General features: G+C 38.6%; 51 protein-coding genes and 2 pseudogenes (2 of these 53 only partly in view). 36 read left to right on the plus strand and 17 right to left on the minus strand.

Going from position 1 to position 57,671, the window contains the following annotated elements:
- The 5 genes in view from thiL to tsaD are tightly spaced (each overlapping or abutting the next) and all read left to right on the plus strand, a layout consistent with a single transcriptional unit that may run on beyond the window.
- Positions 1 to 980, plus strand: the 3' portion of a protein-coding gene (thiL, locus tag NSQ84_RS02020; RefSeq protein ID WP_063388678.1) for a thiamine-phosphate kinase. The gene continues 28 nt to the left of window position 1, outside the view; 980 of the gene's 1,008 nt are visible here — the last part of the coding sequence; its start codon lies beyond the left edge, outside the window; it ends in the stop codon at positions 978 to 980.
- Positions 967 to 1,443, plus strand: coding sequence for a tRNA (adenosine(37)-N6)-threonylcarbamoyltransferase complex ATPase subunit type 1 TsaE (gene tsaE, locus NSQ84_RS02025; protein WP_311066801.1), 477 nt, complete (start codon positions 967 to 969; stop codon positions 1,441 to 1,443). Before thiL ends, tsaE begins: the two co-directional genes overlap by 14 nt.
- Positions 1,424 to 2,119, plus strand: a complete 696-nt coding sequence (gene tsaB / locus NSQ84_RS02030) for a tRNA (adenosine(37)-N6)-threonylcarbamoyltransferase complex dimerization subunit type 1 TsaB (protein ID WP_117017331.1) — start codon at positions 1,424 to 1,426, stop codon at positions 2,117 to 2,119. Before tsaE ends, tsaB begins: the two co-directional genes overlap by 20 nt.
- Positions 2,089 to 2,568, plus strand: a complete 480-nt coding sequence (gene rimI, locus NSQ84_RS02035) for a ribosomal protein S18-alanine N-acetyltransferase (RefSeq protein ID WP_063388681.1) — start codon at positions 2,089 to 2,091, stop codon at positions 2,566 to 2,568. The genes tsaB and rimI overlap by 31 nt, the downstream gene beginning before the upstream one ends.
- Entirely contained in the window at positions 2,568 to 3,587 is a 1,020-nt protein-coding gene (gene tsaD / locus NSQ84_RS02040; protein WP_117017330.1) for a tRNA (adenosine(37)-N6)-threonylcarbamoyltransferase complex transferase subunit TsaD, read from the plus strand. The genes rimI and tsaD overlap by 1 nt, the downstream gene beginning before the upstream one ends.
- Positions 3,588 to 3,861: 274 nt before the next feature.
- On the opposite strand, the gene NSQ84_RS02045 is transcribed toward tsaD, so the two are convergent.
- Positions 3,862 to 5,784, minus strand: coding sequence for an ABC-F family ATP-binding cassette domain-containing protein (locus NSQ84_RS02045; RefSeq protein ID WP_066248100.1), 1,923 nt, complete (start codon positions 5,782 to 5,784; stop codon positions 3,862 to 3,864).
- A 311-nt stretch (positions 5,785 to 6,095) separates the two neighbouring features.
- On the opposite strand from NSQ84_RS02045, the gene NSQ84_RS02050 reads away from it, so the two are divergent.
- Genes NSQ84_RS02050 through tatC form a run of 3 tightly spaced genes read left to right on the plus strand, consistent with a single transcriptional unit; the run spans position 6,096 to position 7,694 of the window.
- Positions 6,096 to 6,737, plus strand: a complete 642-nt coding sequence (locus tag NSQ84_RS02050; protein WP_063388684.1) for a redox-sensing transcriptional repressor Rex — start codon at positions 6,096 to 6,098, stop codon at positions 6,735 to 6,737.
- 14 nt (positions 6,738 to 6,751) lie between these two features.
- Positions 6,752 to 6,925 carry a twin-arginine translocase TatA/TatE family subunit gene (locus NSQ84_RS02055; protein ID WP_063388685.1) on the plus strand — a complete coding sequence of 58 codons (174 nt, stop codon included), beginning with the start codon at positions 6,752 to 6,754 and terminating at the stop codon, positions 6,923 to 6,925.
- 22 nt (positions 6,926 to 6,947) lie between these two features.
- On the plus strand, positions 6,948 to 7,694 hold the full coding sequence (tatC, locus tag NSQ84_RS02060; RefSeq protein ID WP_066248101.1) for a twin-arginine translocase subunit TatC: 747 nt from the start codon (positions 6,948 to 6,950) through the stop codon (positions 7,692 to 7,694).
- Between the two features lie 92 nt (positions 7,695 to 7,786).
- On the opposite strand, the gene NSQ84_RS02065 is transcribed toward tatC, so the two are convergent.
- Both NSQ84_RS02065 and NSQ84_RS02070 read right to left on the minus strand, forming a co-directional pair.
- Positions 7,787 to 7,990 carry a YdiK family protein gene (locus NSQ84_RS02065; RefSeq protein ID WP_063388687.1) on the minus strand — a complete coding sequence of 68 codons (204 nt, stop codon included), beginning with the start codon at positions 7,988 to 7,990 and terminating at the stop codon, positions 7,787 to 7,789.
- A gap of 4 nt (positions 7,991 to 7,994) precedes the next feature.
- Entirely contained in the window at positions 7,995 to 8,726 is a 732-nt protein-coding gene (locus tag NSQ84_RS02070) for a type II CAAX endopeptidase family protein (protein WP_066248103.1), read from the minus strand.
- Between the two features lie 248 nt (positions 8,727 to 8,974).
- Here NSQ84_RS02070 and groES point away from each other — a divergent pair, with 248 nt between their 5' ends.
- Both groES and groL read left to right on the plus strand, forming a co-directional pair.
- The gene (groES, locus tag NSQ84_RS02075) at positions 8,975 to 9,259 is read left to right on the plus strand and encodes a co-chaperone GroES (RefSeq protein WP_063388689.1); all 285 of its coding nucleotides are present in this window, start codon (positions 8,975 to 8,977) and stop codon (positions 9,257 to 9,259) included.
- A 53-nt stretch (positions 9,260 to 9,312) separates the two neighbouring features.
- Positions 9,313 to 10,935, plus strand: coding sequence for a chaperonin GroEL (gene groL, locus NSQ84_RS02080; protein WP_063388690.1), 1,623 nt, complete (start codon positions 9,313 to 9,315; stop codon positions 10,933 to 10,935).
- A 468-nt stretch (positions 10,936 to 11,403) separates the two neighbouring features.
- Here groL and NSQ84_RS02085 read toward each other — a convergent pair whose 3' ends face one another.
- The 3 genes from NSQ84_RS02085 to NSQ84_RS02095 form a co-directional block, all read right to left on the minus strand.
- Positions 11,404 to 12,189, minus strand: a complete 786-nt coding sequence (locus NSQ84_RS02085; protein WP_339212189.1) for a DUF817 domain-containing protein — start codon at positions 12,187 to 12,189, stop codon at positions 11,404 to 11,406.
- Positions 12,190 to 12,576: 387 nt separating this feature from the next.
- Entirely contained in the window at positions 12,577 to 12,798 is a 222-nt protein-coding gene (locus tag NSQ84_RS02090) for a helix-turn-helix transcriptional regulator (RefSeq protein WP_063388940.1), read from the minus strand.
- Positions 12,799 to 12,808: 10 nt separating this feature from the next.
- Positions 12,809 to 13,291 (minus strand): DUF2975 domain-containing protein, encoded by a 483-nt coding sequence (locus NSQ84_RS02095; RefSeq protein WP_063388939.1) that lies wholly within the window; start codon positions 13,289 to 13,291, stop codon positions 12,809 to 12,811.
- 699 nt (positions 13,292 to 13,990) lie between these two features.
- Here NSQ84_RS02095 and NSQ84_RS02100 point away from each other — a divergent pair.
- Positions 13,991 to 14,519 (plus strand): annotated as a pseudogene (locus NSQ84_RS02100) (DDE-type integrase/transposase/recombinase); the annotation flags it as partial.
- A gap of 52 nt (positions 14,520 to 14,571) precedes the next feature.
- Here NSQ84_RS02100 and NSQ84_RS02105 read toward each other — a convergent pair.
- Positions 14,572 to 15,006, minus strand: coding sequence for a VOC family protein (locus NSQ84_RS02105; RefSeq protein ID WP_066248109.1), 435 nt, complete (start codon positions 15,004 to 15,006; stop codon positions 14,572 to 14,574).
- Positions 15,007 to 15,387: 381 nt separating this feature from the next.
- Here NSQ84_RS02105 and NSQ84_RS02110 point away from each other — a divergent pair.
- Positions 15,388 to 15,483: pseudogene (locus tag NSQ84_RS02110) on the plus strand (ABC transporter permease); the annotation flags it as partial.
- Positions 15,484 to 15,953: 470 nt separating this feature from the next.
- On the opposite strand, the gene NSQ84_RS02115 reads toward NSQ84_RS02110, so the two are convergent.
- Complete coding sequence (locus NSQ84_RS02115; RefSeq protein ID WP_130158259.1) at positions 15,954 to 16,781, minus strand: sugar phosphate isomerase/epimerase family protein; 828 nt, start codon at positions 16,779 to 16,781, stop codon at positions 15,954 to 15,956.
- A 791-nt stretch (positions 16,782 to 17,572) separates the two neighbouring features.
- Between NSQ84_RS02115 and NSQ84_RS02120 the strand changes: the two genes are divergently transcribed.
- The 7 genes from NSQ84_RS02120 to NSQ84_RS02150 all read left to right on the plus strand — a co-directional run bounded on the left by NSQ84_RS02120 (position 17,573) and on the right by NSQ84_RS02150 (position 24,979).
- The gene (locus tag NSQ84_RS02120) at positions 17,573 to 19,171 is read left to right on the plus strand and encodes a M48 family metallopeptidase (RefSeq protein WP_339212190.1); all 1,599 of its coding nucleotides are present in this window, start codon (positions 17,573 to 17,575) and stop codon (positions 19,169 to 19,171) included.
- A 2-nt stretch (positions 19,172 to 19,173) separates the two neighbouring features.
- A complete protein-coding gene (locus NSQ84_RS02125; protein ID WP_339212191.1) occupies positions 19,174 to 19,497 on the plus strand; it encodes a hypothetical protein in 324 nt (107 codons plus the stop codon).
- Between the two features lie 751 nt (positions 19,498 to 20,248).
- The gene (locus NSQ84_RS02130; RefSeq protein WP_232515647.1) at positions 20,249 to 20,380 is read left to right on the plus strand and encodes a hypothetical protein; all 132 of its coding nucleotides are present in this window, start codon (positions 20,249 to 20,251) and stop codon (positions 20,378 to 20,380) included.
- Between the two features lie 125 nt (positions 20,381 to 20,505).
- Entirely contained in the window at positions 20,506 to 22,182 is a 1,677-nt protein-coding gene (locus tag NSQ84_RS02135; RefSeq protein WP_130158053.1) for a hypothetical protein, read from the plus strand.
- Positions 22,175 to 22,900 (plus strand): ABC transporter ATP-binding protein, encoded by a 726-nt coding sequence (locus NSQ84_RS02140; RefSeq protein ID WP_117017319.1) that lies wholly within the window; start codon positions 22,175 to 22,177, stop codon positions 22,898 to 22,900. Before NSQ84_RS02135 ends, NSQ84_RS02140 begins: the two co-directional genes overlap by 8 nt.
- The gene (locus tag NSQ84_RS02145; protein WP_130158051.1) at positions 22,897 to 23,451 is read left to right on the plus strand and encodes a stage II sporulation protein M; all 555 of its coding nucleotides are present in this window, start codon (positions 22,897 to 22,899) and stop codon (positions 23,449 to 23,451) included. The genes NSQ84_RS02140 and NSQ84_RS02145 overlap by 4 nt, the downstream gene beginning before the upstream one ends.
- A gap of 877 nt (positions 23,452 to 24,328) precedes the next feature.
- On the plus strand, positions 24,329 to 24,979 hold the full coding sequence (locus NSQ84_RS02150; RefSeq protein ID WP_327863434.1) for a cupin domain-containing protein: 651 nt from the start codon (positions 24,329 to 24,331) through the stop codon (positions 24,977 to 24,979).
- 439 nt (positions 24,980 to 25,418) lie between these two features.
- On the opposite strand, the gene NSQ84_RS02155 is transcribed toward NSQ84_RS02150, so the two are convergent.
- Both NSQ84_RS02155 and NSQ84_RS02160 read right to left on the minus strand, forming a co-directional pair.
- On the minus strand, positions 25,419 to 25,559 hold the full coding sequence (locus NSQ84_RS02155; protein WP_327863433.1) for a hypothetical protein: 141 nt from the start codon (positions 25,557 to 25,559) through the stop codon (positions 25,419 to 25,421).
- 229 nt (positions 25,560 to 25,788) lie between these two features.
- On the minus strand, positions 25,789 to 26,553 hold the full coding sequence (locus NSQ84_RS02160; protein WP_063387636.1) for a DeoR/GlpR family DNA-binding transcription regulator: 765 nt from the start codon (positions 26,551 to 26,553) through the stop codon (positions 25,789 to 25,791).
- 311 nt (positions 26,554 to 26,864) lie between these two features.
- On the opposite strand from NSQ84_RS02160, the gene iolA reads away from it, so the two are divergent.
- The 14 genes from iolA (at position 26,865) to NSQ84_RS02230 (ending at position 43,051) form a co-directional block, all read left to right on the plus strand.
- On the plus strand, positions 26,865 to 28,328 hold the full coding sequence (gene iolA, locus NSQ84_RS02165; RefSeq protein WP_130158049.1) for a methylmalonate-semialdehyde dehydrogenase: 1,464 nt from the start codon (positions 26,865 to 26,867) through the stop codon (positions 28,326 to 28,328).
- 179 nt (positions 28,329 to 28,507) lie between these two features.
- Positions 28,508 to 29,323 (plus strand): 5-deoxy-glucuronate isomerase, encoded by an 816-nt coding sequence (gene iolB / locus NSQ84_RS02170; protein WP_130158047.1) that lies wholly within the window; start codon positions 28,508 to 28,510, stop codon positions 29,321 to 29,323.
- A gap of 26 nt (positions 29,324 to 29,349) precedes the next feature.
- Positions 29,350 to 30,327, plus strand: a complete 978-nt coding sequence (iolC, locus tag NSQ84_RS02175; protein ID WP_130158045.1) for a 5-dehydro-2-deoxygluconokinase — start codon at positions 29,350 to 29,352, stop codon at positions 30,325 to 30,327.
- Between the two features lie 25 nt (positions 30,328 to 30,352).
- The gene (gene iolD / locus NSQ84_RS02180) at positions 30,353 to 32,263 is read left to right on the plus strand and encodes a 3D-(3,5/4)-trihydroxycyclohexane-1,2-dione acylhydrolase (decyclizing) (RefSeq protein WP_130158043.1); all 1,911 of its coding nucleotides are present in this window, start codon (positions 30,353 to 30,355) and stop codon (positions 32,261 to 32,263) included.
- Between the two features lie 15 nt (positions 32,264 to 32,278).
- Complete coding sequence (gene iolE, locus NSQ84_RS02185) at positions 32,279 to 33,172, plus strand: myo-inosose-2 dehydratase (RefSeq protein WP_063387631.1); 894 nt, start codon at positions 32,279 to 32,281, stop codon at positions 33,170 to 33,172.
- Between the two features lie 157 nt (positions 33,173 to 33,329).
- Positions 33,330 to 34,328: a Gfo/Idh/MocA family oxidoreductase gene (locus NSQ84_RS02190; protein WP_066248129.1), complete on the plus strand. Its 999-nt coding sequence runs from the start codon at positions 33,330 to 33,332 to the stop codon at positions 34,326 to 34,328.
- Between the two features lie 13 nt (positions 34,329 to 34,341).
- A complete protein-coding gene (iolG, locus tag NSQ84_RS02195; RefSeq protein WP_066248131.1) occupies positions 34,342 to 35,361 on the plus strand; it encodes an inositol 2-dehydrogenase in 1,020 nt (339 codons plus the stop codon).
- A gap of 102 nt (positions 35,362 to 35,463) precedes the next feature.
- Complete coding sequence (locus NSQ84_RS02200) at positions 35,464 to 36,948, plus strand: sugar ABC transporter ATP-binding protein (protein WP_327873450.1); 1,485 nt, start codon at positions 35,464 to 35,466, stop codon at positions 36,946 to 36,948.
- Positions 36,948 to 37,940, plus strand: a complete 993-nt coding sequence (locus NSQ84_RS02205) for an ABC transporter permease (protein ID WP_063387628.1) — start codon at positions 36,948 to 36,950, stop codon at positions 37,938 to 37,940. Before NSQ84_RS02200 ends, NSQ84_RS02205 begins: the two co-directional genes overlap by 1 nt.
- 60 nt (positions 37,941 to 38,000) lie before the next feature.
- Positions 38,001 to 38,987, plus strand: coding sequence for a sugar ABC transporter substrate-binding protein (locus NSQ84_RS02210; protein ID WP_327873446.1), 987 nt, complete (start codon positions 38,001 to 38,003; stop codon positions 38,985 to 38,987).
- A 210-nt stretch (positions 38,988 to 39,197) separates the two neighbouring features.
- Complete coding sequence (gene iolG, locus NSQ84_RS02215; RefSeq protein ID WP_242009336.1) at positions 39,198 to 40,196, plus strand: inositol 2-dehydrogenase; 999 nt, start codon at positions 39,198 to 39,200, stop codon at positions 40,194 to 40,196.
- 117 nt (positions 40,197 to 40,313) lie between these two features.
- Positions 40,314 to 41,180 carry a class II fructose-bisphosphate aldolase gene (locus NSQ84_RS02220; RefSeq protein WP_063387626.1) on the plus strand — a complete coding sequence of 289 codons (867 nt, stop codon included), beginning with the start codon at positions 40,314 to 40,316 and terminating at the stop codon, positions 41,178 to 41,180.
- A gap of 786 nt (positions 41,181 to 41,966) precedes the next feature.
- Positions 41,967 to 42,479, plus strand: a complete 513-nt coding sequence (locus NSQ84_RS02225) for a DUF3231 family protein (protein WP_066248132.1) — start codon at positions 41,967 to 41,969, stop codon at positions 42,477 to 42,479.
- A 329-nt stretch (positions 42,480 to 42,808) separates the two neighbouring features.
- Entirely contained in the window at positions 42,809 to 43,051 is a 243-nt protein-coding gene (locus tag NSQ84_RS02230) for a WGxxGxxG family protein (RefSeq protein WP_130158037.1), read from the plus strand.
- Positions 43,052 to 43,739: 688 nt separating this feature from the next.
- Here the strand turns inward: NSQ84_RS02230 and NSQ84_RS02235 are convergent.
- The 3 genes from NSQ84_RS02235 to NSQ84_RS02245 are packed head-to-tail and all read right to left on the minus strand — an operon-like array spanning position 43,740 to position 47,187.
- Positions 43,740 to 45,044: a (Fe-S)-binding protein gene (locus tag NSQ84_RS02235; protein WP_327873445.1), complete on the minus strand. Its 1,305-nt coding sequence runs from the start codon at positions 45,042 to 45,044 to the stop codon at positions 43,740 to 43,742.
- A 1-nt stretch (position 45,045) separates the two neighbouring features.
- Positions 45,046 to 46,455, minus strand: coding sequence for an FAD-linked oxidase C-terminal domain-containing protein (locus NSQ84_RS02240; RefSeq protein ID WP_130156506.1), 1,410 nt, complete (start codon positions 46,453 to 46,455; stop codon positions 45,046 to 45,048).
- Between the two features lie 24 nt (positions 46,456 to 46,479).
- On the minus strand, positions 46,480 to 47,187 hold the full coding sequence (locus NSQ84_RS02245; RefSeq protein WP_063387623.1) for a FadR/GntR family transcriptional regulator: 708 nt from the start codon (positions 47,185 to 47,187) through the stop codon (positions 46,480 to 46,482).
- 459 nt (positions 47,188 to 47,646) lie between these two features.
- On the opposite strand from NSQ84_RS02245, the gene NSQ84_RS02250 reads away from it, so the two are divergent.
- The 3 genes from NSQ84_RS02250 to NSQ84_RS02260 all read left to right on the plus strand — a co-directional run bounded on the left by NSQ84_RS02250 (position 47,647) and on the right by NSQ84_RS02260 (position 52,538).
- Positions 47,647 to 48,972 carry an MFS transporter gene (locus tag NSQ84_RS02250; protein WP_063387622.1) on the plus strand — a complete coding sequence of 442 codons (1,326 nt, stop codon included), beginning with the start codon at positions 47,647 to 47,649 and terminating at the stop codon, positions 48,970 to 48,972.
- Between the two features lie 199 nt (positions 48,973 to 49,171).
- Positions 49,172 to 50,350, plus strand: coding sequence for an iron-containing alcohol dehydrogenase (locus tag NSQ84_RS02255; protein ID WP_130156508.1), 1,179 nt, complete (start codon positions 49,172 to 49,174; stop codon positions 50,348 to 50,350).
- A gap of 724 nt (positions 50,351 to 51,074) precedes the next feature.
- Positions 51,075 to 52,538, plus strand: a complete 1,464-nt coding sequence (locus tag NSQ84_RS02260; protein WP_327873443.1) for an NAD-dependent succinate-semialdehyde dehydrogenase — start codon at positions 51,075 to 51,077, stop codon at positions 52,536 to 52,538.
- A gap of 371 nt (positions 52,539 to 52,909) precedes the next feature.
- Here NSQ84_RS02260 and hypF read toward each other — a convergent pair whose 3' ends face one another.
- The 4 genes from hypF to hypD form a co-directional block, all read right to left on the minus strand.
- Positions 52,910 to 55,171 (minus strand): carbamoyltransferase HypF, encoded by a 2,262-nt coding sequence (gene hypF / locus NSQ84_RS02265; RefSeq protein WP_327873442.1) that lies wholly within the window; start codon positions 55,169 to 55,171, stop codon positions 52,910 to 52,912.
- Positions 55,172 to 55,433: 262 nt separating this feature from the next.
- Positions 55,434 to 55,688 (minus strand): Uxx-star family glutaredoxin-like (seleno)protein, encoded by a 255-nt coding sequence (locus tag NSQ84_RS02270; protein ID WP_117017262.1) that lies wholly within the window; start codon positions 55,686 to 55,688, stop codon positions 55,434 to 55,436.
- Positions 55,689 to 55,740: 52 nt separating this feature from the next.
- On the minus strand, positions 55,741 to 56,775 hold the full coding sequence (hypE, locus tag NSQ84_RS02275; protein ID WP_327873441.1) for a hydrogenase expression/formation protein HypE: 1,035 nt from the start codon (positions 56,773 to 56,775) through the stop codon (positions 55,741 to 55,743).
- A 170-nt stretch (positions 56,776 to 56,945) separates the two neighbouring features.
- Positions 56,946 to 57,671, minus strand: partial view of a hydrogenase formation protein HypD gene (gene hypD / locus NSQ84_RS02280; RefSeq protein ID WP_327873440.1) — the 3' portion only. 396 nt of this gene lie beyond the right edge of the window; 726 of the gene's 1,122 nt are visible here — the last part of the coding sequence; its start codon lies beyond the right edge, outside the window; the stop codon is at positions 56,946 to 56,948.

The raw sequence follows: 57,671 nt of genomic DNA on the forward strand, positions 1-57,671 counted from the left end.
TCCGAAGTATTCGGCCAGCACATTATTTTCATGAAGGCCTTGTTGTCGGAATAGGTGACGATGCCGCAGTTTACACACCGAATAAAGGTTTTCAGCAAATAGTCTGCACAGACACAATGGTCGAAGGGGTTCATTTTTTACGTAAAACAATGGAGCCTTTTGATATCGGCTTTAAATGTTTGGCAGTGAACATTAGTGATATTGCCGCAATGGGCGGGATTCCAAAGTATTTTTTAGTTTCCATTGCGATTCCCTCTCGATGGCACGAGAAAGACTTACAATCTATATACAAAGGAATGGCAGATGCCGCAGAAAAATATAAAGTGGATTTAATCGGTGGAGATACTGTTTCTATTGCTGATCACCTCGTCATCACCGTCACCTTGATTGGAGAAGTTGAACGCGGGAAAGCCCAATTGAGAAGCTCAGCAAGACCGGGGGATGTGGTTTTTGTTACGGGTACTCTGGGGGATTCAGCTGCTGGATTGCACCTTCTATTAAACGATGAGTTCAATTTGCCGGAGGACGATTATCAATATTTAGTATCTCGCCATAGACGTCCGAAGCCGCAAGTAAAAGCGGGCAGGATTATTTCTGAAGTGGATCGGGCGAGCCTTAATGATATTAGTGACGGTATTGCAAGCGAATTGAATGAGATAGCTGACATGAGCAACGTACAAATCGTCGTACATAAAGATCTTCTTCCATTAAGTGATTCAATACAATTATTGCCGTTAGAAAAGCAATTTGAGTGGGCTATCACTGGAGGAGAAGATTTTGAACTGGTAGGGACGACTTCTAAACATTCCTTTGAAGTGTTGAAAAAAAAATGCGAGCAAGAAGGAATACGCATAACGAAGATCGGAGAAGTATTTGAAGGCAGCCCATCGGTTTATTTGCAAGAAAAAAATATTCGCAAACGGCTACTAAGCAAAGGCTACAATCATTTTAAAAAAGGTGATTCATTTGGATCAATTTGAAATAAAAACGACAAATCCTGAAGAGACAGGGAATATGGCGATGAAGCTGGCTCAGCACTTACAAGCGGGCGATGTGATTACGCTTGAAGGAGATCTTGGAGCAGGCAAAACTACATTTGTGAAAGGACTGGCAAAAGGTTTGGGCATTGGCAGAACAGTGAACAGTCCTACTTTTACAATCATGAAGGAGTATACAGACGGCAGACTGCCGCTTTATCATATGGACGTTTATCGGATTGAAAATAGCGATGAGGATTTAGGGTTTGATGAGTTTTTTGATGGAGACGGTGTAACAGTTGTAGAGTGGGCGCAATATATAGAAGATCAACTGCCGGAGGAAAGACTGGATATATTCATCCGTTACATTCAGGACAATGCAAGATCTCTAATTTTTAGGCCGAAGGGAAAAAGATATATTAAGCTGTGTAAGGAGTTTTTCACTGATGACGGTATTAGCGATTGATACATCAAACGACTGTTTAGGCATTGCGTTAGTAGACGAAACTAAAATTATTGGCGAATATATGACGAACTTGAAAAAAAACCATTCTGTTCGTGCAATGCCGGCAGTTGATTATCTTTTGAAAGAGTGCCACGTTCAGCCCAGCGACTTAACAAAGATTGTGGTTGCCCAAGGTCCTGGCTCTTATACTGGTGTGCGAATCGGTGTAACAATTGCTAAGACGCTTGCATGGGCTAGAAACATTCCTTTAACGGGCGTTTCCAGTCTTGAAGTGCTTGCGCTGAACGGGCGTTTTTTTGACGGATTGATTTGCCCTTTATTTGATGCAAGAAGAGGACGAGTTTATACCGGGCTGTATGAATTTAAAGAAAACATACTTTGTGTGAAAGAAGACAGAAATATTCTGCTAGAAGATTGGTTGAATGAAATAAAACAGCTCAAAAAGCGGGTGCTCTTTTTAGGGAATGATGTTTCTCTTCATTTAGATCTGATCAAAGAAATAATGGGTGAGTTGGCAGTCATCGGGGATCCGTCATTGCACCAGCCGCGTCCGGGATTGCTAGGTTTGATGGGAATGACTAGAGAAGCAGTCAATGTTCATCAGTTTGTGCCAAATTATTTAAGGTTAGCAGAGGCGGAAGCGAAATGGATCGAGCAGCAAAAAACGTCAACATGATTAATAATCAAGTAAATGTTCGAAAAATGACAGTTGAAGATATACATCGTGTTTATGAAATCGAACAGCTGTCATTTTCGGTTCCTTGGACAAAGGAATCATTTTATCGGGAATTGGTCCATAATCATTTTGCTACTTATTTAGTAATAGAATATGAAGGAAAAGTTGTAGGGTATTGCGGTTTATGGGTGATTGTTGATGATGGGCAGATTACCAATATTGCTATTTCTCCAGCGTATCGGGGAAAAAAGCTGGGAGAGACCCTGCTTAGAAGCGTTTTAAACGTAGCAAAAGAAAAAGGAGCCAAAACCGTTACATTAGAAGTCCGAGTTTCGAATACGGTTGCGCAATCATTATATAAGAAATTGAATTTTGAACCAATCGGAATCCGGGAAAACTATTATACGGATAACCAAGAAGATGCGATATTAATGCAGGTGAATTTATAATGAAAGATCGATTAATTTTAGGAATTGAAACAAGCTGTGATGAAACAGCAGCTGCCATTGTGAAAAACGGAAAAGAAATTGTTGCACAAGTCGTTGCTTCCCAAATTGAAAGCCATAAACGTTTTGGCGGAGTCGTTCCAGAAATCGCTTCACGCCATCATGTCGAGCAAATTACTCTCGTATTAGAAGAAACGTTAAAACAGGCGAATCTTTCGTATCACGATTTGAACGCCATAGCCGTGACAGAAGGACCGGGGCTGGTTGGTGCATTATTGATTGGAGTCAATGCCGCAAAGGCTTTAGCTTTTGCGTATGATCTTCCACTAATCGGAGTACATCATATTGCAGGACACATTTATGCAAACCGTCTTGTGAAAGAATTTTCTTTCCCGCTGATTGCATTAGTTGTTTCCGGCGGCCATACAGAGCTTGTCTATATGAAGGAGCACGGTTGTTTTGAGGTGATTGGGGAAACACTTGATGATGCAGCAGGAGAGGCTTATGATAAAGTAGCGCGAACATTAAACCTGCCTTATCCGGGCGGGCCTCATATCGACAGGCTAGCACATGAAGGAACTGCTTCCATTGATTTGCCGCGAGCATGGCTTGAAGAAGGCTCGTTTCATTTTAGTTTCAGCGGGCTGAAGTCAGCGGTGATTAACACTCTTCATAACGCGGCGCAAAGAGGGATCACGATAGATCCGAAAGATATGGCTGCAAGTTTTCAGCAAAGTGTTGTAGAAGTTTTAGTGGAAAAAACTGTTCGTGCCAGTGAGAAGTATCAAGCTAAGCAAGTTCTTTTATCAGGCGGAGTAGCGGCGAATAAAGGATTAAGAACTGCTATGGAGGTAGCATTCAAAAAGAAAAAAGGGATCGACCTTGTCATTCCACCATTGTCCTTATGCACAGATAATGCGGCCATGATTGCAGCTTTCGCTGATGTACTTTATGAAAAAGGAATTTTCGGTGATTATCGTATGAATGCTCATCCTGGATTGGAATTAACGTCATATATATAAAGGCAAAATAGGGTCGAATGAACAGCGGCCCTATTTTTTTATTTTAACCACAGGTTATCCACAAAGAAAATCTTCATTTTGGATAAATAAGACGAAACGTTGAAATAGAAGAAGAAAAAATAAGGTGAAACATGTGGATAACTAAAGGGGTTTGTTGTGGATAATGTGAACAAATAAGAAAAATATTATAAGGTAAGGAACTAATGATGTGGATAACTGTTTGAGAGAAACATGCTGAAGGAAACAAAATAAATAAAAAACCGGCATGAGCCGGTTATTCAGAAAGAAGTGATTCCCATTCCTCTATCAGCTGATCTAGTTGTTCCGTTAACATGACATTTTGATCATGAAGTTTTTGAGCTTTTTCATGATCTTGGTATATATTTGGATCGCAAAGCATTTCATTGTTTTCAGCGATCGCTTCTTCAATTTCTGCTATTTTGTTTTCAAGTTCTTCAATGCGGCGCTGTCTTTGCCGTTCCTTTTTTTTCAATATTTTTTCTTGTTCATAAGATAATTTTCCTTGTTTTTGCTCTTTGGTTTCGATAGTTGGTTCTTTCAACTGTTCAAGCTCGATCATCTCCGCTTTTTTTGCAATGTAATAATCATAGTCCCCGATATATTCGGCAATGCCTTCTGTGGATAATTCAAAAATTTTGGTCGCGATTTTGTTGATAAAATAACGATCGTGCGAAACAAACAAGATTGTTCCAGGAAAATTTATCAGAGCGTTTTCCAATACTTCTTTGCTGTCGAGATCCAGATGATTCGTAGGTTCATCCATGATGAGAAAGTTAGCTTTTTTTAGCATTAATTTCGCTAAAGCGAGCCGAGCTTTTTCTCCTCCGCTTAAAGACGAGACGGTTTTCAGCACTTCATCTCCTGAAAAAAGGAAATTCCCTAAAACCGTTCGGATTTCTTTTTCTGTTTTTTCGGGATAGTCATCCCACAATTCATCTAAAACCCGTTTAGATGAAGACAAATCCGCTTGTTCCTGGTCATAATATCCGATTTGGACATTAGATCCAAACTGAATTTTTCCGCTCAGCGGCTTTAAGCGGTTGATGATCGTTTTTAATAAGGTAGATTTTCCAACTCCGTTTGGCCCTATTAAGGCAATTGAGTCCTTCCTGTTGATCGAAAAGTTAATATTTTTCACGATCGGAGTTTTTTGATCGTAGGAAAGGGACAAATCAATGGCTTTTAACACGTCATTGCCGCTTTGCTTTTCGATTTCGAAGGAAAAGCTGGCTGACTTCTCGTCCCCAGCGGGCCTGTCCAGTATTTCCATTTTCTCAAGCATTTTCCTTCTGCTTTGCGCACGTTTCGTTGTCGATGCTCTTGCTAAGTTTCGTTGAATAAAATCTTTCATCCGCGCGATTTCTTCTTGCTGTTTTTCAAATTGTTTTAATTCCCTTTCGTACGCTTCCGCTTTTTGTTTTAAATAAGCGCTGTAATTCCCAACATACTTCGTACAAACTGTTCGTGATATTTCATAAACAGTGTTGACAACGCGATCTAAAAAGTACCGGTCATGGGAAACAATTAGAACCGCTCCATTATAATGCTGTAAATATTGTTCGAGCCAGTTTAATGTTTCCATGTCGAGATGGTTTGTCGGCTCGTCGAGTATGAGCAGATCCGGTTTTTTCAACAGGAGCTTTCCGAGTGCTAACCGGGTTTTTTGTCCTCCGCTCAAAACCGAAATTTTAGTTGAATAGTCGTAATCAGCAAACCCTAATCCATGCAGCACAGAACGGATATCCGCCTCATATTGATATCCGCCATTTTCTTTATATAAATGTTGGAGTGAATCATATTCCTTCATTAAGCTTTGCAAAGCATGAGAATCTCCAGCTGAGGAGATAGCTGCCATTTTTTGTTCAATATTTCGCAGCTCAGCTTCGATGTTCCGCAGCTCTTCAAAAACGGTTAGCATTTCATCCCATATCGACTTAGTTGATTCTAATCCTGTGTTTTGTGCCAGATAGCCGATTGTTAAATCTTTTGGCTTCACAATTTCACCAGAATCAAAGGGCATTTCACCGGCAATGATTTTCAATAATGTTGATTTTCCGGCTCCATTGCGGCCTACAACGGCGATTTTATCTCCTGTTTGGATTTCCAGCTTAATATTCGATAAAATAAGGTCAGCACCATAATATTTTGTGATTTTGTTTAACTGCAATAAAATCATCCATAGTTCACCTCAATCTTTGCTAGAATAAGTGTAGCCTATATATTTGACTGCAGGCAACTGACCTGATGAACAAAAGGACAAGAAATTGTAACAATCGTTCAAAAGACACGAATAAAAAAATAGTGTATAGTTTTTATATAAGGAGAGTTTGGAGAAAAAACAAATAAAAAGAAATGTAGACGGAGAAGAAGATCAGGATGGAAGCGTTATCAGTCTGATATTGTTTCATACAGGCGAGCAGCCGCTTGCTAGAAAACATAGTTAAAAACAAAATTAGTCAGGTTGTTTTGGATTGCGAGGGATGAGCATTGAATCAAGATCAATCTAAGATACCGCAAGCAACTGCAAAAAGATTACCTCTATATTATCGGTTTTTGCAAAATTTACATGCCTCGGGAAAACAACGTGTTTCCTCTCAAGAACTGAGTGAAGCAGTAAAAGTAGATTCTGCGACAATTAGAAGGGACTTTTCATATTTCGGAGCGCTGGGCAAAAAAGGTTATGGATATAATGTCAATTATTTGTTATCATTTTTTAGAAAGACGCTTGACCAAGATGAGTTGACCAAAGTTGCCCTCATTGGAGTCGGAAATTTGGGAACAGCTTTTTTAAATTACAATTTTACAAAAAATAACAACACACAAATTGTTATTGCATTTGACATTAATAAACGAAAAGTAGGAATGAAAATTGGTGGAGTTCCAATTTATCATTTGGATCAGCTAGAAAGTGAATTGCCTGATGATGTGCCTGTTGCGATATTAACGGTCCCGGCAACTGCCGCTCAAGGAATAACGGATCGGTTAGTGGAAAAAGGCATAAAAGGCATTTTAAATTTTACGCCGGCTCGCTTAAATGTTCCGGATAAAATTCGGATTCATCATATCGATCTATCTGTTGAACTTCAGGCTCTTGCATATTTTTTAAAACATTATTCGAATGAAGATTGAAGGAGCGATATTAAATGCCAACAATTGGAATTGGAAGCTTGCTGTTGATTGTATTTGCAGCTCTGCTTGTTTTCGGGCCGAAAAAACTTCCTGAGCTTGGAAAAGCTATAGGAGAATCATTAAAGGAGTTTAAAAGTGCCACGAAGGGCTTAGCAGACGATGATGAAGAAAACAAGAAAAATGAATAGCAAGAAGAATGGATGAATAATGATGAGCGAAAAAAAAATGTCCGTGTTGGAGCATATAGCGGAGCTTAGAAAACGGCTGATTATTGTAGTCGTTTTCTTTTTCGTTGCTATGATTACTGGCTTTTTCATAGCGAAGCCAATTATTGTTTTTTTACAGCAAACTGATGAAGCAAAGCAATTCGCCTTAAATGCTTTTCGTCCTGCAGATCCATTGATCGTTTATATGCAGATTACATTTATTATTGCTTTAATTCTAACTTTCCCTGTTTTATTGTACCAGCTTTGGGCGTTTATCAGCCCAGGACTGTATGAAAAAGAAAGGCGGGTCACATTAAGCTATATACCGTTGTCGGTTGCTTTATTTCTTTTAGGAATAAGCTTCTCTTATTTTATTTTGTTTCCTTTTGTCATCGATTTTATGGGGCGGCTTTCCAATGATTTAAACATTCAACAAATGATAGGAATAAATGAATACTTTCGTTTCCTGCTGCAGTTAACATTGCCTTTCGGACTGTTGTTTCAGCTTCCCGTTGTCATTATGTTTTTAACAAGACTCGGGATCATCAATCCGGCGTTTTTGGCAAAGGTTAGAAAATATGCGTATTTTGTATTGCTTGTTATCGCAGCGATTATTACGCCGCCTGAAATTGTGTCGCATTTAATGGTCACGATTCCGCTATTCATTTTGTATGAAATAAGTATCATTGTTTCAAGATTTGCTTACAAAAAAGCACAGTCTTCTCAAATAAAAGAATCAGATCAAAAGTAAAACCGATGGGCTGTTATAAACATATCCCTCTTGTGAAGACAGTATAGGCTTTTTTCCTACTGTCTACACAAGAGGGATAATATCATTACACCTCATCGGTTGTTTTTTGCTTTCCGAATTTTATATGAGAAAGTGAACATGCGGATGGAAACAGCAAAATCAAACGTGGCTAAAATCATTAAAATCATATTTGTAGCTGTCCACATACCATTTTCAGCATGATGAATTGCTAAATATGTAAATAGAACTCCCATGATAAAATAGAAGAGTCCCATGGAAACGGGATGAAAATTCATAATCTTAGCTGCCTCCAATAATGATTTGTATTTGTTCCATTTGCTTCATCATGTTTTCAATCTCATCATGATAAATTGTTTGAATGATGACTACGATTGTATTCATCATTGTATGGGCAAAAATAGGGACTAATATGCGTTTTGTTTTATAATATAAAAAAGCGAACGTAAACCCCATTGCTGTATAACGCAATAAAAGTTCAGGTTCCCCATGCACGATGCCGAACAATAGCGAGCTGACAAGCGCGCCGATCCAAAAATTCGTTTTTTGATAAATCACCCCGAAAATAATTTTTCGGAAGATAATTTCTTCAATAATCGGTCCTATTATTGATGTGACAATAATCAAATAAGGCGTTGCTTCAATTAAATCCATAATAACTTGAGTATTTTCCGACATCGGATTAACTTTAAGTACATATATTTCAATATTGCCAACGATTGTTTGAATGAAAAAAGCTAAAAAAACTCCGAAAACAGCCCATATGGCAGATTCGCCGAAAGAAGCTTTTTCAATCCGGACATTATTTTTCCGTTCATGACGAAGGAGAAATAAAATAATGACGAACGCAGCAGTAAAACTTGTAATCGACCAATATGCTTGCGCTTGAAAAAGTCCTGCATTGAGATTTTCATCGTCGCCAACACCCAGTTCATAAAAAAGGGGAACTCCAATATAGGATGAGAGCTGCATAATGATGTACGTAATGATGATCCACCAATATTGCTTTTTCACGAATAGTTCTCCTTTATAAAAGATTCATATGACTATTTTAACACACAATGGTTTTAAGAAAGAAAAACAATTTTGACAAGGTAAGCACTTAATGGAGGATGTTAAAATTTTTTTAAAAGAGACTTGAAAAATAGAGGAGGTTTCTTTAATATAATAATTGGTGTTAGCACTCGATAGCAATGAGTGCTAATAATGAATAAGGAATAAATTTTGAAAATCTCAAAAGATATTTGAGGAGGTTGTTTCCCTTGTTAAAGCCATTAGGTGATCGCGTTGTAATTGAACTTGTTGAAACAGAAGAAAAAACAGCAAGCGGCATCGTATTGCCTGACACAGCTAAAGAAAAACCTCAAGAAGGTAAAGTAGTAGCAGTTGGTACTGGTCGTGTATTAGACAGCGGTGAACGTGTTGCAGTTGAAGTTGCTGTTGGCGATCGCATTATCTTCTCAAAATACGCCGGCACAGAAGTAAAATATGACGGCAAAGAATACTTAATTTTGCGTGAAAGCGACATTTTGGCTGTGATCGGCTAATAGAGACAGCCCAATATCATAGACAATTTAAATTTTGAGGAGGTTTTCGCAACATGGCAAAAGAAATTAAATTCAGTGAAGAAGCACGTCGTGCAATGCTGCGTGGTGTGGATAAATTAGCAGATGCGGTTAAAGTTACTTTAGGACCAAAAGGCCGTAACGTTGTTCTTGAGAAAAAATTCGGTTCTCCGTTAATTACAAACGATGGCGTTACGATTGCAAAAGAAATTGAATTAGAAGATCCATTTGAAAACATGGGTGCAAAATTAGTTGCAGAAGTTGCTAGCAAAACAAACGATGTTGCTGGGGACGGTACAACTACTGCAACAGTTTTAGCTCAAGCAATGATCCGCGAAGGACTTAAAAACGTAACAGCTGGCGCAAACCCAATGGGTGTACGTAAAGGTATTGAAAAAGCAGTTGCTACAGCTGTTGAAGAATTAAAAGCAATTTCTAAACCAATTGAAGGAAAAGAATCAATTGCTCAAGTTGCTGCTATTTCTGCTGCGGATGATGAAGTAGGTAAATTAATTGCTGAAGCAATGGAACGTGTTGGTAACGATGGCGTTATCACTATTGAAGAATCTAAAGGTTTCACTACTGAGCTTGACGTTGTAGAAGGAATGCAGTTTGACCGCGGATATGCTTCTCCATACATGGTAACAGATTCTGATAAAATGGAAGCTGTTCTTGAAAATCCATACATTTTAATTACTGACAAGAAAATCTCTAACATCCAAGAAATCTTGCCAGTTCTTGAGCAAGTTGTACAACAAGGCAAACCTTTATTAATCATTGCTGAAGATGTTGAAGGCGAAGCTTTAGCAACATTAGTTGTGAACAAACTTCGCGGTACATTTAATGCTGTAGCTGTAAAAGCTCCTGGATTCGGTGACCGCCGCAAAGCAATGTTAGAAGATATCGCCATTTTAACAGATGGTGAAGTTATTACAGAAGATTTAGGTTTAGATCTTAAGAGCGCTACTATTTCTCAATTAGGCCGCGCTGCAAAAGTTGTTGTAACGAAAGAAACAACTACAATTGTTGAAGGCGCAGGCGCAAGCGACAAAATTGCAGCTCGCGTAAATCAAATTAAAGCTCAATTGGAAGAAACAACTTCTGAATTTGATAAAGAAAAACTTCAAGAGCGCTTAGCAAAATTAGCTGGCGGCGTAGCAGTTATCAAAGTTGGTGCCGCTACTGAAACAGAATTGAAAGAACGTAAACTTCGCATCGAAGACGCTCTTAACTCCACGCGTGCAGCAGTGGAAGAAGGAATTGTCTCCGGTGGTGGTACAGCTCTAGTTAACGTTTACAAAAAAGTTGCTGAAATTGAAGCAGAAGGCGACGTGCAAACTGGTGTAAACATCGTTCTTCGCGCTTTAGAAGAGCCAGTTCGCCAAATCGCTCACAACGCTGGTTTAGAAGGCTCTGTTATCGTTGAACGCTTGAAAAAAGAAGAAGTTGGAATCGGCTTTAACGCTGCTACAGGCGAATGGGTGAACATGATCGAAGCTGGTATCGTTGACCCAACAAAAGTAACTCGTTCTGCTCTTCAAAACGCAGCATCCGTTGCCGCTATGTTCTTAACAACTGAAGCAGTTGTTGCTGACAAACCAGAAGAAAACAAAGGCAACGGCAACCCAGGCATGCCTGACATGGGCGGAATGATGTAATAATTGCTCAAAAATCTTGGAACACCAGGGTTTCCTGGTGTTCCTTATTTTTTTGACCACATTTTGACCACGAAAAAATCACAAATTTTTATAAAGCTTCTCATAAGTTTCACTGGGCTTTTGGGGAGCTTCTTTATTATTAATGGCGCAACATTATTTTCTTTTTAATAGAATAACGATGTAGAGAAATGATAATTAATAGGGACAATATTTACTGACTAGGTACCGTCAACAATTTTGTGTAATGTAAGATAGATAGGGGATCGCTGAAATGGATTTGGAATAGAGAGGGACTGTTTCCTCCACGGGGTTGTCCAAAAAATCAGTTACCCTGACTTTTTGGACAGCCTCTTTTATCGTGACTCCAAAAAGGCGCCCGATAACTGAATAACACGTGAGCTTTCATTAGTGGGTATAGCCTAAAAAGAACCTCTATCTCGTTCCTTTAAATGATTATCAAACGCCTCTTTAAACCTTATCCTTCTTGGGTGAAACAATTTTTCCCTTAACCTGCTTTAACGTCGCTACTATAAGAAAGCTAACAATCACTAATAAGAACCACGAACTTACCTTTCCTAGATGAACGAGGCTCCATGCATCGGTTTGGTTTGGATATTCCCAAGCTCCAAAGAACGTTGCGATATTTTCGGCTATCCATATAAAAAATCCGATGAGAACAAAAGAAAGTACGAGTGGCATACGGTAACGAGTTCCATCAACCTCGAATGCGACCCATGATTGCCAAAAAACGATCATTACAATTCCAGTTAACCACCAACGAACGTCAATCCAATAATGGTGGGTGAAAAAATTTAAATAAATCGAAGCTGCAAGAGGTACAACTACCAAAAATGGTGTCCAATTAACCAGTTCAACCTTAAGCCTCCTCCACGCCTGGCAAAGATAACTCGCTACACTTGCGTACATGAATCCACTATACAAAGGCACTCCAAAAATTTTGAAATATCCTTCCTCTGGATAAGACCAGGAGCCCATATGTACCTTGAAAAGTTCAAGAGCAAGTCCAATAAGATGGAACAATGTGATAACCTTTAGTTCATCCCGTGTTTCAAGCCCAGAACGCACCATCCACCACTGCATCAGAAGGCAGATGATGAGCAGCCAGTCATACCGTGGCAGGAAGGGAAGTGGCATGATTTTTGTGAAAGCCAAAGAGGCAAAAATAACGACAGGAAACAAACATGATAGAGCCTGCTCCCAACCAAAACGAACGAGTTGTTTTAGGGCTCTCATGATCTGTGCCTCCAAAGGTTTTTTCTGAATATATGTAAGCCCTGCTTAGTATAGTAGCTATATAGATTTAGGGTTATGTACATAGGTTCACCACCGAATAATTTCTTTTATTTTAAAAGGCTGTTTAAAGAAGATTTATATCATCTAATTCCTTTTTATTCCAAAACATTATGAATGGTTAAACTCATGAGTAACTCCCCTTATAAATTTGATTCATTTGATACTGGATATTATTACAGCAATGATAGAAACTCAGAATATCATGGTGGAATAGGAGATTGCCAACGAAAAAATGAAATGTTAACCCTCCTACTGCCACCATTTTTGAAAGAATTAGTACTTATAAAAAATGTCAACAATAACATCCTGTAAAATATCACCGCTTTATTATCCTTGGGTGTCTTCGTCACTTCTGTATTCTAAAATATCTCCAGGCTGACATTCTAAAGCCTTACAAATCGCATCTAAAGTTGATAATCGAATCGCTTTTGCCTTTCCATTTTTCAATATAGAAAGGTTAGCCATCGTTATTCCAACCCTCTCCGAAAGCTCTGTAACGCTCATTTTCCTTTTAGCCAGCATTACATCAATATTGATTATAATTGCCAAGTTATTCACCTCAGATCGTTAAATCATTTTCTGATTTTATATCAATGGCAGCTTTTAAAAGCTTTTGAAGAAGAGCTGCAAAGACTGCAATAATCGTTGAAGCAAAAATAACGCCCAATCCGATTAGCATGATACCTGGGGCGTCTTCTAACTTCGCAGCGATATAGAAGAATGGCAAACCTGGCACATACAATAAACTGATTGTGATTGCACAGTATTTTATATTCTTTAAAGCCTTTACAGATAATTCCGAGAAAGCTTTGTTCTTGTCAATATAACTTAAAAGTTTAAAAGCTTGATACAGAGCAAAGAAAAATGGTACCGCCGATACATACATAACTATTAATAAGCTATATAGTACATAAGCGAACTCCGAATCACTTTCTGCTGCTTCTTTAGCTAACATAGGCAACCCAAATATACATAAAGCAAGAACTGGAGTTCCGATAATAAAAACAGCTATTTTTAAAAACAATGTTGATCCTTGTTTCATAAAAACAACCTCACTTATTTATTGTTAATTTGATTTTAATACGCATTTTATCGTTTTACAATAAATTATTATTTAATTTTATTATATTTTTATTGTTTTATAGAAATATCCTTTTAATTTTAGACAAAAATAAAAAGCATTCCTCATTTCAAAGAAATACTCTATAACTTAAACTATTCAATTTACAACTTGTTCAACTAACCTGTAACGTTAATTTAAATACATGAAGCTGCACGGGATAGTTTAGTTATCGGAATTAAGTAAATTTATAAAAACTATATTTTTATAAAATAATGCTTAAAATAGGTGCACAATAACTTCTACATTAAAAATCTAGTATTATTAAGGCTTCAAAAGGTGTCAAAACATAGTGACATAAATCAAAGGAGAAAATAACATGAAATATAAAACATACAAAGCAACAAATTTAACATACCTTAAAACTGCTGGGGGCTCATACGTGTATAAGCATGAAGTTGCTTGCTGAACTGCAAAGAGGCGATACTTTGGTCGTGACAAAATATTTCTAAGTGGCTTATGATGCTAAAGGTCATCAGTTAAGCAACGTATCTATTCCCATTAATTAAATTTTGGTGTGTTTTGTTCAAATAGCAACGATGTTCTTTTTTCAAATGGGTGCGTTTCTGCAATAAACAGAAACGTGTTGAAAAGGGAATTTGACCCACAAGAGGATTAACAGTTGTAGTTAGCGACTTAACATACGTGAGAGTGAAAAAATGGCATTACATCTGTTTATTTGTCGATCTTTATAATCGAGAAATTATCGGCCATAGTGCAGGTCCCAACAAAGATGCCTAACTCGTCTATGAAGCATTGTCGACTGTGAAAGCTGATTTGCAGCAAATTCAATTATTCCACACAGACAGAGGCAACGAATTCAAAAACAAGACCATTGATGAAGCTCTAGATACTTTTCAGATTAATCGGTCGTTAAGCATGAAAGGCTGCCCCTATGACAACGCAGTAGCTGAAGCAACCTTTAAAATCATGAAGACCGGGTAAATATTTCGAAAGTGTAGAACAACTCAAAATGGAATTAGATGATTATGTTCATTGGTTTAATCATATTAGAATCCATGGAACGCTAGGGTATTTGAGCCGATGGAGTATAAAGAAAAACACCTCAAAAAAAGTGTCTCGTTTAGTGTTGACATACCACAGTTTTCTACTCTACTATAAATTGTGTATAACTTTGCGGGTAACTTGATTCGTACAATAAACCAATTTAACTTCGTATTATGCTTATAATGCACCAATTGTTAATTTTCCCTTTTTTCCTCCCAAAGTCGTGTGCGTTCTTCAAAACTCACTTCTTTGTGTATTTGATGCAGCATCCATTGATAGCCGAAAGGGTCAATAAATATGGCATTTGACACTCCGTAATCAGGCATTTCAGTCACCGGTTGCACCTCAGTACAGCCCGCACTGGTCACCTTTGAAAATGTTTCCTTGATGTCAGGAACAAGGATGTTAAACCAAATCGTTTTAGGTTCATCCGGGTTTGGGGCTTTCAACCCGAATTTTGGGTTTTCATCCAACATGTGAAAGCGTACTCCGTATAGGGTAAAAATGACTTCATTTTCACCTTTAGGAAAATCTGTAACCTCAACACGCTCGATATCGAATATTTTTTCGTATAATTCCAATGCTTTCAAGCTGTCTGTAACAACCATATCAATTTCTACTCCAACCATTATGTACACACTCCTTTTATAGCTTCGCTATTTCCTGCTAATACGCAATAAATATGCATTAACTATTGTCATTATATACCTTTATCATAATCATCACAATGTCTGTGCCAAAATACCTATTAACCGTTTGACTTCTTCCTCTAACTCTTATATACGCTTGTTTTTAGCAATGATAAGGACATCTTTGCTTGCATCTGTCATTTCCCGTTTTAACTTGCGTTCAGTATTGATATTTACTTATGTAAAAAAATAATAGATAGAGCATACACAAAATACCGTGTAGCCTATCTATTAGCATAGTTTAGATAAGAAATTCTGGATATAATTTAGTTTTTTCAGAAAGAAGTTTGTTTAATAGTGATATGGAAGATTACAAAATGCGGCAGTATTTTTGTTGCGCTTGCATCGATTGGGTTTTGGTCGGATGCAAAAACATCGATTATGCCAATGATGTATAACATTGGAAACTACGGCAAAGGCCAAATAATCGGATTGCAGAGAAGCAGCATACTTAAAAATATAGAAATTTGAATCAAATTTCAAAACGTATTGATTCATGTGGCTGCTTAAACGGAGTGAATGACCAAATGGCGCTTTCGACGAAATCCATTGCTTTTAGTTAGCCCGCAAATGCTGTTCATTTGATTCCTATAAACTTGGTATGGAGTCTGTTTGAAAAACAAAAACATTCCCTTCCTGTATAACATTCATTTCTATATTCAGGCATGAGCTTTTGCAAAAAGGGGCAGGTGATAGGACTTTGCACGGCATACAGACCAGTCTATCACCACACCCGCCCCACAGGTTGAATATGATGCCACTGTACAAGGCTTTGATTGTATAAAAACTCAATGATTCACAAGTGATTTCAAAAGGTCTAAACAGGGATTAAAATGTTTTTGAAATCATATCAATCGAAATAAAACGACTTCTGTCAGGAGATTTCTTTATACTTGAACTTTCATTTCATCCCATTGTTTTAGTTGTCTTAAAGATTCTTTATAGTAATTGACCACCACATCTAAATAGTTTCCATGCTTAATCGGCGTAAATGGATTGGGGCCTTCTGCGACCATTTCCATTATAATCGGTCCTTTGAAACCAATTTCATCTAAAGCTTTTATTTGACCTCTAATATCAGAGTGTCCGTTACCTATAGCTTGCCTATTGGAATCAGCGACATGATAAACACCCAGCTTATTCCCTGCGTCCTTGATTGCCTGAATTGGACAAGCCTCCTCAATATTCATATGATATGCATCTAATAATATATAAAGGTTGTCGCTTTTTACTTCATTAATTAATGAAATCGCTTCCTTTGCTGTTAAGATTTGATGGTTCTCATACCGATTGAGTACTTCAAATACAACTTGAAGGCCAACTTCCTCCGCTTTATTTACAATCTCCTTCGTACTAGCTACAAGCAAATCCCAGTCTTTTGTTAAATCTCCGCATCCATGTATTTTCCCAACATCACCATGTAAGCAGATTCTGTTGGCGCCTAAATTTTTCGCCCAACTGATTAGGTCTAAAAAATATTGTAAGGCACTAGCTCGAATATTTTCATCAGAACTGGAAATGTCTACATTTTCAGGTGTTACGGACAATACCTTCAAGTCATATTTTTTTAAAATCGCTGCTAACTCTTCCGGAGATTGTGACAAATCCCCTTGGACTTCCACTCCGTCAACACCAATCTCCTTGGATATTTTACATTTCTCTTCAAAATCTATATCTCCAAACGTCCATAAACAAAGACCATAATCTCTTTTCATATTATTTTCCCTCCGGCAAGTAGTAATTTATACAATTCTATTATTTATAGATTGTATCAAAATCTGAAATATTCTGAATACTATAAGTTATAAGATTTTGAATCTGTTAAGCTTTCACAGATTCAATACTAGTTATTGCAATTTTGTTGAAACGGATCTAGTCCTGTTATCTTAGTTTTACAGTTGGCGGATCAAATATAATAGTAATTTCCGATTCAGAATCTATAACTTTAATTCCTTCTTCCATTCATTGTTTTGCAGCTTCAAACAGGTAAGTCCTCAGCTTGTTCTTTCTTCATTTACAAGATAGTCTAATTCTTCTTATATCAGATTTTCTGCTTCTTCCGGCCTATTATTTCATCTTTCTTTCCAATAGTTAATATTTCCTGTTTTACACGTATTTCCTGTAATAAAATTTACAATTAACCCTATATATGGTAATTGATAAATAAAGGGGCATGCAAAAAAATTGTCGTCTCTTCATCATTTTCTGTAAACAATATCTTTTGCTACACTTGTTTTAATTGCAGGAGAAGTATTTGAACCGGTAGGACTGCAGGTTCTGGTTCCAAATCTAGATCATGATGTGGCTGTTGCTCTTCTTAATCAAGTTGAGCCTTTTTTAATATGGCAGTTTGTTTTATTGTATTTTGGTGTTAAAGCATTATTGAAATCTGAAAGACGGGTTGCTCCTTTACTTATTGTAAGTATTATCTTTGTAGCAAACTTGACATTAAAAACAATTCCATCGATTATGACAAGTTTCCTATAAATTAAGGAGAGTAGTTATTATGAAAAAAAGAATGCTCATATTTTTATTGGTCACGGCGTTTTTTACAGTTTCGGTTATTATGGTTGAGTTAAGTATCCGTTCAGCTGTTTTATCGCCATTTATTCTTCTCGATTCAAAAAAAAATGTAGGAGTCCAGAAGCTTTTAACTGGCTATTCCATCTACCAAGGGGACTATCTTTTAGATATTGAAAATACTGAAGAAGACTCTACCAATCGTCCGCTCGCTTTTCATATTGGACCTATTGATTATCAATTTACCAAAGTCAATACAGAAAACATTATCTTACCTGCTCGAGAAGAGCTGACTGTTATGACGAGAAGAGGGGTTAAACCGTCTTTTAGTAAGGAAGTGACGATTCAGTCTAGTAAGAGGAAATTTTTTTTTAATGAATATATAATACGTGCTGCAAAAAATGATGGATCATTCTCCATCCAATTGAAGACGGAGTTTAGTAAAACTCTTACTTTTTTGATATATGGTTGTTCATTTTTATTGCCTTTTCTTTTGGCATTGTTTATTAACAAGGTTCTTCCATGCCGCAATCTTTTTACATTGTTTGTTCCGTTTATCTTAGCTGGAATCCTTCCATTGATATTAAACTATCATTTTTCGATGGGTTACGCACTACTTTTAACAAAATCATACATTTGGAGCATTTTGTTATGTATCTTTCTCCCGACGTTTTTATCAGTTTCATTGACAACTGCTATATACCAATGGACGATAAAAAGTGATGAGGATATTGAAGGAGAGTCTGAAATGGAGGAATCAGATTTCCTTGAATTTTCAAAAAGGGAAAAAGTTATAATTTTTGTACTCACCATAGGAAGTCTTGCTTACTTTTTCTCATTTTTCCTTTTTCCACTATCCCTATATGTAAAAATTGTGGACAAATGGTATTTATTTGCTGCTTGGTATTTATCGTTAACCCTTATTATAATGCTAGTTTATACTGTAATACATCGTTTCATGGGGAACTATGAAAATGTGGGATTCACCGAGCAATTTTACTCTTTGAAAAAAACGATAGAAGCTGCATGTAGTATAAACGTTAACCTATTTACGAAGAAAGAGTCCGAGAATGAGACGAATGCTTGGGTGTATAGTACTCCTTTTGCATCTAAAAAAAGCATTAACATTTACATGACAGAAGGTTTGATAAAAAAATTTACTTTAGATGAGGTAAAGGCAGTGTTATTTCACGAAATTGGACATATCAAACGAAAGCATGGTCGTTGGATACTGTTTATTACTTTTGGAGTAGCGACGCTTATTAGTTTGCTGATGTTCTTTACTAGAAAAATTATGCTAGGATTTGGATGGGGACAGTATATCCTTATTTTCCCAGTTGGTATAATCGCTTTAATAGGGCTCACAGAATGGCTTCCGAATAAAATTAGTAAAATGTTTGAACACCAAGCAGATGAATTTGCTGTAAGGCAATTGGGGAATAAGGAGTTATATATTCAAACATTAATGAAGTTAGAGCGAATCAGTGAAAAAGAGAATGACGAGTTTGACTTCAAAAGGAAAGAGTGGAAAGAAACTCATCCATCCTTCCAAAAAAGAATTAACTTTATCAAGGACTTGGTATGAACGTGAAAAATATATTTCGACTTAAGGCGTTTGGTATGGCATTTTTGGAAAGAAATCGAGATGTTTTTTTACTTTCACTTTTAATTGTTTTAATAAGTTTTTGTGGACCAATGATTTATTTGCAGTTAACTGATGTAAGAGAAGCAACAGACATGGAACAGGAGGCTGTAGTAATAGTTTCAGAAAACCTCGATGATGAGGAGCTTACGTGGCAGTCTATATTTTTTCATAATTTCATGATTTTATTGCCAGCATGTATTGGTGTGTTTTCATTTGGTTTCGTTTTTTTGGTATATCCTTTTACAAGGATATTTATTAAGTACTAGTAGGGGCTGTCTTTGAAAGTCAAATCGCCATTGAAAATAAAAAATCATAAACACCGATATATTAACGTTTCTAAAGCATTAATGGGGGCGTCAATAAGCCGTAAAAACGACTTATTAAACACCCCCATTCTCTTTTTGATTTGTATTTAAATATACAATTTTTCATGTGTTTTTGGAATCCTAGCAATTATACTTGTTGGGGCATTCGCACTAAAGCCTGCAGTAGTGACTTTTAAGTGATTAAAAAAGCCCTTTTTCCAAAAAAAGAGATATTAAAGATATGTCTTATACTGTTTGTGCTCTATGTATTTTTTCTTCCCTTGGCAGCGTTAATGGAAGGTCTTATACAACAAGGCTTTGAGAAATGGGGCCTTATATGAAAAAAATTTGGCTTATATGGAACAATCGGACACGGTTAACTATTAATAAAATTGTGTACCAGGATGAAAGCATGATAATAGTTAGTAGTTCCTATTTTACAAGTGTTATATGGAATTTAATTTACAATCAACCCTATATATGGTAATCTAGGGGATTGAAGGTATTTGTATAAAATTGCTAATTTAGGAGATAGTATCAATGAAGCAATGTGTAGACCTGAAAAAAAGGATTTCTTGCTAGTCTTTTAACTTTTGCATTAGGTTTAATGGCAGCTCAAGTTACTACTGAAATAGGAACTGTAAATTCATCTTTCGCATGATTAGCTACTAAACTCGGAATTAAACAGGCTACAGCAGGGCTTATTATTGATTTGGTTTCTGGAGGTTCAACTCTTTGGTCGATTGTAGCGGCAGTAGCTGGACTTAGCGGCGCAATTGGAGGTATTACTGCAATTAAAGCCGTTATTCAAAATTCAGGAAGAAAATATGCTATTGCTTGGTAATTAAAGCTGAAAGAGTACAAGCACAAGCTGCGGAAATCCGGCAAAACTTGTATTCGCAGCTAATACTAAAATTAACATGCCCCTTCTTTTTTCTGTTTACCTAGTCAGGAGGTGCCAATTCAATAATGTTTACTAGTAATTCTGTCTTTTCTTTTATAGATAAAATGATCAATATAATAAAATATAACAGAAAATCTGCTCTGCGAAAATTTTTAGCAGACTGGCAGCTGGATAAAATTGATCTTAGAAAGATATATAGATGGATTACACTCATTGTGATTTTTATTATGAGTGCTTTGTTTTTTTTCACAGTATTTTTAACTGGTTATATCATCAAGGATCTAGATGCAAATACATGGTTAAATGCCTTTTTGAGCTTTGTAATATTTCTTGCTTTCTTCAACTCATTAAGTTTCTTTAATAAAAAATCTTCTGTTTTTTATTATGACACGACAAAAATGTTGTCTCAATTAAAAAGTTATAGAGTGTTGCAAGTCATTGCTTCTATTTATGGTGACTCATTGAAAAATACAGTGATAATGTGGTTCGTTTTGTTAATGCCTGTAGTTTTAGGGATACATATAAATTACCCAAGTTTTGAGCTGAAATTTTTGATTTACTATTTTCCGCTATTTAGTCTATTAAGTTTAATAATGACTATGTTTTTTTCATACTTCCGCTTTTTGTTTGCCCATTTTTTTTATATACAATCACTGCGTTTATTAAATCGCTTTTTTCTATTTATAGTCGTTGCGCTCTTATTTTTTTTATTACCCTTCACGATCGCTTCACTGTTATTCAATTCACAAAAATTTGGAATTAAATTAGCAAATATTGTGATAAAATATCAGTCTTTTTTAATGGAACTCGGTCTGCCTAAGGACATATATAATCTGGAATTTCATATACTTTTCATCGTTTTTCTTTTCATGCTATCCATAGCTGGTGTATTCACTTTGATATGGATCAAAACATTAAATCATTTAGATTTAATACCTTATTACCAAATTCGTACCCGTAAAAACTCTATATCTGATAAAGATAAGTTCATAAATACGAATAAATATTTTTTTGTAAAAGACATACTTCATATTAAGCGTGTTAGTTCATGGTTTATTGGGCATATAGGAAAAACTATATTAGGCTTGCTAGTATTTATCGGAATTGCCTTGCCAGTCGTACAACATTTTATTGATTCAACATCACCGTTGTTTTTTTTATCCATTATAACAGTATTTGCTTTTGCCATATTTCAAATTGTTGGCGAATCACTAAAAATGATATTAGCGATTGATACAGAGGCCAAGAATATACACTTGCTTGTTTATACCAAATATACAATGTGGGATATTGTCAAAGAAAAATGGTATATATATTTTATTTTTACATTTCTAGTCACTTTTTTCGTCGTCTTATTATCTTCTGTTTTTATAAATGTAAATATTTTTCTGTATGCTTTATCAATCACTATTATGCTCACCTATGGTGGACTGAGTGGTTTATTTCAAATATTCTCAACAGCGTTATACCCACGGATAAATTGGGAGCATCCCTATGAAATTGGTGAATCCCATAAAGCTAATTTTATAGAAAGCATTTTAAATAATGGTCTAACTTATCTATACACGGTTTTCATAGGAGGATTACTGATCGCAGATCAATTTTTCGGATTAAAATTAAACACTATGGTTGCATGTATTCTTATATTAATTCTCGTTGCTTTTTTCTTTTGCGCTTATGCCATCGTTGCTGCGTATACTAAACAAATTTCAGTCAGGGAGGTTTTCTTAAAAAATGATTAAGGTGAAAAATTTATCTAAAAGATATGATGAAAATATCGTTTTAGATAACCTTAATTTCCAAGTGGATACGGGTTGTATCTATGGGATTGTTGGTACGAATGGTGTTGGGAAAACTACCTTTCTACGTATCCTTGCAGGTTTATCCAAACCAGATAATGGTGAAATATACATTGATAATATGAATCCTGTTGGTAATAAAAGCAATAAAAAAATAAGTTTTGTTCCTGATTCCGCTTCTTTATATGAATATTTAAGCGGGGAAGAATATCTTTTGTTCTTTGCATCTATTTTAGATGTTCCGAAAGAGTTGCGAAAAGATAAAGTTTCTTATTTAATTGACCTCTTCAATTTAACATCAGCAAAAGATGAATTGATTAAGACATATAGCCACGGAATGAAACAAAAGGTATCTATTGCATCAGCATTATTGAACGATCCAGATATATTATTATTAGATGAACCTTTGACAGGAATCGATTTAATCAATTCACATATTATAAGACAGTATATAAAAAAGTTTGTAAAAGCAGATAAAACAGTTATTCTAACGACACATTTACTTGAATTGGCACATTCTCTATGCGATAAAATAGGGATTTTACATAAAGGTAAAATTGTCGAGGAATTTTCAACCAATAAATTAAGTCTCGATTCAATAGAAAAGCGTATTACATCAGTTTACTTAGGTAAAAATTCTGGAGAAATGATGAGCAAATGAATTTTCAGGGAAGGGGTATAAAAGATGTTGTTCGTAAGCTTGTATCTAATAACAAAATATTGTTTGTCATTTCTTTACTTTTATTTTTTGGGGGGATGGCAGGGGGGTATTTGTTTAGAATAGATGCAGTAAGAGGAGACTTAAACTATATACAGGCTTCTGATGTAGAAAACTTACTTTTTAATAATATAAAGGCATCACTAGTTATTGCTTCAGGATTACTTTCTCTTGGTATTTCTACTGTTATATTTTTGATAACTAATGGGTTAATAGTCGGTTCCTCTATTCAGCAGCAATTGGAGCTTGGATTGTCTATTTCAAGTATTTTTGTAAAGCTAATCCCGCATGGAATATTTGAGATACCTGCGATATTAATAAGTGGAATCATTGGATTAAAAGGCGTATCAATTATTATTGAATATTTCCGTACTTCTTTAAGTGCAAAACAGCTAATAAAACAGACGTTATTTGAAATAACCCTATTAACCAGTATAATATTAATTTTCCTTACATTGGCAGCAATAATAGAATGGTATATAACCCCATTATAATATTGGAGGTCATGTCATGAGTGCAAAATTTGCAAATTTTCTATCAACTGCTCTTTTTTTCTTAGCATTGATCGTTATAGTACTAACTAAAAATCTATATTTAGGTTTATTCCCCTTAATTTTGTCTATGTTTATTCTTGCTTGGCAATTAGGAGGAAAGATAAACAATAAAATGTTAAAATTCATTTTTTGGGGCTTTGAATTTCTGTTTCTTTTTATACTCTCATTTTTTTTAATAAATCATCTTCTTACGAGGGGTATATAAATGAATATTATGAATAAACCAAGTATCAAGTTAGTATGGTTTGGAATATTGGTAAATTAGTTATTGTTTAACATTTTATTTTTTACAATTAGGAAGTACTCTTCTCTCAAACAGAATGCTGAATTTATAACCATTGACCAAGGAAGGCTTAGGCAGTATGTGATTTGCTTATCCCAAAAAGTATAGTCTTACATTGGTCAGTTGTGCAACTATTTTCGAATTAAAACAAAGTCATTATTGTTTTCAAAAATGATTTTGACTGAAAAATAACTGGCCAAATCACAAAATAGAGATGACGTTGATATTGAGCTGCCTGATGTTTTTGCAACGATAAAAGTTCAACTATTTCGCTCCGATTAATGTGTACGTCTTCATGACAAAATTCCATCCTGCATATATAGCGAATCGGTCAAGGGGAAAATTGCCTTTGGCTGCGAGAAAGCTCAAGGAAGTTTCGGCATATTACCCTTTCGGAAAAGATTATCCCTAATTTTTTATCGCCCATATTTTAGGTACAGGGAGATCTTTGGCTTTTTTATTTAGGTACTTGCACTACTAATACGTGTCTGCATAGATTATGGTGAAATATTTAAACACAAAGGATGAGTGCACATGGTTGCATATTTGGATTACACATCACCTAAAACGCAATTCACCTTCGATGTCAACAAGAGTAGATCGTTCACAAAGGATAAACACAACTTTATAAATATCTTGGGAATTAAACAGTTAAACACATTAGAAAACATATCTTTATTGGATATTTTTTTAAGCAAAAATAATGTTATAGAACCTCACTATCATCAAAATGCAGCTGAGCTGGTCTATTGTATTTCCGGTGCTGCCACTGTCTCGATGTTGAACCCATTTACAAAACAAATTCATAACTATCCAATTAAGCCGGGGCAGGTGGTAAATATTCCGCAAGCATGGTGGCATTACGAAGTAGCAACCAAGGATAATACACACCTTCTGGCAATATTTGATGCCCCGACTCCTGAGGTGATTTTAGGTTCAGATATCTTAAAGCTTACTCCGTCAAATATCATGGCGCATACTTATTGCCTGAATGAACAGGAATGGAAGAAAACTATAGCTCCTATTCAACCGAACACATTTATCGGCCCACATAAAAACTGTAAACGTAAGAAATATGAAAATGATCAAACTAGCTCGACCCGCCAAAATCCAAATTATATCCATCATTACCATCATTACCCTTATAATTACCCATTCGCATCTTATGGTCCCAGCCTTTTCTAAGGCAGAGCCTTTAAAGGAGGTATTTTTCCTTTGATAGGTTTTGTTTTGAGGATTTACTAAAAATTCCAGTCGTATGATACAGTTCCTGATTATAGAAATCTTATGGCAATTCTCTTTTTTTGTTGAAACCATCTCTTAGATGAGGAAAAGGTGGTTGGAAACATTGCTTCGTAAGCTGTTGGGGTATAATCACCGGAAGAATGTTTCAGGAAGAACTTGCTAAGCAAATATGCGGCGGTGAGCGACATGTGGTGTAGCTCCTCAACTCATGAATTCGTTTCGCAAATATTCTTAAACCCTTGGGCAATCCAGTAAAAGGATTTGTCCAAGGGTTTTATGTTTGCCGAAGGAGGTTTTCATGATTTGCCTTAAAAATCTTTATACATACTTTGCAACAGTTAGTTCCCAAAACGAAAAAAAGGCGGGGGTTTTTGCATAACTAAGTTGATTTTTGATCAAGCGGTGTTGAAGGGAGGGCTTCTTTGTTTGCAAATTGTCCAATTGTAGCCGCAGGTTTAAATCCTTTTTGCCAATTGGTTCGACCAGCAGCTTGAAAATAGAATAATCGAATGGCTTTCACTCTGTTGTGTCCGTTAAAATAAAAACATTTACACTTATCTACTGAATGAATCAATTTCTTCCTGTTCCATAGAATAGCAGGAACGATTTCGAAAATCTATTAAAATATGTCTCCATCGTTAAAGGTGAACAAGCTTGAGGAAATCATGATGAGAACAAGGATTCAGTCACCTCAAAAACAATTTGACAAAAGAAAAAGCTGCTAGCCGCTTGTCAACGATGTTTTATGTTTAATTTTCATTATCAGCAATGACAAGCTGGATATTGTGTTTTTTGGCAAATTCCTGGTATTGCTCGCTCGGAGCAGTGTCCGTAATAATATAATCAACCTCATCAAGACGGCAATAAGTCATTAAAGCGTATTTATCAAATTTATCATGATCTACCAATAAATAAACTTGTTCACTTCTTTTTACAATTGTTTGTTTTATTTCGCTTTCAAGCGGGGAAGAGTTCGTTACGCCATTTGAAATGGAGATGCCGGTTGATGCCATGAAAGCTTTATTAATATTGTAGCTTTGTAATATATCCATATTTTTGAGACTGACGAACGATTTCGTTTTACGTTCAAATACTCCACCTGTTGTCAGAACGTTTAAGTTTGGATAAGGGTACGAATTTATGATAAAGTCCAAATTGTTTGTGATGATCGTAACCTGTTTTGTTTGCAAATATTCCACCATTTCCAATGTTGTTGTTCCCGAATCAATATAAATAATATCGCCGTCCTCAACATATTTTGCGGCTGCTTTGGCAACGGCTTTTTTCTGCTTTTGATTGCGGGTTTGTCTGACCGTAAATGATTCTAATGTTGTATGATTAACAGCAACTCCTCCGTACACCTTTTTGATCGTTCCCCGTTCAACTAATTGTTGAACATCGCGCCGGATGGTGTTTTTTGACACATTGAATTCCTTAACAAGTTCGTCCAACGAAACGGTTTGATGTTCAAAAACATATTTTTCTATTTGTTCTATTCGTTTAGATTTTAACATGTGGATCCCTCTTGCTTTCTTTAGTTTTCACTGGCTAATATTTGAAACAAATTATAAAGTTAACCAAAACTTAACCATCAACGTTAATTATATCTATATTACCCTATAAGTTCAATAATAATGAAGATTTAGCCGATTAGTCGCAGAAATATTTTTAAATTTTTGTTGACTGAAAACGCTTTTAATATTATCATAAAAATCGAGATATAACCAAAATATAACTAATATATAACAATAATATCATCAATTTTTTAAAAAACATACCAACTATTTATGGTCAACTAGTGTTGATGAATTAAGGGGGACAGAAAATGTCTAACGCATTAAAATTAAAAAATTACATTAATGGCGAATGGGTTGAAAGTAAAGCAACAAAATATGAAGATGTTTACAATCCTGCTACAAAAGAAGTAATTGGCCAAGTTCCGCTTTCTACAAAAGAGGAAGTGGATGAAGCTGTAGAAGTTGCCAAAAAAGCTTTTGAGGAATGGAAAAACGTCCCTGTTCCTCGCCGTGCAAGAATTCTATTTAATTTTCAGCAGCTGTTAATAAAGCATAGGGAAGAATTAGCGCGGATCATTACGATTGAAAATGGAAAAAGTTATTCTGAAGCATTAGGAGAAGTTCAGCGCGGAATAGAAAATGTAGAGTTTGCGGCAGGAGCGCCTACTTTAATGATGGGGGATTCCTTATCAACGATTGCGACTGATATTGAGGCGACCAATTACCGCTATCCGATCGGCGTGGTCGGCGGGATTACTCCGTTTAACTTCCCGATGATGGTGCCTTGCTGGATGTTCCCAATGGCAATAGCGCTTGGCAATACTTTTATATTAAAACCATCTGAAAGAACGCCGCTCTTAATCGAAAAATTAGTCAACTTGTTTACAGAAGCGGGTCTTCCAAAAGGTGTATTAAATGTGGTAAATGGAGCGCATGATGTTGTCAATGGAATTTTGGATCATTCGGATATCAAAGCGATTTCGTTCGTTGGCTCCAAGCCGGTTGGCGAATACGTTTATAAACGGGCTAGTGAAAATTTAAAACGTGTTCAGGCGTTGACTGGAGCGAAAAACCATACGATTGTGTTAAAGGATGCCAACTTGGATGATGCTGTTACCAACATTATTTCTTCAGCATTCGGATCAGCAGGAGAACGATGCATGGCATGTTCAGTTGTGACGGTGGAGGAAGAAATTGCTGATCAATTTATCGCCAAGTTAAAAGAAGAAACAGAAAATATTAAAATGGGCAACGGCCTTGATGACGGTGTCTTGCTAGGACCGGTCATCCGAGAAGAAAATAAAAAACGCACGATCCGTTATATTGAAAAGGGTGTTGAAGAAGGCGCAACCTTGGTATGTGACGGACGCAATCGCGCAACTGACGACGGGTTTTTTATCGGACCAACGATTTTTGACCATGTTACAACTGATATGACCATTTGGAAGGACGAAATTTTTGCACCTGTCTTATCGATCATTCGGGTGAAACATTTAAAAGAAGCGATCGAAATTGCAAATAGATCTGAGTTTGCCAACGGCGCATGTATTTTTACAACGAACGCTCAAGCCATTCGCTATTTCCGTGAAAATATTGATGCAGGTATGCTAGGCGTTAACTTAGGAGTGCCGGCTCCAATGGCGTTCTTCCCGTTCTCCGGATGGAAGTCTTCGTTCTTTGGAACATTGCACGCCAACGGAAAAGACAGCGTTGATTTTTATACGCGCAAAAAGGTTGTAACAGCGCGCTATAAAACGCCAAGTTTTGAATAATAGATTGGTAATGTGATAGAAGATTCATCCTTCAGGCTCATAATTCAGCTTCATGAGCCTGAAAATGAATCGGAAAAGAGAGCGCGACGGCTTTGTCAAAAGCTTTAAGAAAACAATTGTTTTTTCGGTTTTCTTTCCTTTAAGAAAAAGAAAACCGCCGCCATGTGAGGGAGGTATATATGAGTCATTTGCTGCGAAAACCGAACAAGAAAGAAATCGAAAAGGGAGTAATAGTTGTTCATGAAGTAACATCAGAAAACTCTCCTTTGGAATATGTGGGATTTAAAGTCATCGATTTAGATCCGAACGCAAAATATTCGGAATTATTAGGAAACCAAGAATGCTGCATCGTCGCCTTAACGGGAAAAATTAATGTTTCAGTCGGTGATGAAAATTTCGAAAATTTAGGCACGCGGGAAAGTGTTTTTGAAAAGATCCCGACGGACAGCGTATATGTTTCCAATCAGCGCCATTTTGAGGTTGAAGGAGTAACAAAAGCGCGCGTTGCCTTATGCTATTCCCCGTCTGAACGTCAGCTGCCTACGAAATGGATTAAAGCAGAAAATGTAGGAATCGAGCATAGGGGGATACTTAACAATAAACGTTTTGTCCACAATATTTTGCCTGATTCAGATCCAAGTGCGAATAGTCTTTTAGTGGTGGAAGTGTTTACGGAAAGCGGCAATTGGTCAAGCTATCCTCCACATAAGCATGACCGTGATAACTTGCCAAATGAGTCGCTATTGGAAGAGACCTATTATCATGAAATGGATCCGCCTCAAGGATTCGTTTTTCAGCGAGTTTATACGGACGATCGTTCACTAGATGAAACGATGACAGTTGAAAACGGTGATGTTGTCATCGTGCCGAAAGGATATCATCCGGTCGGCGTACCAGACGGTTATACCTCTTATTATTTAAATGTTATGGCAGGCCCGAAACGGATTTGGAAATTTTACAATGACCCTGATCATGAATGGATATTGAAACGTTAAAAAATACAAGGAGCTGTTTATCAAAGATGAGATATGATTTCAATACCGACAGAGAATTTGACATCATTGCAATTGGCCGTGCATGCATTGATTTAAACGCTGTGGAATACAACCGTCCGATGGAAGAAACGATGACTTTTACAAAATATGTTGGAGGCTCTCCGGCTAATATTGCCATTGGCTGTTCAAAATTAGGGCTGAAGGCTGGATTCATCGGAAAAATTTCAGACGATCAGCATGGCCGTTTTATTGAGCAGTATATGCGCAATGTTGGGGTGGACACATCCCATATGGTCGTTGATCAGGAGGGGCATAAAACCGGATTGGCTTTTACAGAAATTAAAAGTCCGGAAGACTGCAGCATCTTAATGTATCGTGAAAATGTAGCAGACCTCTATTTGAAACCGTCCGAGGTAGATGAGGAATATATCAAAAGATCCAAAATTTTGCTTGTTTCCGGTACGGCGCTATCTAAAAGCCCTTCGAGAGAAGCTGTTTTGAAAGCGATCTCTCTGGCGAAAAAACATGATGTGAAAGTCATATTTGAATTGGATTATCGCCCGTACACTTGGATATCTACTGATGAAACTTCTGTTTATTATTCATTGGTGGCGGAAAAGGCAGACGTTGTGATCGGCACCCGCGACGAATACGATATCATGGAAGGAACAAAAGACGGGAAAAACGAGGAGACCGTTCGCTATTTGTTTCAGCATTCGCCCGACCTGATTATCATTAAGCATGGCGTTGAAGGCTCTTATGCGTATGCGAAATCAGGTGAAACATTTCAAGCGAATGCTTATCGGACAAAAGTATTAAAAACGTTCGGTGCAGGGGATGCATACGCTTCAGCCTTCTTGTATGCGCTAATTACAGGCAAGGACATTGAGACGGCTTTAAAATACGGGAGCGCCTCAGCAGCTATTGTCGTCAGCAGACACAGCTCTTCTGATGCAATGCCGGAGGCGGAAGAAATCGAACAACTCATTGCCGAAAGATCATAATTGAATACGATCAGGGGTGAAAAAGATGGGAACTATCCGGTTGACAACAGCTCAAGCTTTAATCAAATTTTTGAACCAACAATACATTCACGTTGACGGTAAAGAATTTCCCTTTGTGGAAGGAATCTTCAATGTATTCGGACATGGCAATGTTTTAGGAATTGGTCAGGCGCTTGAGCAAGATCCCGGCCATTTAAAAGTAATTCAAGGGAAAAATGAACAAGGAATGACGCATGCAGCCATTGCTTACAGCAAACAAATGCTTCGGCAAAAAATATTTGCCGTCACCACGTCGGTTGGACCGGGGTCGGCCAACTTGGTCGCGGCAGCGGGTACAGCTCTTTCCAATAATATTCCCGTCCTTCTGCTCCCTGCAGATACCTTTGCAACCCGCCAGCCTGATCCTGTTTTGCAGCAAGTGGAACATGAATATAGTACGGCGGTGACAACCAATGATGCGCTCAAGCCCGTATCAAGATATTGGGATCGGATCACACGCCCTGAACAGTTGATGTCAAGTTTAATCAGAGCTTTTGAAGTGATGACAGATCCGGCCAAAGCGGGTCCTGCGACCATCTGCATTTCGCAAGATGCCGAAGGGGAAGCGTTTGATTTTGATGAGAAATTTTTTGAAAAACGGGTGCACTATCTTGACCGCAAATTGCCGACCGATCGAGAGCTAAAGGGAGCTGCAGAATTAATAAAATCAAGCAAAAAACCACTTATCATTGTGGGCGGCGGTGCAAAATATTCCCAAGCGAGGGATATTTTAATCAAGCTTTCCGAGAAGCATGATATTCCGCTTGTCGAAACGCAAGCCGGAAAATCGACAGTCGAATCAACATTTAAAAATAATTTGGGCGGAATCGGAGTAACCGGAACATTAGCTGCCAATAAAGCGGCTAAAGAAGCGGATTTGATTATTGGAGTGGGAACAAGATATACAGATTTTACGACTTCGTCGAAAACAGCGTTCAATTTTGAACAGGCAAAGTTTTTGAACATTAATGTCAGCCGTTTGCAGGCCTATAAAATGGATGGTTTTCAAGTAGTTGCAGACGCCAAAACAACTTTGGAGCTGTTATTCCCGCTGTTGGACGGGTATAAAAGCGAATTCGGAGATCAAATTGTCGAATTAAAAGAGGAGTGGCTGAGAGAGCGCGACCGTTTAAGCAAGATAGTGTTTGACAGGGAAAACTTTACACCGGAAATAAAAGATCAGTTTTCCCAAGAAGTGCTGAATGAATATGCAGATGCGTTAAATACAGAATTGGCGCAGACCACTGCATTATTGGCGATTAATGAAGCGGTTTCGCCTGACAGTATCATCATCGGTTCAGCTGGTTCATTGCCTGGAGATCTTCAACGCTTATGGCATTCAACAGAACCTAACACATACCATATGGAATACGGGTATTCGTGTATGGGATATGAAGTGTCGGGTGCTTTAGGAATCAAGCTTGCGCAGCCTGACAAAGAAGTTTATGCCATGGTCGGTGACGGCAGCTTCCTCATGCTGCATTCTGAATTGGTTACAGCCATTCAATATAATCATAAAATTAATATTTTGCTGTTTGACAACTCAGGATTTGGCTGTATTAGCAACCTGCAAATGGGCAATGGAATGGGAAGCTATTATTGCGAATTCCGAACACATGACAATCAAATCATGAACATTGATTATGCAAAAGTGGCTGAAGGCTACGGAGCCAAAACTTACCGTGCCAATACAGTCGAAGAATTGAAAGCAGCATTAGAAGATGCCAAGAAACAAAATGTATCTACTTTAATAGAAATGAAAGTGCTTCCAAAGACCATGACAAATGGCTATGAAAGCTGGTGGCATGTCGGGGTTGCGGAAGTCTCTGAAAAGGAAAGTGTGCAAAAAGCATTTAAAGAAAAACAAGAAAATTTAAAAACTGCCAAACAATATTAAAGAAGGAGACAAACAATGGGAGAGCAAGACATCTTATGGGGAATTTCGCCGATCGGCTGGAGAAATGATGATATACCGGAAATCGGAGCTGAAAATACGTTGCAGCACCTTTTAAGCGACATTGTTGTCGCAGGTTTTGAAGGCACCGAAGTCGGCGGCTTTTTCCCTGAGCCGAAAGTGTTAAACAAGGAATTGAAGCTGCGAAACTTAAAAATAGCAGGACGGTGGTTTAGCAGTTTTATTATCCGCGACGGCATAGAAGAAGCTAAACGGGCTTTCCATCAGCATTGTCAATACTTGTATGAAGTTCATGCAGATGTGGCAGTAGTTTCTGAGCAGACTTACAGCATTCAAGGTACCGATAAAAATGTTTTTTCCGAAAAGCCGCACTTTACAGATGCCGAGTGGACCCAATTGTGCGAAGGCCTGAACGAACTGGGAAAAATCGCTGTGCAGTACGGTTTGAAATTAGTTTATCACCATCATATGGGAACGGGGGTTCAAACCCTTCCGGAGATTGATCGGTTAATGGAAAACACTGATGCAAACTACGTGCACCTGCTCTATGACACAGGCCACATCTATGTTTCCGATGAAGATTGCCAGCAGCTATTAAACAAGCATATTGACCGCATAAAACACGTGCACTTTAAAGATGTAAGAAAAAAGATAATGGAGGAGTGCAAAAAAGAAGGAAAATCATTCATGAATTCCTTCTTAAGCGGAATCTTTACGGTACCAGGGGACGGCTGCATTGATTTTACCGTACTTTATCAAAAACTATTGGACCATCAATACAAAGGATGGATTATCGTTGAAGCCGAACAAGATCCGTCAATAGCCCATCCATTGGAATACGCTTTAATTGCTCGTAAGTATATAAATGAAAAATTATTAAACAACTCTTAAGCAGGGCATGGAGGATGAAACAAACAACAGTTTCGCTCTTTAAAAAAATGTCACCCGTTAATCGAAACAATCGATTCGTAACTTTGATTGTAATGGGATGCTGGGCGGTCATGATTTTACCTTTGCCGTTCAGAAAATTTTGTGAAAGGTGATCAAAATGGAAAAAGTAAAGTGGGGAATTATGAGTGCAGCTAATATTGCTTACGAGCAGCTTCTTCCTGCCCTGAGACAATCCTCTCGTTCCGAAGTTGTAGCGATTGCGAGCAGAAGCAAAGAAAAAGTCGCCCGATTCAATATTCCAAAGGTTTATAGTGATTACGATCAATTGTTAGAAGATGAATCGATTGATGTAGTTTATATTCCTCTTCCAAATGCCCTGCACGCCGAATGGGCAATAAAAGCTGCACAGAAGGGAAAGCATATTTTAGTAGAAAAGCCTGCAGCTGTTAGTACGAAAGAATTATTGAAGGTTCAGGAAGCTGTAGAGCAAAACAACGTAATTTTTATGGAAGCCTTTATGTATCAATTCCATAAACAACATGCACGTGTAAAGGATTTATTGGCTTCGGGGATGATCGGAAGCATATTGCATGTAAAATCACATTTTTCTTGGAGTTTGCAAGACCGGGATGATATTCGTTTAAACCCCGCATTAGGCGGAGGAGCTATGTGGGATGTCGGGTGTTACGGAGTTCATGCGATGAGCCAGATCATCGGAATAAAACCAGAGAAAGTTGTTATGTTGGGGGAAGTTGACCCTGAACATAAAGTGGATATGTTATCAACTTGTATTTTTGTAGATGAGTTTGGAAGAACAGCTGAAATTACCGCCAGCATGAAGCTGCCATTTATTAATCGGTATGAAATTATAGGAGAGCGCGGAACCATTTTAGTAGATTCCTCTTTTCGGCCTGATGTGTCATCAGATCAAAAGGGCAAAGTAATTGTAAAAGATGACAATAACGAAATAATACTGTTTGAAACATATAAAGATAATCAGTATTTCAATCAAGTGGAGCATGTAAATGATTGCATTATCAACGGAAAACAACCAGTTTATGGAATCCGAAATTCTATTCAAGTTATTCATTATATAGAAAAAGGTTATGAATCTTTGCGCAATCAATCCGTAGTAGCAAGTCTAAATAAATTTTAGGAAGGTAATGAAAATGAACAGAAAAATTCGCTGTGCAGTGATCGGGCTGGGACGTCTTGGATATTGGCATGCCGTAAACGTTAAGACAAAAATCCAATCCGCTGAACTAGTATACATTTGTGATAGAAATGAAGAGCTTGCCAAAAAAGTTTCCATAGAATTAGATGTTCCTAACTTCACTACAAATCCAAGTGATATTTTTTCCAATGATCGGATTGAGGCTGTTATCATTGCTTCTCCTACGAGTACGCATTTTGAACTGTTGAAGGAAGCAGCTTTTAGCAATAAAGCAGTTTTTGTTGAAAAACCGCTTGTCAGCAATTTAGACGAAGCGAAAGAAATTTTTGAAATAATGAAGCGGCATAACACAATTTGTCAGGTCGGCTTTATGAGACGGTTCGATCCAGCGTACGCTGAAGCCAAAAAAAGAATTTTAAGAGGAGATATCGGAAAACCAATTTATTTTCGGGGAATTTCCCGCGATCCAGCATCGCCTCCTGAAGAATTTATAAAAAATAGCGGCGGTATATTTATTGATATGGCCATTCATGATTTTGACATTGCAAGGTATTTAATGGAATCAGACGTTGAAGCAGTATCAGCTCACGGCAAAGTTTTAAAATATCCGTTTATGTCCAAATATCAAGATGTGGATCAATCTCTCTGTTATTTAGAATTTGAATCGGGAGCCGTTGGTGACGTTGAATCCAGCAGAAATGCCCATTATGGCTATGATATACGTGCGGAAGTAATAGGTACGGAAGGAACTATTTTTATTGGCGGCTTGCGTCAACATAACATTCAAGTTTTGACCAGTTCTGGCGCAGTTCATGATATTGTTCAAGATTTTCCGACTAGATTTAAAGACGCCTATTATCTCGAGCTGGAAGACTTTTTTAATGCTTTACTAGAGGGGTATCAACCTAAAGTAACTGTTGAAGATGGAGTAAAAGCTCAAGAAATTGCTGTTGCGGCACAAGAATCGTTTTTTAAGCAAGAAAAAGTTTCCTTGAAAACATCTAAAATATTATGATTTTGTCTTCAGAATAGCTGTTGATTCTCTTAATAGATTAGTTCCTATACGCAGAGAAAGGAGGAAAAAACATTGGCTAGTGCTGAAGGAAGCCTACTGGTGATGAAGGGCATTAAAAAAAGCTTTTCAAATAATCATGTTTTGAAGGGCATTGATTTTGAAGTGAAACCTGGGGAAGTTCATGTGCTGTTAGGTGAAAATGGGGCTGGTAAATCAACGTTGATTAAAATTTTGACGGGAGCCTATCAAAAAGATGAAGGAGAAATTTATTGGGAAGGCCAGCCGGTTCAAATCAGCTCACCTTTGGATGCCATGCAGCTTGGAATAGCAACGATATACCAAGAACTAAACGTGATTCCAGAGCTGAAAGTCTATGAAAATATATTTTTAGGCCGGGAAATTAAAGGGAATGGAAAACTTTCATTTATCAACCACAAACAAATGAAAGAAAGCGCGAAGCAATTTTTGCAGATGCTTGGACAAGATCCAGCTATTGCAGAGCAGCCGCTCGGTTACTTAGGAATAGGTCAGCAGCAGCTAGTCGAAATTGCGAAAGCTCTTACTTTAGATGCGAAATTAATTATCATGGACGAACCAACAGCGAGTTTGAGCCAGTCGGAGGTAGAACAGTTATATAAAACGGTCGAACAATTAAAAGAAAAAGGAATTGCTATCATATTTATTTCTCATAGACTTGAAGAAATTAAACGAATTGGCGATCGAATCACTATTTTAAGAGACGGCTTTAAAATCGATACACTTCCAGTAAAGACAACGAGCACGGATCATTGGATTGAACTGATGGTAGGTAGAACTCTTGAAGAAAAATATCCAAAACAAACCTTTACGTTAGGGGAAGAAGGCTTTAGAGTCGAAGATTTAAAAGTTAGCGGCTTTAAAGAACCTGTCAGCTTTAGTATTCGCCGCGGCGAAATTGTCGGTATTTCCGGACTTGTTGGTGCCGGCAGAACGGAGCTGGCAAGAGCCATTTTTGGTGCAGATAAAAAGGAAAAAGGCAAGATCTATGTTGACGGAAAATTAGTCGACATTAAATCACCTAGGGACGCCATCTCTGCCGGAATAGCCTTTATTACAGAGGATAGAAAAAGTGAAGGTTTGCTGCTGGATCAACCGTTATACATGAACATTGTCCTTGCTAATATGGATAACTTTAGAAAAAAGAGCAAATTAATAGATTTGAAAAAAATCAAGCAGGGAGCCATGGACTATGTAAAAGAATTGAAAATCCGCCCGGGAAATATTGAACTGAATGCAAGAAAGCTGAGCGGAGGAAACCAGCAAAAAGTCGTTATAGCCAAATGGCTTTGTACAAAAGCGAAAGTCTTTATATTTGATGAACCGACACGTGGTATCGACGTTGGCGCTAAAGTGGAAGTATATCGGTTGATGAATCAATTAGTTGAAAATGGAGCCATCGTTTTAATGATTTCGTCTGATTTGCCGGAAATTTTGGGAATGTGCGATCGCGTACTGGTGATGTCTGAAGGAAAAATAACAGCAGACTTTCCTATTAATGAAGCTTCGCAAGAGAAGATCATGAAAGCGGCTACAGGAGGGAGTAATTGATGAGAGAGTTAGCGGTGAACAGCTCGGAAACGAATGTTGAAAAGAAATCTGTCAAGCATTATCTTAGTAAGTTTGGCGCTCTGATCGGGCTTATCATTTTATGTACAGTTCTCACGATTCTATCGGATAAGTTTTTAACCATCAACAACATCATGAATATCGCCAGACAGTCATCCATTAATGCATTGTTGGCTTTAGGGATGCTCTTGCCGATTTTGACTGCAGGTATCGACTTATCGGTCGGATCCATTTTAGCTATTTCAATCATGTTAATGGGGATTGTTTCCGTTAATATGGGCATGCATCCCATTTTAGGAATTCTTGTATGCTTATTAGTTGGGTGTTTTTTTGGGTGGTTAAACGGAATATTGCTGACAAAGCTTAAATTGCCTCATCCGTTTATTTCTACTCTTGGAACAATGAACATAGCACGTGGTTTAGCGCTGATTGTAACAGCAGCTGCACCAATTGCCGGATTTCCGTATTTAATTCAATTTTTGGGGAGAGAATTTGTCGGTCCAATTCCTGTGAGCTTTTTGCTAGTTATCGTGATGTATATCATTTTCCATATATTTTTAACTAGAACAAAAACCGGAAGATATATTTATGCAATTGGAGGAAATAAAGAAGCAGCTCATTTATCTGGAATCAATGTTGATCGTGTTCTTGTCATTGTTTATACAATCAGTGGTTTTATGGCATCGCTGGCAGGATTAGTTATGGTAGGAAGAGTAAATTCTGCCTTCCCGCTTGCAGGTTTATCATATGAGTTGGATGCCATTGCAGCGGTAATTATTGGCGGAGCAAGCTTTTTTGGTGGAGTTGGAACAGTTTGGGGAACTCTGATAGGAGCTTTAATTATTGCTGTGTTGAGAAATGGCCTTAACTTATTGAATGTTTCAGCCGATTTTCAAATGGCAGTCATAGGATTTGTTATTATAGCGGCTGTTTATGTAGATGTGATTAGACAGAGAAAAAGCAAGAAAGACTAACTTTTTTAAAAATAGTGTTAATATTTAAAATTTATTTATAAATTCAAGGGGGATGATTTTATGAAAAAATGGGTGAAATCTTTAGGTGTTGTAGCAATGGCTGCTAGCATGATTATTGCATCTGGATGTGGGGGTGAAAAATCTTCAGGGGGAAGTAGTGAGAAAGAAGGCAACGATTTAGAAGGTAAAACAATATCAGTCGTTTTAAAAACGTTAAGCAGCCCATATTGGAAATATGTAGAGGCTGGTGCGAAAGCAGCTGGAAAAGAATTGGGTGTTGAAGTAAATGTTGTAGGACCAGCTTCAGAGTCTCAAGTGATCGAACAAGTAAATATGATTGAGGACCAAATCAATCAATCGCCGGGGGCATTAGTTGTTTCGCCAACTCAGCCTTCAACTGTTGTTCCTTCACTAGAACAGGCTACACAACAGGGCATTCCTGTATTGCTCATTGATACAGACGCAGAACTGAAAGATAAAACAACATTTATTGGAACAGAAAACTTCACAGCTGGTCAGGAAGCTGGAAAATTGCTTGCATCAATGTTGAATAAAGGGGATGAAGTAGCTCTTATTAGCGGTGCTCTTGGGAACACTGCAACGGATGAGCGTATAAAAGGAGCCAAAAAGGCTTTAGAAGATGCTGAGATGAAAGTAGTAGCTGAACAACCGGCAGATAGTGATAAATCAAAAGCGATGTCAGTAATGGAGAATATATTACAGAACAATAAAAATATTAAAGGTGTATTTGCTGCAAACGATGATATGGCACTTGGAGTGCTCCGGGCAGTTGAAGCTAAAGGAATGAAAATCCCGGTCATTGGCACAGACGGTACAGTTGAAGCTGTTGAATCGATTATAGCCGGAAAATTAGCCGGAACAATTGCTCAAAGCCCTTATGACATGGGATATTTAGGAGTTGAAAATGCAATTAAAGCTATAAAAGGTGAAAAAGTTGAAAAAAGAATTGACAGCGGCATTGATGTCATCACAAAAGAAAATGCGCAAGAAAAATTAGAATTCTTGAAAAGCATTACGAAAGAATAAATTTTTGTTAACTGATGAAAAGATGGTTGTTCGCAACAACAAGTGTGTCGGACACGTAAAACCATTAAATAGCTCGAGCTTCTTTAGCTCGAGCTCATTAATATAATGATCCTTTATTTACTTAAATAAAAAACTTTTAATGATGAGCAAGCAGATTTCATCATGCCAAATGATGGTCATTTTCTTGGTGAAAATGGAGGAGATCGGAACATGATAAACATTGGAATTATTGGAGCAGGGAGAATCGGGCGGCTGCATGCAGAAAACATGCAGCATATACCAAATGTAAAGATTAAAGGAATATCGGATGTAATGATTGCTCAAATGGAAGATTGGGCAAAAGAAAAGAACATTTCAATAGTTACGGATAATTATGAGGATCTTTTACGTGATCCGGAAATCCATGCCATTTTTGTTTGCTCTCCAACTTCTACGCATGCCGAAATTATTAAAAAGGCTGCGGCGGCCGGTAAGCATATCTTTTGTGAAAAACCGGTTAGTTTTTCAGTTGAAGAAACAGTAGAGGTAATTAATGAAGTTGAAAAGGCTGGCGTCAAATTTCAAGTAGGATTTAACAGACGCTTTGATCCGAATTTTAAAAGGCTACACGATCTTGTTCAACAAGGACAAATTGGAACACCTCATATTTTAAAAATTACTTCAAGGGATCCAAAACCGCCAACCATTGATTACGTGCGGACTTCAGGCGGTTTATTTATGGATATGATGATCCACGATTTCGATATGGCTCGTTATATTGTAAACAGTGAAGTAGTTGAAGTTTTTGCTCAAGGAGCCGTTTTAATAGATTCAGAAATTGGCAAAGCCGGTGATATCGACACGGCGGTTGTAACACTAAAATTTGAAAATGGTGCATTAGGTGTCATTGATAATAGCAGACAGGCCGTTTATGGATATGATCAGAGAGTAGAAATTTTTGGAGATAAAGGGGCGGCAACTGCTGATAATTGCCGGCCGACAACAGTTGAATTATCAACATCTGACCATGTTGTGAAGGATAAACCGCTCTATTTCTTTCTTGAACGTTATTCCGAAGCCTATATTGAAGAAGTTAAGCAATTTGTTCATGCTTGCATGGATAATGAATCTGTTTTGTGCAGTGGATTTGATGGCTTGCAAGCACAAAGAATTGCCAAAGCTGCGCAAGAGTCATTTGAAAAAGGAGTACCGGTGAAAGTCGAGTTTTAACAAACCATTTAAGAAAAAAATTCGTTGTTTTTCATTGAACATTTTGTATAGAAAACGTAATAGCAAGTACAGATTTTCCCCAGAAAATAGTCGGTATAGGAAAAGGATGATGAATAAATGCCTTTAGTGACAATGCGAGAGATTTTCGCAAGTGCAGAAGAGGATAATTTTGGAATCGGTGCATTTAGTGTTGCAAATATGGAAATGGTTATGGGGGCGATCCAAGCGGCAGAGGAATTAAGATCGCCCATTATATTGCAAATTGCCGAAGTTCGTTTGAAGCATTCTCCACTTCATTTAATCGGCCCATTAATGGTTGAAGCTGCGAAACAATCTGTTGTCCCAGTAGCAGTTCATTTTGATCACGGTTTAACTTATGAAAAAATCAAGCAGGCACTTGATATCGGCTTTACATCTGTCATGTATGATGGATCACATTTACCTTTAAAAGAAAATATAGAAAAGACAAAAGAAATTGTTAAACTGGCGAACTTCTACGGTGCAACCGTTGAAGCTGAGATTGGAAGAGTCGGAGGAAGCGAAGATGGGTCAGAAGATATCGAAATAACTATTACAGGGGTTGAAGAAGCTGAGAAATTTGCGGAAGAAACAAAAGTAGATGCATTAGCAATTGCAATCGGGAACGCCCACGGCGTATATAAAGGTGAACCAAATTTGCGGTTTGACCGTTTGAAGGAAATTGATGAGCGAGTTGAAATACCGCTTGTATTGCACGGTGGATCGGGAATCGAAGAGAATGATTTTAAAGAATGCATTAAGTTAGGAATTAGAAAAATTAATGTTGCTACTTCAACCTTCAACAATGTTATCAATCATATAAATAAAAATGTCCAATCTTCTTGCTATACAGATTATTTTGTGTTTCATCAAGATGTTATCCGTGCCGCATATGAAAATGTCAAATACCATATTGAGATTTTCGGAAGCTCCAATCGAATAGAAAAATTGATGCAAAAAATATAGTTTTCTGTACGCTTATTCCCAAAAGATTTATTCCTGCCGGGGAATCGAAAAGCTCATCCAAGAAAATATGGAGAAACTGGCAAATTTTCTTTACCCAAGCCGAAAGCAGTCATTGCGGATGCAGGATATGGCAGTGAAGAAAACTATATGCAGTTGGTGTTGAGAAAGAGCCTCGATTTGATTTTCTGATTCCTTATGGAACCTATGTACAAGAACAACACACAAATACAAAAAGGACACAAAAATGCGAAAAACTGGACGTATTGTGAGCAAGATAATTGTTTTATCTGCCCAAATGGAAGAAGAGTTGCGTTTAAAAAATACCAAAACAAAAAGGACCCGTCTGGTTATGAGCAAAGCTTCAAAATCTTGAATGTGAAGACTGTAGTCATTGCCCTCTAAAATCAAAATGCAAGAAAGTCAAAGGGAACTGTAAAATTATTACAATAAAAGGATATGTAGGGTGCATGTAATAAAATTTGACCACTTTTTTGAGAACTGGTCTATAGAATAAGTGAGGACTACTTCCTTACTAAGAAGAAAGGAGGTAGTCCTTTTTTGTAGTCAAATTTCCTATCGAAAAGTACTGTTAGAAGGATTGAAAATTTAACTAAATTTGATGATCTAATCAATGCATTACACAAACTTCTTTGTTCATCCTTCGTACAAAATTCCAATAACATAATAAGTTTTTTTAAAACTTCACTTTCCTTTGCATAATTGTATTTCAATCAATCCATATTATCTAAAGAATGGTGATATATGAATTTTGTTAGGAGGTTTATTATGGGAATTTTAAGCGGTAATCCAAAAGAAGAGCCAATGCACTACGGAGAAATATTTGGCGTATGGTCGTATTTACAAACGGCTAAAGGATTTGTTGCCGGATATCAAACATTGCTCAACCACACAGGCGATAAGGATTTAAAACGTTTTATAGAGGATAGCATCGAAAACGTTTTAAAACCGGAAATACAAGAAATAGAAAACTTGTTAAAAGAAAATGGAATAGCACTTCCGCCATCACCCCCAGAACGGCCAAAAGCATGTTTGGAAGATATTCCAGCTGGTGCGAGATTTGCCGACCCGGAAATAGCTGCAATGCTTAGCAAAGATATTTCTGCTGGTTTAGTGGCATGCAGTACAATTATAGGAGAGTGCATCAGGGAAGATATTGCTTTAATGTTTGGTCAATTTCACGTAAAAAAAGCGCAATATGGTGCTAAATTGCTTAGAATAAACAAAGAAAAAGGCTGGCTAGTTCCACCGCCGCTCAACGTGAAAAGTTCGGATTGCTAAATATGGAAAAGCTTGCGATGCCGCAAGCTTTTACTTTTTAAAAATCGTCTTTTGTATGCCAACCATTCATCACGTTTGTGGAATAACAGTAAATCCCCAATCCCTGCCTTAAAACATTTGATAATAGCTTCCCTTCTTTTATAGAAGATATATACCTTGTAATTGCATTCATTTCTCTTTTTTTACCATCTATTTTTTCTTTAACGCACTCGTTTATTGAATTGAATAGGTTTAAAAATGACGCCCTAAACGGCTTCTATATCTAAAGAATAATTGTTCTTTTGATGGACATATTAAATGTTAACAATTATTAAAAGGAGGTGAAAACCATGTTAAAAAAAATTCTCCATTCATTTTGCGCTCTATCAGTTGCGTTGATGCTTTTTGGGATAGTTGCCTACGCTGAAAATGACAGCATAGACGTCAATAACAACACAAACAAAATTACTCAAATGGCTCAAAATACAGATGTTGATAATAGCGATGATAATGAAGATACAGATTGGGGATGGATTGGTTTAGTTGGTCTTGCAGGACTGTTAGGGTTAAGAAGAAATGACAGAAGAGATTAGACCCAATATATTTATTAAAAATCAATAAATGTTTTTTTTTTTTTTTTGATCTTTTTTAAATATTTCGAGAAATAAAAATTGGTCCGGTTTAGTTTGTTACCAAACTAGGGATTCTTTGGCTGAGAATGGCAATATCAAGGTGTTTATGACTTCGAATTAATCGTACTTGGCTGTTCTCGGATATGCGGAATTTACAAACCTATATGAATAAACAGAAACATTAATAAAACGTCATATAAAGCTTCATTTTCTTACTTTTACAGACAGATTCTCTATGCCAATACGAAAAACGTTGCTCTGAAACATCGTCCAATTCAATTTAACTGGACACATTTTGGAGATTTTCAGCGTGAAGAAAATCCGATTGTATTAGCGGATCGAATTCTTTTCCGGCTGACTTGATTACACCGGCTAACAATCAAAAGGGTTATTTGAACTTGAGACTGGCTATAATCTTTCCTTTCCATCCGTGTGTCGGAGCAGGTAAAATAGATGATCGATGGAAATTATCGAAAAAAGAATGAAGGTGGAAGAAGTTGATTAAAAAGGAATTAAATGATAAGTGAAAACTTTTAAAAAACGCACCTGAAAAAAAGATGGAAGTTTTCCTTTCAGGTGCGGAATGTCATTTTTAATGCTTCTATCAAATGTACAATAAACACGTATCCATCATAAGTGTAAGCAAAATTTATGAAATTCCGGCAGCTTCGGCCAAATATTCGACTAGATGCAATGCCCGCACAGAATCAGACAGTTTTTCGCGTTCGATACCAAGCTTCATCTGTATGAGACATCCTGGGTTGGTCGTAATCACGACTGATGCTCCGGTCGCTTTCGTATGCTTCATTTTCTCATCAAGGATGTCCATTGAGGCATCATAGTTAATAATATTATAGATTCCTGCTGAACCGCAGCACATGTTTGCTTGCTCCATCTCAACAAAATTAATTCCTGAAATACTTTTTAGAAGGTTTAAAGGCTCCTCAGTCACTTTTTGAACATTGGTCATATGACACGAAGGCTGATATGTGACTCGTTCTTCCGGATTTGACCGAAGATTAGGCAGTCCGCCGCAAGCGACTAGCACTTGGCTGATATCTCTTGATTTTGCAGTGAACGCAGCCGCTCTATCAGCCCATTCTGGATCATCTGCGAGCAGGTGGTCATATTCATGCAGCATAGCTCCGCATCCTCCGGCATTATTCACAATAAAATCAACGTTCTCTTGTTCAAATGCGGCGATGTTTTGTTTTGCGAGACGCTTGGCTTCCTCTATTTCACCAGAGTGCGCATGCAGTGCGCCGCAGCATGTCTGATTAGGGATGACAATGACATCACAACCCGCTTCTGCAAGCAGCTGTACAGACAACCGGTTGATGCGATGGAACATAGCATCCATGATACATCCGGTGAAAAATGCAACTGTATATTTTTTTTCACCTTTTGCTTTCGCTTTGGAAGGAGCTTGTTTACGCTCTGCTGGTGAAACTGCCTGAGACATTGTCGCTTCGAATTCACCTAAATGATAAGGCAGCTTTTTCATAATACCAGTTTTGCGCATCGCTTTTTGCAATCCGCTTTTCTCATAAAGCCAAAACGTATTGCCGATCACATTCATGGCTGTTTTACTAGGGAATACGTTCTGAAACATTGTCTTTCTCAGCAGACGAACAGGAGCTTTAAATTTCTTGCGTTTCACAAGTGCAGCCCTTGCTGATTCAAGGATGGAACCATATTCCACTCCAGTCGGACAAGCCGTTTCACAAGCCCGGCATCCAAGGCATAAATCCAGCGGCTCTTCAAGCACTGATAAATCCGTGATTTTTCCTTCGCCAACCATTTTGACTAAATTAATACGTCCGCGAGGTGAATGTGTTTCTATTCGCATAGTTACATATGTCGGGCAGACGGGCAGACAATAACCGCACTGTACACAGCTGTTCGTTTTATTATATTGAAATTCTTCCCTTAGTTCTTCAAGAGATTCTTTCATGTTAACTCAACTCCAATTTCTGCCCCTTTTCGGGGAAAATTTTTCCTGGATTCATGATGTTATTTGGATCCCAAACTCTTTTAATCCGCTTCATCATATCCAGACCGACTGGTCCTAATTCCATTTCCATAAAAGGAGCCTTCATAGTTCCGATGCCGTGTTCGCCTGAAAGCGTTCCGCCAAGTTCAACTGCTGCTGTGAAAATTTCAGCGACAGCTTGTTCTACGCGGCGCATTTCTTCTTTGTCGTTTTTGTCGCAAATAATGTTTGGATGCAGGTTGCCATCACCTGCGTGACCGAATACGACGAGGTGAACATTATATTTATCTCGAATTTCCTGCAATCTTGCGCACATTTGAGGTATTTTGCTTCGTGGTACGGTGGCATCTTCTGAAATTTTGGTCGGTTTTATACGTACGATAGCCGGAGATACCAGCTTTCGAGCTTTCCAGATCTCCGCTTTTTCCGCTTCATTTTTTGGAATGCGAACAGCTCTTGCTCCGACAAGATAACATAGTTCCGCTGCTTGTTTGATCTCATCCTTTAAAGCTAAAGGATGGCCGTCGAGCTCAATGAGAATAATCGCTTCTGCATCTACAGGTAGCCCTAAAGGCTCGTAATTTTCGACCGCCACAATCGAAGCTTGATCCATTAACTCCATTTTGGCAGGCAAAATACCTGACGATAAAATTTTTGAAATGGCGCTTCCCGCATCAACAAGGCTGTCAAATACCGCCATAATGGTTTCGGAAGCGGGCGGCTTTGGAAGAAGGCGCAAAATTGCTTTTGTAATGATGCCTAAGGTTCCTTCTGATCCGACAATGAGTTTTGTTAAATCATAACCGGTTACATTTTTTACAGTGCGTCCGCCAGTATGAATGATTTCACCCTCAGGAGTGATAACCTCCAAACCAATCACATAATCTTTCGTTACTCCGTATTTTAATCCTCTTGGACCTCCAGAGTTCTCAGCTAAATTTCCACCAATAGTAGACACATGTGAACTGCTTGGATCTGGAGGATACATTAATCCTTTTTTCTCGGCTGCTTTGTGAATATCCGCTGTTAATACTCCCGGGGATACAACGGCGATTAAGTCTTCTTCATGAATTTCAAGTACATCATCTAATACCGATAAATCCAATACCATACCGCCTTTGACAGGCAGCGGGCCGCCGCTTAATGATGTGGCCTGACCGCGAGGATAAACTGGGATCTTCTCGCGATTGGCAAGCTTCACAAGGGATGCTAATTCTTCCACGCTCTTTGTTTGAATGACCACATCCGGCAGAAATGTTCCGAAAGAGCCGTCAAATGAATAGCTGAAACGGTCGCTCTCATCAGTGAGTACTTTACCGGTTTTAACTATTGATTTAATCTCTTCAATATGACTCGGTGTAACTACCTTCATATGAATCTCTCACTTTCCAATTTTCTATATCGTATAATCTCTTAAAAGCAGACTTAATTTTTTCTCAGCATTTTTTAAATGGATGAGACATTGGATTTTGGCGAGGTCCGGTTCTTCTGCTTCGATTGCTTGTAAAATATTGTAATGTTCTTGATATACAGCTTTTCGTTTTTGTTTTAACTCCACGTTAGGTCGCAACGTAATCTTTAATGTTTTTTCATAAAGAGAGGATAGATTTTCAAGTGTTTGAATTAAAACTGGATTATGTGTAGCCAAAATAATCGAACGATGGAATTCGATATCGGCCTCTGTTGAAATGTCTCCTTCTTCTAAAGATTCATTTTCCATTGTTTTTAAAATTCGTTTCATTTGCTCTAGCTGTTCAGGTGTACGTCGGAGTGCTGCTAAATATGCTGCTTCCGGCTCCAAAATTTTTCTCATTTCAAATAAATATTTAATGCTGTCCACATCATCGCTCTCAATTCGAATACGCTGTAATAATGATGAATTTGTTGATTCTTCTACATAACTCCCGCCGCCTTGACGCGAGGAAATGACACCTGCTGCACGCAGCATACTTAAAGCCTCGCGAATAGGTACTCTACTTACACCGAATTGAGCAGCCAACTCCATTTCTGTCGGCAGCTTAGAGCCTGGTGGAAATTTTCCGATTTCAATTTGTTTCAATAATTCACGAGATATCATTTGCGAAACTTTTTCTTTTTTGGCCATGACTCCCTCTCCTTTCGTAGTTCTAAAATAGGGAATGGACGAAAATTGTATAACAAATTTATTGATTTATATAACAAATTTATAATAATTTTTCAATGATTTTTTTGAATTTTTAATTTACAACACGTTATTTTATGATTATAATAAACAAAAAAAATAAAAAACACAAGACATACAACGAAATTTGTATTACTAATTTGTATTACAAATAACAAATTATTAGAACATGTTATTTACATTAGGATCCAACACAAGATGGGGAACCTTTATATTAGCCTGAAAATGTAAACACTTACATTTTTATAAGATTTTTGGCCTTCAGCCTGTGAAATTTAAGATGTGTTGATTCCTAATTGTAAATAAAGTGAAGTAACGTCGTTTCAATAATTTTCGGAACATTTACTTCATTCAATCTATACAGTTTTTTCTATATTCATTTTAAATTTAGGGGGAGTGGGTATGATGAATGACGCAGTATCTTTGGAAAAGCAAACAGTGCGAAAAGTAACTATGCGAATTGTTCCTTTTATTATTCTATTGTATATTATTGCGTTCATTGACAGGGCGAATTTAGGCTATGCTGCTTTGGATATGAACGATGCACTTGGGCTGACGAGCCAAATGTTTGGAATTGCTTCCGGCGTTTTCTTCATTAGTTATTTTCTATTTGAAGTGCCAAGCAATATAATGCTGGAACGTGTTGGGGCGCGCAAATGGATTGCCCGTATTCTCATAACGTGGGGAATTGTTGTGGTCTTAACCGGATTTGTTGAAAACGCCATCCATCTATATATACTCAGATTTTTGCTCGGAGCGTTTGAAGCAGGATTTTTCCCAGGCATAATTTTGTATCTTACTTACTGGTTTAGAGCTAAAGAAAGGGCCAAAACAATTGCCATGTTTATGACAGCTATCGCAGTTTCTTATATTATTGGGGCTCCTGTCTCAACATGGATTTTGGACAATATAAATTGGCTCGGGTTGGACGGATGGCGTTGGATGTTCATCCTTGAAGGTATACCGGCCGTTATTTTAGGAATTTTAACGCTCTTCTATTTAACGGACAGCCCTGAACAAGCAAAGTGGCTTACGAATGATGAGAAGAATTGGTTAATTGCAGAATTAAAGAAAGACAGAGAGGCTAATGCTGAGGCAAACTCAAACCATCATGGATTCAAATATGCCTTGACTAATCCTAGAGTATGGTATTTGGCTGTCATTTACTTTACGTTCAACATCGGTTTGTATGGAATCGGGTTCTGGCTGCCGCAAATTATAAAATCACTATCAGATGTATTATCAAACACACAAATTGGATTACTGACGATGATTCCTTATATATTCGGTGCAATTGCTATGAATATTTGGTCTCGCCGCTCTGATCGCTTAGGAGAGAGACGTATTCACGCAGCCATTGCTCTAATCGTCGGATGTGTGGGATTGTTTGGATCGGGAATGATGTCATCTCCTTTCTTGTCGATTTTAATGATGTCAGTAGCAGTTGCGGGAATGTACAGCTTCTATGGTCCTTTTTGGTCTTTAGCGACTCAATTCTTAAGTTCGTCTGTTGCAGCTGTGGGAATTGCCGCAATTAACTCAATTGGAAACTTAAGCGGCTTTGCAGGACCTTATGCGATCGGGATGATTCAAGATGCTACCGGAAGCGTAAACGTTGCCTTGTTCTTTTTAAGCGCTTCGCTTTTGATTCCAAGCATTCTGCTATTTGCAATGCGGAAGGAACATGCGGGCCAATTGTCCCGTGACATAAATGTAGATCAAAATTAGGTAGTGATTTCTAATTAAAAAATCCCAGCCTCTCGCACACTATAGCTGATGTTTAATCTTGATATTTGCATGAAATTTGACAATATGAAATGTTAGCTGAAGGCCAATAAACAATTCATTTTATAGTGAATGGATTAAAAACATGAACTAAAAAAAGTTTTGAAATCAGGAAAGACTTGTAGAAAGGAAGTTATCAGCAATGTCTTTAATGCCTTATACGTATTTTATGCCTACACGAGTAGAATGTGGTAATGGAATATCTGAAAAAACGGGAGAAATGATAAAGGAATTAGGCGTTAAAAATGTACTCATTGTAACTGATAAAGGGGTAAGAGCAGCCAACCTTTTAGAAGGAATTGAAAAGTCGCTCCATGCTGCAAACGTGAATTATGAAATTTATGATGAGGTAGAGCCGAATCCGTCTGATGAAACGATTCATAAAGGCACTGAATATCTGAAGCAGCATCAAAATGATGCCGTTTTGGCTGTAGGCGGCGGAAGCAGTATTGACACTGCCAAAGGCATCGCAGTGATGGCGAAAAATCCCGGCCATATCTTTGATTATGAAGGGGTAGGAAAGATTGCCATTCCGCCGCTTCCAATCGCAGCTATACCGACTACGGCAGGTACTGGAAGTGAAGTAACGGCCTCAACCGTTGTGACCAATAAAGAAACATTATTTAAATTAGCAGTCATTAGTCCTTATTTATATCCAAAATTAGCTATACTGGATCCGGCTCTTACACTCAATCTGCCGCAGGAAATTACTGCAGCAACTGGCATGGATGCGTTAACCCATGCGATTGAATCGTATACATCCAAGGCAGCCAATCCTGTAAGCCAAGCATTAGCTATTCACGCTGTTAAAATGATTGGCGAAAATTTAACGAAAGCCTACTTTGTGGGAACAGATATAAAAAGTAGAGAAAACATGCTGGTTGCATCCATGATTGCTGGAATAGCCTTTGCGCAGTCTCGGTTAGGAAATGTGCATGCGATTTCACATACTTTTGGAGGAGTTTTTAATATTCCGCATGGAATTGCAAACGCAGTGCTTTTACCTTTTGTGATGAAATTCAATTTGCCTGCGTGTCCAGAAAAGTTCAAAGATATAGCGGCCGCTTTAGGGAAGGATGTTACCGGTTTATCTACTATTGAAGCCGCTGAAGAAGCAATAAACGCTGTCATTGAAATGAATCGAACGATGAAAATTCCACTCAATATAAAAGACCTGGGTGTATCAAAAGAATTGATTCCGAAATTAGTGGAGGATTCGATGAGAAGTGGAAATGTGCATGTAAATCCTAGACTGACAAGGCCGGCCGACATTCAATTAATCATTGAGAGAGCTTATGACGGTATTTTAGAAGAGTTCTAATAATAGAGAGGATAAACGATTTAGTTTACAAAATCAGGTTTCTTATCATCATATTTCATGCTTTTATGTAATGCGGAGAAACGGACTTCCGGCGCATGGATGCTTTTCAATCTTCTTTGTTGTCGCGAAGCGGATTATTTGATGTGGACTTTCTAGTATATTTTGCTGAAATCCTAGTTACACAGATTGTCAATCGTCAATGGAAAAATTGATGTGATGGGTATAGTGGAAAATAGCAGCCTTAGTGGTTCATGTCGTCTAGCTGCTTCTTAAACAGGGAATAAAGGCATTGTAAAAAAATCGAATGGTTGCGATTTTCTGTTGTCTAAAAATCGATTATTCTCATTTTGCGAAATCATCGGGAGTTTGATTCTTTTTCAAACCTCCAAATTTCAATCTTAAAGCTCCAAAAAAGAAGTTCAAAGGATTCTATGACCTTCTTATACATTAGCCACAGAACGAATGTGTTCTCTATGTGTTGTTTTAGAAAATTGTTGAAGCATCGATGTAAAGCACAGCTTTGTGATAAATGAACAAGTTTGATTGGGGTGGCTCTTCATAAAGGACAAAAAATACACAGAAAAAATGATGATGAGTTTATTTGAAATGGCAACTCTTTTAGGTTTGAGTTTCACTTAATAGTTGGTGAAAGACAAGTACAGAATGGGGAAATTCCACTGCTGCAAACTTAAGCTTTAATTAGCAATCATAAGGAGGGTTAACCGTGTTAAAAACTAATTCTTTAGTTGATTTAACAGATCTAAAAATGTATGTGAACGGCGAATGGATAGAGGCAAAAGACGGAAAGACCATTTCAGTTATGAATCCTTCGACAGGAAAAATGATAGCGAATGTCCCCAATGGAGGTCGTTTCGAGACGCACCAAGCGATTGAAGCGGCAGAGCATGCCTTTAAAAGCTGGTCGAAATTAACAGCAAACGATCGTGCGCAATATTTGCTGAAATTGCGGGATTTGATGCATGAATACAAAGATGAATTAGCGGAAATCGTCAGTTTGGAAATGGGAAAACCGATTACGGAAGCAAAAGGGGAAGTAGTTTTTGCCGGCAGCTATTTAGAATGGTTTGCTGAAGAGGGCCGCCGGATTTATGGAGAAACGATTCCTGCATCTGTTCCGAATAAAAGATTGCTAGTGATCCGTCAGCCAATCGGCGTGGTGGCCGCTATTACCCCTTGGAATTTTCCGTTGGCTATGATGACAAGAAAGCTAGGCCCCGCTTTGGCAAGTGGGTGCACAGGAATCGTGAAGCCTGCGAAGCAATCTCCAATCAGTGCCATTGCTTTTTGCAAATTAGTCGAAATGGCAGAGATTCCTCGCGGAGTCATCAATCTGGTAATAGGCAACGCGGGTCCGATTTCGGATGAAATTTTCGAAAATCCAATTGTAAGAAAAATTTCTTTTACCGGATCGACTGAGATCGGAAAATTACTGGTGACAAAGTCGGCTTCTCAATTGAAACGGCTATCGCTCGAACTGGGCGGGCATGCACCGTTTATCGTTTTTGAAGACGCTGATTTAGAAGCGGCTGCTTCTGGTGCAGTGGCAAGTAAATTTCGAAATACAGGACAAACTTGTGTTTGTGCCAATCGAATTTACGTTCAGCGTTCCGTTTTAGACAAGTTTTCGGAAATTTTCGTGAAAAAGGTGCAAGCATTGAAAGTTGGAAATAGTTTAGATCCAAGCGTTCAAGTAGGACCTCTCGTAAGCTCTGAAGGGTTAGAAAAGGTAGAAGAGCATGTCCATGATGCTTTGGCAAAAGGAGCCCGCGTTCTTTGCGGTGGACAAAGAATCGGAGGCGAACTGTCGGAAGGATTGTTCTATGAACCAACCGTATTAGCTGGAGTCAACACAGATATGCTGATTACAAAGGAAGAGACATTTGGGCCTGTCGCTCCGATTATTCCATTTGATACAGAAGAGGAAGTCATTCAATATGCCAATAATACCGAGTACGGCTTAGCAGCATATTTTTATACGCAAAATATCAGCCGAGCCGTTAGAGTTTCGGAAGCATTGGAATTTGGCATCGTCGGTTTGAACGATTCGATTCCTGCTGTCGCCCAAGCGCCATTTGGAGGCGTGAAAGAGAGCGGAATAGGCCGAGAAGGGGGACACCATGGAATAGACGAATATTTAGAAGTTAAGTATATTTCGATGGGTGTTTAAACGGGTCTAATGCAAAAGGAAGATAAATAGATAAGAAGCAGATTCATCCGTTTAGGGCAGCAGCCTGAACAGCTTTTCTGCACATTTTTGGCATAGCAGCCCTTGATGAATCTGCTTTTATTATTCATTTTTACAAATTGGACGGAAAAGGAATTTTCCTTCTTTAAGTGCAGCCGCCGAAAGATGTCTTGTAAAAAATTTTTAATAGACGATGCGAAGAATGAAACATAAATTGATGTGGGGTCATACTTGGGCTTCCTCGAATTCGAGTCAGCGGTCTACAATACATTGAATTGGAAAAAATGAATGTACAACAATTAAAACATAGCAAGTGATAGACAAATATTTACAGCTTTTGAAGCAATAACGACTCATAAATTCGAATGCGCTGCAGCTACAAGCGCTGCCTGCCCGAGACTAATGCCGCCGTCGTTAGGTGGAATTTCTTCACCGATCCAGATATGCATATCGCTTTCATAAAATAACTCTTTCAAATCAGCTAACAAAAGCGAATTTTGAAATACACCGCCGGACAACACAACAGTGTCAATTTCATAGGCCGCTCCTAAAGAACGAACACTTCTAAATATGCCTTCTGCGACGCTTCGATGAAATGCGCGAGCAATCACCGCTGCATCTTTTCCTTTTAGACGGTCTTCTGCCATTTCCTTTAAAAAAGGACGGTAGTCTAGCTCTTTTCCATTCCACGGGAAAGAATATACCTTCTCTAATGGAGCTGTACGTGCTAAATGCTCCAGCCAAATGGCTGCTTGTCCTTCAAATGAGATAGGACCGGTAAATCCTAAAAGGGCCGCTGCTGCATCAAACAAACGGCCGACGGACGTTGTTGGAAAGGTGCGCAATTGTTTCTCTACCATCTTCACTGCCGTGAAAAATCGTTCAGGAAACGAAAGCTGCTTGCCGACATTTATTGCCCATTTCGGATCATCCACAAAGAAACCAGCTAGCGCTTGAAGCGGCATGCGTGCCGCCGCATCTCCGCCGGGAAGCATGGCGTAACGAAGATGTCCGCGCCGTTTTAGACCTTCCGCAGCGCTTCCGACAAACAGCTCGCCGCCCCAGATCGCTCCATCGTCGCCAAAACCTGTTCCATCAAACGCCACTCCGATCACCCGTTTGTCCAATGCATTTCGCTCCGCCAGCACGGACGCCACATGAGCGCGGTGGTGCTGGATGCCAATATGTTGATAAGCTTCTAGATTGTGAGCAAAGGCGGTAGATTGGTAGTCGGGATGAAGATCGTACGCCACAATCGTTTCTTGCAATCGAACATCATACATCGACAAAAGATCATGGACCGTTTGCTCAAATGACATATATGCTTCGTATTTCATCAAATCTCCTAAATGCTGGCTCATGATCGCCTGTCCGTTGACCACTAATGTAATGGTATTTTTTAGGTCAGCTCCAACCGCAAGAACAGGCCGATCACTGGGCAATTGGGCAGCAGGAAGCGGCGCATACCCCCGCGCCCGCCGAAGTACAGTAGGGCCAAATGGGCTGACGCGAACGACGGAATCATCGACGCGGCGGGCAATAGGGCGCTCCCCAATAAGCCATGCGTCCGCAATGCCTTCAAGTGCCTTGATCGCTTCTTCATCATCATAGATGATCGGTTCACTGGAACGGTTAGCACTTGTCATTACAAGCACTTCTGGTGCGTCGAAATGAAACAGCAAATGGTGGAGAGGGGTGTATGGAAGCATTACTCCTAAATCGGAATTATCAGGAGCAATTCCCGGCAGCAATCGGCGAGCCTGTGCCAACACGATGGGTCGGGCGGAAGATGTAAGGAGATTTTCTTCTTCCGCACATATATCGATAAACGACCTTGCTGTCTCGAGATCTTTTACCATTAAGGCAAACGGCTTTTCCCCGCGTCGCTTCCGCCTTCTAAGCTCCCATACCGCTTCTTCGTTTTCAGCATCACACGCCAAAAGATAGCCGCCAAGCCCCTTGATCGCAACGATGCGCCCAGAACGAAGGAGCTCGGCCGTTTTTTTGATCGCTTTTTCATCACCATGTATTTCTCCATCCTGTCCCTGCACATGATAATGAGGACCGCAATCGGGGCAAGCAGTTGGCTGCGCATGAAACCGTCGATCCGCCGGATCATAATATTCCACTGAACAAGCCGGACACATAGACCACATATGCATTGTCGTATAAGGCCGGTCATACGGCAGCCGCTCAATGACCGTATATCGTGGACCGCAATCCGTGCAATTGATGTATGGATAAAGGAATCGGCGGTTAGCTGGATCAAACAATTCTGACAAGCATTTCGGACAAACCGCAAGATCAGCAGGAATTTGCACTGTCGGCCGATTATGGAGCGTGCTGGCCAAAATTTCGAAATCAGCTGCTTCTTGTAAAGGCGCATCTTTAATTTCCAAATTGGTTATTTTAGCTGAGGAAGGGTATCGATCTGTAATTTCTTGAACAAATTGTTGAATGGCATCTGCGTCCCCTTCCACATGAATCTCCACGCCGCTTTCTCCATTGCGCACCCATCCGCTGAGCTTCCACCGCTTTGCTTTACGAAAGACAAAAGGACGAAAACCGACCCCTTGCACAACACCATATATGCAAATACGCTGCGCTATTTTCATGATGAATCACCTGCTTTCGTTATAAAACGAGAGATTTTGGAGCTTTCGAACAGATAAATAGAGCTCAGTGGACCGTCCGAACTTTGAATAAGAAAACATTGTCCGTTGAACTTAATGCGCTGGCATTTAGCTTTGTTCTCGCATTCTGAACTGAAGGCGTATACATAACAGAACTTTTCATGCCGACATATTCCACTTTCCTAGAGATGTATCCGTTTATTTTGCACGTATCTTACCTAAAGAGAAGAGAGGGGGCGCCCGTTTAAGAAAACGGCTTCTCCTCCTTTGCGGACGGTAATGCAACCATGCATCCGCGGCCGGAAACTCCTATTTGAATGACCTGCCCGTCTTCTACTAAGACTGGAACAGTACCTCCTCCCGTCAAAACAACAAGCTGCTTCAATGCCGCTTTGTCTTCTTCGACATCATACTCGACAAATTCTTTTCCGTCCCATAATAAACTTTCCCGCAATTCCTTCGTGTAAGGACATCCTTTCGCACCATAAAGCTCCAGCATTATTTCTCATCCTCCAAAGAGATGATTTATTATTAAGCATTTTCATGATTGATTAACAGATGCGAGGCAACGGATCGCCAATCAGCATATCGATCAAGCGTGTACCTCCATATTGAGAACGTGCTAAAACTGCTTTTTTTGGCTCTGCTTGTATTTCACCAATGCGCTTCGCATTCTCCCCGCCCGGCATGCTTCTAAGTGTTTTTAATGCGATATCGGCGTATTCAGGCGAAATGACGGCAAGAAACTGCCCTTCATTGGCAATATGAAGGGGATCCAATCCTAAAATTTCGCAGGCACCGCGCACTGCCGGGCGAACTGGAATTGCCTCTTCATCGAGTATAACAGCTACTTGAGCGTCTCTTGCCAATTCGTTTAATGCCGTAGCTACACCGCCTCGGGTTGGATCGCGCAGCCATCTAAGCCCCGGCGCCGCCGCCTCAATAAGTGCCGATACGAACGGCCAAACCGCCCGAGTATCGGAAGTAAGGTCAGCTTCTAAATCCAACTCCCCTCTAGCCAAGAGAACGGTAATCCCATGATCACCAATTGCACCAGACAAAATGACATGATCACCCGGTTGAACGTTTCTGGACGAAAGAGAAACGCGCGGATCGGTAAGGCCGATACCGGCTGTCGTGATGTACAGACCGTCCGCTTTTCCGTGCTCCACTACTTTCGTATCTCCCCCGACCACAGGCACTCCGACACGTTGAGCTGCCTTGGCGATAGCCGCCACCTCCCGTTCCAACTCCGACGTTGTCAATCCCGCTTCGATAATAAGTGTTGTCACCAAAGCCAACGGCTTTGCTCCTCCCATCGCCAAGTCGTTTATAGTCCCATTGACGGCAAGTTCGCCGATAGATCCCCCTGGGAAGACGAGTGGATTGACAACAAAGCTGTCTGCAGTAAACGCCAATCGGCTCCCATTTGTCTCAACATATGCCGCATCATTTAATTCTGCTGGCTTGTCCCCCATCATATAGGGAACCAACAGTCCTTCGATCAGTCTTCTGCTGGCTTTCCCACCAGCGCCATGAGCCAATTCGATATAAGAATCAGTAAAATTCACTTTGGCTGTCTTCATGCTTGTTCCTTCCTTTCTTCCTGATGCAACGATTAATTAAGAAGTTCAGTGAGCGTCTCCCAAATCATATAACGTCTGAAAGTAAGCTGATGAACCCTGCCACTGCCCGAAATCGAAACGCATTGTATTTCACCTAACAGGGAAAACAATCTATATAATTTCCTCTTTTTTTATTCACCCACTGCTTCTTGCAAATGAACGTAATGATAATAGGCGGCGCATGCCCCTTCTGACGACACCATAAGAGCTCCCACCGGATGTTCCGGAGTGCATTCTTTGCCAAACAGCTGACATTGATGCGGCTTCAATATACCTTTTAATACTTGTCCGCAAGGCGCCATTTGCGGATCACTCACACGAGATCCCTCGACTTGGAAACGAACTTCCGCATCCCACTTGGCGAATTCAGGCCGCAATTTGAGCGCAGACTGCTGAATAGCCCCAAGTCCCCTCCATTCAAAAAGAGAGCGGACTTCAAAAACTTCTTTCATTACATCAAGTGCAGACATATTTCCTTCGTAAGGAACGACGCGGCTATATTGATTTTCTACTTCAAACCGCCCCTCGCGCATTTGTTTTACAAGCATGAGGATCGATTGCAGTAAATCGAGCGGTTCAAAACCGGAGATAATTATCGGTTTTTGGTATTTTTTTGCGATGCTTTCATAAGGACGGGCGCCGATTACAGATGAAACATGACCAGGTCCGATAAACCCATCAATGCGCATATCCGGAGAATCCAATATTGCCTGCATTGCCGGTATAATTAGGACGTGATTGGAAAATACAGAGAAATTGGGCACATCCAATTCACGTGCGCGCATGAGCGTCAATGCTGTTGATGGGGCGGTAGTTTCAAAGCCAATCGCGAACAGCACAACTTGCCGGTCAGGATT

Source organism: Aeribacillus sp. FSL K6-3256, assembly GCF_037965805.1.
In the GTDB taxonomy this organism is placed as follows: Bacteria; Bacillota; Bacilli; order Bacillales; family Aeribacillaceae; genus Aeribacillus; species Aeribacillus composti.

Coding starts and splice junctions, on each gene's coding strand:
- iolD (WP_130158043.1), top strand. CDS start 30,353: ATGGGAACTATCCGGTTGACAACAGCTCAAGCTTTAATCAAATTTTTG.
- iolG (WP_242009336.1), top strand. CDS start 39,198: ATGATAAACATTGGAATTATTGGAGCAGGGAGAATCGGGCGGCTGCAT.
- NSQ84_RS02240 (WP_130156506.1), bottom strand. CDS start 46,455: ATGAAGGTAGTTACACCGAGTCATATTGAAGAGATTAAATCAATAGTT.
- tsaB (WP_117017331.1), top strand. CDS start 1,424: ATGACGGTATTAGCGATTGATACATCAAACGACTGTTTAGGCATTGCG.
- NSQ84_RS02270 (WP_117017262.1), bottom strand. CDS start 55,688: ATGCTGGAGCTTTATGGTGCGAAAGGATGTCCTTACACGAAGGAATTG.
- NSQ84_RS02055 (WP_063388685.1), top strand. CDS start 6,752: ATGCCAACAATTGGAATTGGAAGCTTGCTGTTGATTGTATTTGCAGCT.
- NSQ84_RS02140 (WP_117017319.1), top strand. CDS start 22,175: ATGATTAAGGTGAAAAATTTATCTAAAAGATATGATGAAAATATCGTT.
- iolG (WP_066248131.1), top strand. CDS start 34,342: ATGAACAGAAAAATTCGCTGTGCAGTGATCGGGCTGGGACGTCTTGGA.
- NSQ84_RS02115 (WP_130158259.1), bottom strand. CDS start 16,781: ATGAAAAGAGATTATGGTCTTTGTTTATGGACGTTTGGAGATATAGAT.
- NSQ84_RS02235 (WP_327873445.1), bottom strand. CDS start 45,044: ATGAAAGAATCTCTTGAAGAACTAAGGGAAGAATTTCAATATAATAAA.
- NSQ84_RS02210 (WP_327873446.1), top strand. CDS start 38,001: ATGAAAAAATGGGTGAAATCTTTAGGTGTTGTAGCAATGGCTGCTAGC.
- NSQ84_RS02205 (WP_063387628.1), top strand. CDS start 36,948: ATGAGAGAGTTAGCGGTGAACAGCTCGGAAACGAATGTTGAAAAGAAA.
- NSQ84_RS02220 (WP_063387626.1), top strand. CDS start 40,314: ATGCCTTTAGTGACAATGCGAGAGATTTTCGCAAGTGCAGAAGAGGAT.
- NSQ84_RS02095 (WP_063388939.1), bottom strand. CDS start 13,291: ATGAAACAAGGATCAACATTGTTTTTAAAAATAGCTGTTTTTATTATC.
- iolB (WP_130158047.1), top strand. CDS start 28,508: ATGAGTCATTTGCTGCGAAAACCGAACAAGAAAGAAATCGAAAAGGGA.
- hypE (WP_327873441.1), bottom strand. CDS start 56,775: ATGAAGACAGCCAAAGTGAATTTTACTGATTCTTATATCGAATTGGCT.
- iolE (WP_063387631.1), top strand. CDS start 32,279: ATGGGAGAGCAAGACATCTTATGGGGAATTTCGCCGATCGGCTGGAGA.
- NSQ84_RS02085 (WP_339212189.1), bottom strand. CDS start 12,189: ATGAGAGCCCTAAAACAACTCGTTCGTTTTGGTTGGGAGCAGGCTCTA.
- NSQ84_RS02135 (WP_130158053.1), top strand. CDS start 20,506: ATGTTTACTAGTAATTCTGTCTTTTCTTTTATAGATAAAATGATCAAT.
- tsaD (WP_117017330.1), top strand. CDS start 2,568: ATGAAAGATCGATTAATTTTAGGAATTGAAACAAGCTGTGATGAAACA.
- groL (WP_063388690.1), top strand. CDS start 9,313: ATGGCAAAAGAAATTAAATTCAGTGAAGAAGCACGTCGTGCAATGCTG.
- rimI (WP_063388681.1), top strand. CDS start 2,089: ATGGATCGAGCAGCAAAAAACGTCAACATGATTAATAATCAAGTAAAT.
- NSQ84_RS02190 (WP_066248129.1), top strand. CDS start 33,330: ATGGAAAAAGTAAAGTGGGGAATTATGAGTGCAGCTAATATTGCTTAC.
- NSQ84_RS02245 (WP_063387623.1), bottom strand. CDS start 47,187: ATGGCCAAAAAAGAAAAAGTTTCGCAAATGATATCTCGTGAATTATTG.
- NSQ84_RS02065 (WP_063388687.1), bottom strand. CDS start 7,990: ATGAATTTTCATCCCGTTTCCATGGGACTCTTCTATTTTATCATGGGA.
- NSQ84_RS02225 (WP_066248132.1), top strand. CDS start 41,967: ATGGGAATTTTAAGCGGTAATCCAAAAGAAGAGCCAATGCACTACGGA.
- NSQ84_RS02120 (WP_339212190.1), top strand. CDS start 17,573: ATGAAAAAAAGAATGCTCATATTTTTATTGGTCACGGCGTTTTTTACA.
- NSQ84_RS02200 (WP_327873450.1), top strand. CDS start 35,464: ATGAAGGGCATTAAAAAAAGCTTTTCAAATAATCATGTTTTGAAGGGC.
- hypF (WP_327873442.1), bottom strand. CDS start 55,171: ATGAAAATAGCGCAGCGTATTTGCATATATGGTGTTGTGCAAGGGGTC.
- NSQ84_RS02105 (WP_066248109.1), bottom strand. CDS start 15,006: ATGGTTGGAGTAGAAATTGATATGGTTGTTACAGACAGCTTGAAAGCA.
- NSQ84_RS02045 (WP_066248100.1), bottom strand. CDS start 5,784: ATGATTTTATTGCAGTTAAACAAAATCACAAAATATTATGGTGCTGAC.
- NSQ84_RS02230 (WP_130158037.1), top strand. CDS start 42,809: ATGTTAAAAAAAATTCTCCATTCATTTTGCGCTCTATCAGTTGCGTTG.
- NSQ84_RS02150 (WP_327863434.1), top strand. CDS start 24,329: ATGGTTGCATATTTGGATTACACATCACCTAAAACGCAATTCACCTTC.
- iolC (WP_130158045.1), top strand. CDS start 29,350: ATGAGATATGATTTCAATACCGACAGAGAATTTGACATCATTGCAATT.
- NSQ84_RS02250 (WP_063387622.1), top strand. CDS start 47,647: ATGATGAATGACGCAGTATCTTTGGAAAAGCAAACAGTGCGAAAAGTA.
- NSQ84_RS02145 (WP_130158051.1), top strand. CDS start 22,897: ATGAATTTTCAGGGAAGGGGTATAAAAGATGTTGTTCGTAAGCTTGTA.
- tatC (WP_066248101.1), top strand. CDS start 6,948: ATGAGCGAAAAAAAAATGTCCGTGTTGGAGCATATAGCGGAGCTTAGA.
- NSQ84_RS02255 (WP_130156508.1), top strand. CDS start 49,172: ATGTCTTTAATGCCTTATACGTATTTTATGCCTACACGAGTAGAATGT.
- iolA (WP_130158049.1), top strand. CDS start 26,865: ATGTCTAACGCATTAAAATTAAAAAATTACATTAATGGCGAATGGGTT.
- NSQ84_RS02160 (WP_063387636.1), bottom strand. CDS start 26,553: ATGTTAAAATCTAAACGAATAGAACAAATAGAAAAATATGTTTTTGAA.